Here is a 56,533-nt window from a genome sequence, read left to right as displayed (position 1 = left end):
CGTCGAGCTTGACGTAGTTGAGGCCCTTCTCCTTGGCCTTGGCCTCGAGCGGGTCCTCGGTGTTCTTGTCGACCAGCTCGGCGTGGTCCTCGTGGCGGAAGTCGGCGTTGTCGTCGAGCGAGACCTTGCCGTCCAGGGCCACGATCTCGCCCTCGCCGGTCTTGACCAGCGGGTTGACCTCGACCAGGGTCGCGTCCTCGTTCTTGTAGACCTCGCCGAGCTTCACGAGCACCGGCACGATCTTGGCGCCGGTCTCGTCGTCGAACTTGGCCTGTGCGACGATCTCGCGGGCCTTCTCCTCGGTCAGGCCGACGGCGGGGTCGACCTCCACGCGGGCCAGGGCCTCGGGGCGCTCGACGGCCAGCTGCTCGATCTCCACGCCGCCCTCGACGGAGCACATGGCCAGGTAGGAGCGGTTGGCGCGATCCAGCAGCACCGAGAAGTAGTACTCCTCGGCGATGTCGGCGCCCTGGGCGATCATCACGCGGTGGACAGTGTGGCCCTTGATGTCCATGCCCAGGATCTGCTGCGCGTACTCGTAGGCCTCATCGGCGGTCTTGGCGACCTTGACGCCGCCGGCCTTGCCGCGGCCGCCGACCTTGACCTGCGCCTTGACGACGGTCACGCCGCCGATCTTCTCTGCGGCTGCCTTTGCTTCTTCCGGAGTGGTCGCGACGATGCCCTGGAGCACGGGCACGCCGTGCTTCTCGAAGATGTCGCGTGCCTGGTATTCGAACAGGTCCACGGTTGAGAGCCCTTCTTCGTCGAAGTTCTTGTCCGACCGCGCGGATGTGCGGCCGATCGATGCCGTCGAGGCGCGCAGGCCCTGTCCTGCCGGGTGCACCCCGGCGCAGGGCACAGCGACGTGCCTCTCCTGCACCCACCCTAGCGGACTCGCCCTCGGCTGCGTCCTGCGCCCGTCGGGGCCTCGGAGTTGGTTGACTGTCCCCCATGCAGTCACCCGAACGGCGCGGCGCCGGCCCGACCACGCGCCGCGAGCCGTCGGCGCGATCGGCCAGGACCCGGGCCTCGGCGCGGGTCCTGGCGGTGTGCCTGGCGCTGTTCGCGCTGCGGATGCCCGTGGCGGAGGCCCCCGACCTGCTGGACCCGCCGGGGCGCCTCCTGCCTCTGTGGCCCCAGTCCCTGCTGTGGCTGGCGATGGGCGCGCTCGCTCTGGGCGCCTCCCGGTGGGGCTACCGGCACCTGCAGCAGGCCGCCGGGGAGCGACGGGTGTTCGCCGCGGGCCGCCGTCAGCCAGATGTCGAGGCCGACCCCCGCTCGCCCACGCTGGCGCTGGTCCTGTTCGTCGCGGCGGTGCTCTCGGCCGTGATCATCCCGCCGCTGCTCGTGGGCGGATGGACCCTGCAGCCGGTGGAGCTGTGGCTCGGGCTCTACGGGACCTACGGGACCTCCGTTGCGGTCGCGACGACAGCCTGGGTGATCTTCCACACCGGCTACGCGATCCTCGCCGCGCTGATCCTCGCGCTGGCCCAGCTGATGGGCGAATCGCTGATCCGCAGGGCCTGGACCAGGCGCGCCCCGCTGGGCGGGCTGGCGCTGGGACTGCTGCTGGGGATCCCCGATCTGCTGCTGTTGGGCTGGGCTGACCTGCTCACGACCGTGATCAGCTGCACCCTGCTGGGTCTGGTGCACCTGCTGGTGGGCGGCCGCCTGCGCTGGACCGCGGCCGCCGCCTGGCTGCTGCTGATGCTGCTATGAGCGCCTGGGCCCGGCAGGCGAGCTCCTCCCGGACCAGCCCGCCGTCCGCGGCTTCAGCGGCTCACTGACTCACTCTGCTCAGCGGGGCCGAGCGCACCAGCAGTCGCTTCTCCTCCGAGCCGAAGCGGACTTTGGCGATCACCCGGTCCCCGCGGCCTTCCAGCTGCACCACCGTGCCGCGGCCGAAGCTCTTGTGATCGACCTGCTCGCCGACGCTCAGAGCCAGGACCTCCCGCTGCGGATCCACGCGCCCGGCGGCTGGTGTGCGGGCACCGCGCCGGAAGGAGGCCGCCGGCCCTGCCTGTGAGCCTCCGGAGCCCATGAGCCCGGAGCCGTAGGCGGCCCCGCCCCAGCCCGGCCTGGCGCCGGAGCCCTCGCGCTCCCAGCGGATCAGCTCGGACGGGATCTCCTCCAGGAAGGGGCTCGGCGGGTTGTACTGGGTCTGCCCCCACTGCGAGCGGTTCTCCGCGCGGGTCAGATAGAGCCGACGACGGGCGCGGGTGATCCCCACGTAGGCCAGGCGCCGCTCCTCCTGCATCTGGGTCTCATCCGTCATGGAGCGCTGATGCGGGAAGATCCCGTGCTCCATGCCGGTGAGGAACACCACCGGGAACTCGAGGCCCTTGGCCGTGTGCAGGGTCATCAGGGTCACGACGCCCTGCGACTGCTCGTCCGGGTCGGGGATCTGATCGGCGTCCGCGACCAGGGCCACATGCTCCAGGAACTCCGCCAGTCCGTGCTCCGGGTGCTCGCGCTCGTGCTCGCGGACCACCGCCACGAGCTCGGCCAGGTTCTCCACGCGGGTCTCGTCCTGGGGGTCGTCCGAGGTGCGCAGCGCCTCCAGGTAGCCGGTCTGCTCCAGGACTGCCTCCACCACCGACGCCGGGCTGTTGCCCTCGGCGACGGTCGCGAGGTCGTCCATGAGCTGGACGAAGGCCCGGACCGCGTTGATCGAGCGGGAGGCCATCCCCGGAGCCTGATCGGCCCGGCGGGCGGCCTCCATGAAGGACAGCCCGTCCCGCTCGGCCAGGGCGGCGAGGGCGCCCTGGGCACGGTCCCCGATCCCGCGCTTGGGCTCGTTGATGATGCGCCGGACGGTGACCTCGTCATCCGGGTTCAGCAGCGCGCGCATGTAGGCCAGGGCGTCCTTGATCTCCTTGCGCTCGTAGAACCGGGTGCCGCCCACGACCTTGTAGGGCAGGCCCACGCGCATGAGGATCTCCTCGAGCGAGCGGGACTGGGCGTTGGTGCGGTAGAAGATCGCCACGTCCGCCGGGCGGATGCCCTCGGCGTCCTGGAGTCGATCGATCTCCTCGGCGATCCAGCGCGCCTCCTCGTGCGCGGACTCGGCCGCATAGCCGATGATCTCGGTGCCCTCGCCCTCGGCCGTCCACAGCCGCTTGTCCTGCCGTCCGGCGTTCTGGGAGATGACGGCGTTGGCCGCCGAGAGGATGGTCTGCGTGGAGCGGTAGTTCTGCTCGAGCAGCACCGTGCGAGCGGATGGATAGTCCTTCTCGAACTCGGTGATGTTGCGGATGTCCGCCCCGCGGAAGGCGTAGATAGACTGATCGGAGTCGCCGACGACCGTCAGCTCCGCAGGCGGCAGCCCGCTGGGGTCGTCCTGCTGGCCCACGATCTCCCGGATCAGCGAGTACTGGGCGTGATTGGTGTCCTGGTACTCGTCGACCAGCACGTGGCGGTAGCGGCGGCGGTAGTACTCGGCGATCTGCGGGAAGGCCCGCAGCATGTGCACCGTCTGGGAGATGAGGTCATCGAAGTCCAGGGCATTGGCAGCGCGCAGCCGCTGCGTGTAGCCGCGGTAGGTCTGGGCGACCGCCTGCGCCCACGGATCCGAGCCGCTGGCTCGGGACAGGCTGGTCTCATCGTCGATCAGCTCGTTCTTCAGCGACGAGATCGCGTGCTGCAGCGCCTTGGGGGCGAAGCGCTTGGGGTCCAGCTCGTGCTGCTTGGCCACCGCAGTGATCACGCGCAGCGAATCCGCGGAGTCGTAGATCGAGAATGTGGACTTCAGCCCGATCGCGCCGGCTTCCCGGCGCAGCACGCGCACGCAGAACGAGTGGAACGTGGACAGCGACATGCTGCGCGCCGACGGCCCCACGAGCTCGACCACGCGCTCGCGCATCTCCGCGGCGGCCTTGTTGGTGAAGGTGATCGCCAGGATCTCCCCCGGATGCGCCCGCCCCGTGCCCAGCAGGTGCGCGATGCGGTGGGTCAGCACCCGGGTCTTGCCCGACCCGGCCCCGGCCACGATCAGCAGCGGGGAGCCGGCGTGCTCGACAGCCTGGCGCTGCGGCTCGTTGAGCCCCTCCACGAGCGATTCCGGGCTGCGGCGATCGGCCACCGGCTCCATGGCGCTGGCAGCGCCCGAGGCCGACGAGGAGGAGAGCAGGGGGTTGTCCGAGAGGAAGTCCATGATGGGCTCGAGTCTAGGAGAGCCGCCGGACAGCACAGCGGGCGCCGTGCTCCCATGACGCAGGGCCGATAATCTGCAGGCATGGGACTCTCGCGGGCGCAGAAGATCAGGAAGCACGGCGACAGCGCCGCGGAGGCTCCGACGAGCCACGCAGCCGCCGGCCCGACCGGATCCGCGGCCGGGCGCCCGGCCGCGGATCCGCGCCGCGAGCAGCTGCGCCCGGAGCCGGAGAGCTCCCCGTCGAGCCCCATGCTGATCGTGGGTGTGGCCATGACGATCGCGGTGCTGTTCCTGGCCTATGTGAACCTGGTGATCCTGCCGGGCTTCGCCTCGGCCATGGTCGACGGGCACGGCGTCCCCGAGCTGCGCCTGCTGGGCTTCGACGCCGAGTGGTTCCGAGGCTTCACGGAGGCCATGGACCGCGACGCCGCCGAGGCCTATCGCTCGATCCATCACACCACGGCGCTGATCGCCCCGCTGGGCATGGCCCTGGGCTGGGCGGCGTTCGTGCTGGTGCAGTCCAAGGGCTCGGCGCTCTTCCGCTGGGTCGGACTCGGCGTGGTGGCAGTGTTCGCGATCGTCTACCTGCTCGGCAGCTCGGTGCTGGATCGCGCCGTGGCCGAACCGCAGGACGAGGTCCTGGTGGCCATGGCCTCGCTGCTGATGAACCTGCGTGCGGCGCTGCTGCTGGGCATGATCGCACTGCTGGTGTGGGCCATGCTGCGCTCGGTGCGCCGGATCGCCGGAGAGATGGCCGAACGCGGTCGGCAGGACCAGCAGGCCTGAGCCTGCACTGCTGGGCGCGCGCGCCGAAGAAGTCAGAAGGGTGCCCCCGGCGCGATTCGAACGCGCGACACCGGCTTTAGGAGAGCCGTGCTCTATCCCCTGAGCTACGGGGGCGACGGCGACCATCATAGGGCCCACAGCCCCCCGCCCCGAACAGCGGGACCCCCGGAGAGTGCCCGGCGCACTCGGGCACGGGCGATAGATTGGCGGGCATGGCTGTCTACATCGATCCCGCGCGCTGGCCTGCCCACGGCACCGTCTTCTCGCACATGGTCTCCGACACCTCCTTGGAGGAGCTGCACGAGATGGCCCAGCGGATCGGGGTGAGCCCGCGCGCCTTCGACGGCGATCACTACGATGTGGCGGTGGCCCACTACGACAGGGCCGTGGCCGAAGGCGCGGTCGAGGTCGATGGCAAGGAGCTGGCCCGGCGACTGGTCCAGTCCGGGCTGCGGATCCCCGCCGCTCGACGCAGCGAGCGCGCCGAATACGCGCTGCGCTCGCGCTGGGACAGCGCCCTCGGGATCGATCCCGAGCTGCGCCGTCTGCGCACCGACCTGCTGGAGCGCTGGGGCCAGCCGCACCGGCGCTACCACGACCGCACGCACCTGCTGGCCGTGCTGCGCGCCCTGGACCTGCTCACCGAGGATGCCCCTCCGCGGTCCGTCGTGCTGGCCGCGTGGTTCCACGACGCCGTCTACGACGGCCGCCCAGGAGCCGATGAGGAGGCCTCCGCCGAGCTGGCCGAGCGGCTGCTGCCGGAGGCCGGCTTCGAGGCCGTGGAGGTCGCCGAGGTCGCGCGCCTGGTGCGCCTCACTGCCTCGCATCGCCCCGCAGACGACGACGCCGCCGGGCAGCTGCTGAGCGATGCCGACCTGGCGGTGCTGGGCGGCTCCCCGGCCGAGTACGCCGACTACGTCCGCAGGGTGTCCCAGGAGTACGCCTCGGTGCCGCGCCCGGACTTCATGCGCGGGCGGCTGCAGATCCTGGAGCAGCTGGCCGGGAGCCGGCTCTACGGCACGCAGAAGGCGCAGCAGCTGTGGGCGGGGCAGGCCGCGCAGAACCTCTCGGTGGAGATCGATGACCTGCGCTTCGAGTCCCTGCAGGAGGTCCAGCCGCCGGGGGGCGTGGACCTGCTCACGATCGTGGGCGTGTGCTTCCTGCACGAGGGCCGTCTGCTGACCGTGCGCAAGCGCGGCACGCAGAAGTTCATGCTGGTCGGCGGCAAGCTCGAGCCCGGCGAGACCGCCGAGCGGGCCGCCCAGCGCGAAGTCGCAGAGGAGGTCGGAGCCGTCATCAGCCAGGAGGACCTGCAGCTGCTGGGCCGCTTCCACTCGCCGGCGGCCAACGAGGCCGACACCTGGATCTCCTCGACCGTCTTCACCATCGATCTGGACGAGCAGGCGCAGCAGCTCCTGCCTCAGGCGGAGATCGAGGAGCTGCGCCCGCTGGATCTGCGCCCGGAGGCGGTCGCCGAGGCCGAGGCCGCCCTTGCCCCGCTGGTGCGCCGGCAGGTCATCCCACTGCTGCGCCGCCGGGATCGTCGGTTCTTCAGCGCCGGCCAGCGCTGAGGCTTCGCCCCCGGGCATCGCTCACCTGCTCGGCGGCTGCTGCCCCTGCCCCTGAGCTGAGCGCTCTTCATCCTGCTGGCGGTCCTGGTCTTGCTGCAGACGCGCCCGGCGCCTGCGCCACAGGATGCTGGCCGCCACGAGCCCGATGACGATCCCTGCGCCGCCGATGACCGAGACCCACATAGCCGCGTGCCCGAGCGCCAGCGACACCAGCAGCCCAGCGATGACTCCGGGGATCGCTCCGGCCACCATGCCCACGGCCAGGTAGGTGTACTCCTGGTCGCTGCCGGTGCGTGCTGCCGCGCTGTAGTCCGCCGGGGGGCGCTGCTGTCCTCGAGGGTGCTCTGCCATGCCTCCAGCCTATCCGCGGCGCCGCGGTGAGCGGCGGCCGAGGTCCTCAGCGCACCGTGTAGAAACCGTCCAGCGCCATGTCGTGCACCGAGTGCTCGAGGGTTCCCTGCTGGGGGTTCAGCGCCGAGATCATCCGATCCCCGCCCAGGTAGATCCCCACGTGCGAACCGTCGTTCTGCGAGACGAGGTCCCCCGGGCGCGGATCGGCTGTGGGCTCGGCGGCCGCGAACTGCTCCCACGTGACCCGGGGGAGCTCGACTCCGTGCTGGGCATAGACCCACTGCACGAATGCGGAGCAGTCCCAGGCCTTGAACTCGGTGCCGCCCCACACGTACTGCCCTCCGAGCCCGAGCCGGGCGGTGGCCAGGATGTCCTCATCCGCGATCCCGGCACCGGTCCCGGCGGAGGCGGCCGTCGCCTGCTCAGCAGTCGGCGGCTGACCGGCAGGAGCTGAGGAGCTCTGCGCGGCAGCGATCTGCGCCGCGTCGGACGGGTCTGGCACGCCCGGGGCGGATTCGAAGGGGGCGGTGGCCGCGGAGACCAGGTCGTCGAGCCCGGGGTCGAGCGCAGGCTGGGCCGGGTCCGCCTCCCACAGGGGGCTCTGGAGGCTCTGGACGCCCAGCTGATCGCCGGCGCTCAGGTCTTCGGCCCTCTGCGGGGCCGCGTGGCGGGCCGTGGGATCCAGCGAGGTGGAGCGGCTGCCGTCTGCGTAGGCGAAGGTCACCACGCCGTCGGCGTCCGTGGACCAGGAGAAGGTCCAGTCGTTGGCCTCGGCGGCGGCCCGATCCAGCCCGGAGTCCTCGGGGACTGTACCGGTGACGGCGACCCAGGAGGGGAATTCGATCGCGGCCGCCTGCGCCGGTGCCGCGCTCAGCAGCGCCGCGCCCAGGAGCCCGAGCCCCGCAGCACCCACCAGCGGGACGGCAGTGCGATCGGCGCGCGGGCGGTCGCCGACGAGCAGCGCGTTCCCGCAGCCGGGCGCGGGACCCGGACGCCGGGTCGAAAGGACGGGTTCTTGGCGCACGGCACCGCGCGGCACAGGCGCAGCGCTGCGCAGGCCTTCGAGGTCCCGGGCGTCGAAGGCCCAGGACTCCACAGTCGGAACGGCGGTTCGGTGGGCGACAGCGGTCATGACGGGACCTCTCACGGCACAGCGAGCGGCGGCCGCCCCAGCGGCGGTCGGCATCGACGACGGCGATGCCCGCGCACGCTATGCCTCGTCCCGGCTCCGCCCACCCGGAGATCACCCGATTGAGACTCGCTGAGTCCTTGAGCCCGCAGATCGGTCCTCCCTCGGGACATGATCCGCAGCCGGCGTCGCCTGTGGAGCCGCGAGCGCGCAGAGGCTCAGAACCGGCACCGAACCGGCGTCCGCACAGACGTGGGCGCCGTCGGCGAACTCATCGCCGACGGCGCCTTCACCAGCGCTACAGGTGCGCGGAGCTCACCCCTGCCGCACGACGATCGAGTGGGCGGAGGACTCCGGGATCCGGATGTCCTCGGCCTCGACGCCCTTGGCCGGCTCCAGCGCCCGCACGACGACCTCTCCGCTGTCCTCCCTGCGGGCGGCGAAGACCCCACCGGCCAGCAGGCCGCAGCGGCCCAGCAGAGTCAGCACCTCCGGGTGGGTCTGCACGACCTCCGGGATGCCCACGAGCACGAAGCGCCCGCCGAGCTCACCGGCAGCGGCCTCCGCCAGGATCTGGTCGGTGCCGGGCAGGGACTGCAGCGGCTGCAGCAGCGCCGCGTGGGCGGCTTCCTCCGAGTCCGCGCCCAGGCCCGCCAGGCCCGGGATCGGCATGCCGTACGGCGAGATCTGCGGGTTGTGCAGCAGATCGACCAGGCGCTCCTCCACAGCCTCGCTCATGACGTGCTCCCAGCGGCAGGCCTCGTCATGGACGACGGAGAGGTCCAGCCCGATGACATCCGCGAGCAGGCGCTCCGCGAGGCGGTGCTTGCGCATCACCTTGACGGCGGTCTCCCGCCCGGACTCCGTGAGGGCCAGCCGACGATCCGGCTGCACGGTCAGCAGGCCGTCGCGCTCCATGCGCGACACGGTCTGGGAGACGGTGGGCCCGGAATGATCGAGGCGCTCCACGATGCGTGCGCGCATGGGAGGGATCCCCTCCTCCTCGAGCTCGAGGACCGTGCGCAGGTACATCTCCGTGGTGTCGATCAGTTCGGTCATGGAACAGCTCCTGATCAGGGGGCGAGCAGACTTCTGGGCACCCCATTTTCCGCAGCGGGGCGGGGCGTGCCCGTTCTTCCGGGAGTCTACGCAGATCCACGGACACTGCACGGGCAGGTGCGGCACAATGGCCGGGCGGAGGATCCTGCCGGGCCTCCGCCGAACCGACGCCCCAGGAGCACCGCCCGTGACCGACCGCCTCACGATCCCCGACAGCCTGCTGCCCGTCGACGGGCGCTTCGGCGCAGGCCCCTCCAAGGTCCGCGAGGAGCAGATGGGCGCGGTCGCGCGCGCTCACCGCAGGCTCATGGGCACCTCCCACCGACAGGCCCCGGTGCGCGGCCTCGTGGGCGGCCTGCGCGAGGGACTGGGCGAGTTCCTGCGCGCCCCGCAGGGCTACGAGATCCTGCTGGGCATGGGCGGCGCCTCCGCCTTCTGGGACGCCGCGGCCCTGGGCCTGGTGCGCGAGCGCGCCCAGCACGCGGCCTTCGGCGAGTTCGGCGCCAAGTTCGCCGAGGTCACCGACGCAGCGCCGTTCCTGGCGCCGTCGTCCATCCGCCGGGCCGAGCCCGGCACACGCACGGCCGTGCAGCTCGAGGACGGGATCGACGTCTACGCCTGGCCGCAGAACGAGACCTCCACCGGCGTGGCCGCCCCCGTCGTGCGCCCCGACGGCCTGGCTCCGGCACGCAGCGCGGCGGATCCGCTGGTCGTGGTGGATGCGACCTCGGCCGCCGGAGGCATGGCCGTGGAGCTGTCCGAGACGGACGTCTACTACTTCTCCCCGCAGAAGAACTTCGCCTCCGACGGCGGCCTGTGGTTCGGCGCGTTCTCCCCGGCGGCGATCGAGCGCATCGGGTCGGTGGCCGCCTCCGGACGCTGGATCCCGGCCTTCCTGTCCCTGGCGACGGCGCTGGAGAACTCGCGCAAGGACCAGACCTTCAACACCCCGGCCCTGGCCACGCTCGTGATGCTCGACGAGCAGGTCCGCTGGCTCAATGACCAGGGCGGAATGGACTGGGCGGCCGGCCGCACGGCGCACAGCTCCGGGCTGATCTACGACTGGGCCGAGGCTCACCCGCACGCCTCGCCCTTCGCGGCCGCGGCCGAGGACCGCTCCCCCGTGGTCGTGACCGTGGACTTCGACGACAGCATCGACGCCTCGGTGCTCAGCTCGGCTCTGCGCGCCCACGGCGTGGTGGATGTGGAGCCCTACCGGAAGCTGGGGCGCAATCAGCTGCGGATCGCGACCTTCGCCGCGGTCGAGCCCTCGGACGTCCAGAAGCTGCTGGCCTGCCTGGATGTGCTGATCGAGCAGCTCTGAGGCCCGCTCAGCGGCTGCGCTGTGCGCGCAGCCGCTGCCGGTGGGCCAAGCCCACGCAGGCGCCGGCCGCACCGGCCAGCACGGCCGCGCCCAGGCCCCAGCGCGGACCGAAGGCGTCGATGACCCAGCCGATCAGCGGCGCCCCGATCGGCGTCCCTCCCATGAGGATCGCCGAGTAGAGGCTCATGACGCGGCCGCGGAAGCGCGGGTCCGTGCTCGTCTGGACATAGGCGCTGGCGGTCGTCGTCATGGTCAGCGAGGCCATGCCCAGGGGGATCAGGCACAGCCCGAAGCTCAGGGGCGCGGGCGCCAGCGCGGCCAGCAGCGCGCTGAGCGCGAACATGGCCGAACCGGCATAGAGCGTCCTGAGCCTCGCGCGGGGGCGGCGGGCCGACAGCAGCGCCCCCGCCAGGGTGCCCACGGCGAGCACGGAGCTCATGACCCCGAAGGCCTGCGAGCCCAGCCCGAAGGCCGTGCCCGTCATGGCCGCCAGGAAGATCGCGAAGTTCAGCCCGAACGTGCCCAGCAGGAAGACGGTGAGCAGCACCGCCATCAGATCCGGGCGCTGCCTCACGTAGCGGAAGCCCTCCCGGATCTGGCCGTGCGCCTTCCCCGCACGCTGACGAGGGATCAGCCGGTGCTGATCCATCCGCAGGATGGCGGTGATCATCACGGCGAAGGTCAGGCTGTTGAGGACGAAGACCCAGCCGGTGCCCGCCTGCGCGATCAGCACGCCGGCAGCTGCCGGGCCGAGCAGACGCGCCGCGTTGAAGGCCGTCGAATTCAGCGCCACGGCATTGGACAGGTTCTGATCCCCGACCAGGCTGGCCACGAAGGTGTGGCGCACCGGGGCCCCGAAGGTCGTGGTGACGCCCAGGGCCAGCGCGAAGGCCATCACCCACCCCAGGCTCACCGCGCCGAGGAGCACGAGGCCTCCCAGGCCCAGGGCGAGGGCTCCCATCGCCGACTGGGTGATCAGCAGGAGCCGACGGCTGTCGGAGCGGTCGGCCACCACGCCCGCCCAGGGCGAGATCAGCAGCTGAGGCAGGAACTGCAGGGCGAGCACCAGGCCCATGGCCCGCGCATCATGATCCGTCAGCCCGTCGAACACGAGCCAGGACTGAGCGGTGCGCTGCATCCACGTGCCGGTGTTGGACAGCAGCGATCCCACATACCAGCGGCGGTAGTTGGGCTCGTGCAGCGACTGGAAGGCACCGGTCGCGGGGGTCCGGCTCACGGAGCGGGATCGATCCCCGGGGCCTGCTCGGGATCGGCCTGCGCACCGTCCGCGGAGTCCTCTGCCGCGGCGCCATGCTCGTGGGCCTGCTGCGCCGCGTCGTCGCCGCCCTGATCCGCAGCCTCCCGGTCGTCCTGCTCGAGGTCGGCGTGCCCGGCTCCCCCGTGGTCCTGGGCGCCGTCCTCGATGTCCTCGTGGTCGGCCTCGAGCACCCGCTCGGACCAGGGCACCCACTCGGGAGCCAGCAGGGCGTCCTCTCCGGGGAGCATGCCCGACTCGCAGACCGTGGCCCACTCGGATCCGGGCACCCGCGTGAGGGTGACGTACCACTCCCAGCCCCGGTAGCCGCGCGCGAGCGCGGGGAAGAGGTGGGTGAGCACCAGCTCGCCCTCGGCGCGGACGCGGTGCCCCTCGCCGATCTGCTCGGCCGGGACGAGCTCGCGCAGCGCCTCCAGCGCGAGCTCCTTCTGCGCTGCGAGCTGGGCGTCCGCCGCCGGCGGCTGCGACGCGGCGGACAGCGCCTCAGCCGGGCTCTCGGACTCTGCGTCCTGGGTGGATGCGGGCTCCTTCGGAGCCGGCTCGTGCGTGGTGGTGGTCTGCTCGCTCACCGATGCCCCTGTCGTCATGTCGTCAGCGCCGCTGCCGCCCGCGGGAGGGCCGGCGATGACCGACCCTGCTCCGCGCAGCTCAGGCCTCCAGGTTATCCGCGACCGTGCGCAGGATCTTGGCGATCTTCCGACCGTGGGCCCGATCCGGGTAACGGCCGTGCTGCAGCCCCTCCGAGATCCCGTCCAGCAGCGTCACCAGGTCCTGGCTGATCTCGGCCATCTGCTCGGCCGGCATGCGGCTGTTGCGAGCCACGGACGGGGTCTTGCCCAGCACGGTGGCCTGCAGCGCCTGGGCGCCGCGGCGGCCCTCGGCCACGCCGAACTCCATACGGGTCCCCGGGGCGACGGTCTGCATACCCGCGGGCAGCGCCGAGACATGGAGGAAGACCTCGCCGCCGTCGTCGTCGGCCAGGAATCCGAAGCCCTTCTCCTGGTTGAACCACTTCACCTTGCCGGTGGGCACTGTGCACATCCTCTGCTGCTCATGGCGAGGCCACGGCCTCGCGGGGTGTTCTGCAGGTGCGTGCTCGGTCCGCAGAGAGCTCTCCCGGACGGGGCACGGTATCTGCCCGGCCCGTTCAGCGACCCGTCGCACGAGCGCGCGGCTCGAGCCCCGGCGGGCGTGCACTGCTCGGGGACCGGCAGAACGTCCCATCGTACCCCAGCCGGTGCGTCGACGCCCCTGTCGAAGACGGCTGTACCCTGGGTCCATGCCCGCCGAGCACTCCCCGTCGACTTCCCCTGCCCGCCCCGGCGCCGAGACCTCCCGCGCCGATAGGCACTCCGGCGGCATGGACGCGCTCGCCTGGGCCACGGTCGTGCTGGCGGTGAGCTCCGCGGCGGCCATCGCGGCCATGCTGATCACCAAGTGGGTCGTGGGCGGCGGCGAGATCTGGCCGTGGTTCACGCGCTACGCGCTGGTGGCCTTCCCCCTGTCGGTGGTGCTGCTGTTCGCGCTGCTGGTGCGCAACGCGATCCGTCGCAGCCGCAGCTGACATCGTGAGCACCAGAGTCCCGCTGCGGCGCCGGAGCTGAGATGGCCAAGCTGTACTTCCGCTACGGGGCCATGAACTCGGGCAAGTCCACTGCCCTGCTGCAGGCCGCGTTCAACTACGAGGAGCGCGACCAGCGCGTCATGCTGGCCAAGCCCTCCGTGGACACCAAGGGCGAGGCCACCATCACCTCCCGGCTGGGTCTCGCCCGGCCCGTCGACCTCCTGCTGGGGCCCCACGACGACGTCCGCGCCCGGTTCCGCGAGGCGGCCGCCGGCCGGGATCCCGAGGCTCTGCTGGAATCCGTCGACGTCCCGCCCGTGGCCTGCCTGCTCGTGGACGAGGCCCAGTTCCTGTCCCCGCAGCAGGTGGACGACCTGCTGCGCATCGCCGTGCTCGACTCCGTGCCGGTGCTGGCCTACGGGATCCGCGGCGACTTCCGCACCCGCTCGTTCCCCGGCTCGGGTCGGCTGATGGAGATATCCCATACGCTCGAGGAGCTCAAGACCATCTGCCGCTGCGGGCGCAAGGCGATGTTCAACGCCCGGACCTCCGATGACGGCATGGTGCTCGACGGCGACCAGGTGGCGATCGACGGAGAAGTCGCCTATGAGTCGCTGTGCGCGGCCTGCTACCTCGAGCGCAGCGGCGGGAGGCTGGGCTGAGCGACTCCCCGCCGCTCACCACGTCCATGAAACACCCTCACAGCGTCCAGAGGACATCCAGGAGACTCCGAGACACTGAATGCCGTGAACAACAGCAACCCTGAAGCAAAGCTCCTGGTCGTCGACGACGAGCCCAACATCCTCGAACTGCTCGCCACCTCGCTGAAGTTCGCGGGCTTCGAGGTCGTCACCGCCGCCAACGGCCGCGATGCGATCACGCGCGCCCAGGAGGAGAACCCCGATCTGGCGGTCCTGGACGTCATGCTCCCGGATCTGGACGGCTTCGCCGTCACCCGCAAGCTGCGCGCCGAGGGCCGCACCTTCCCCATCGTCTTCCTGACCGCCAAGGACGACACCGAGGACAAGGTCCAGGGCCTGACCGTCGGCGGCGACGACTACGTCACCAAGCCGTTCAGCCTGGATGAGGTCGTGGCCCGCATCCGCGCGGTCCTGCGCCGCTCGGCACCGGCCGAGGAGGACGACTCTCGCCTGCGCGTGGACGACCTGGTCCTCGACGACGACGCCCATGAGGTCTTCCGCGGCGAGCGCGAGATCGACCTGTCGCCCACCGAGTTCAAGCTGCTGCGCTACCTGATGCTCAACCCCAACCGCGTGCTGTCCAAGGCCCAGATCCTGGACCACGTGTGGGAGTACGACTTCAACGGAGACGCCTCGATCGTCGAGTCCTACATCTCCTACCTGCGCCGCAAGATCGACAACGATCCGGATCTGCCCCCGCTGATCCACACCAAGCGCGGCGTCGGGTACCTGCTGCGCACAGCCCACAAGAACGGCTGAGCCCATCCGCGGTCCCCAGCCGGCGGTGTCCGCCACCGGCGGCGCCGCCCGCCGTCCTGAGATGATGGCCCTCGTCCGCCTGTCGCCGACGGAGGTCTGATCCGTGGAGAAGCTCACTGCGCGGTGGCGCTCGTCGTCGCTGCGGACCCAGCTGATGGTCCTCACCGGGCTGCTGCTGATGCCCTCGATCCTGCTGACCAGCTTCGTATCGATCTCCGTGGTCCGGGACTCGCTGGTCAATTCGATCGACAACGAGCTGCGCGAGTCGCTGAGCACCGTCTCGACGGCGCTGATGTCGGACATGATCGGCTCGCCGACCGTCAGCGTGTCCAAGCGCGGCTATCTGCTCGACTCCGACGCCGAGGTCGTCGCCCAGGTGGGCCCCACGGCTCCCGGACTGGTCGACCCGGGCGAGCCGGATCTGTCCAGGTTCACCCGAGAGCTCGTCCTGCGGACGGATCAGTCCGGCATGACCGTGCGCTCCGCCGACGGAGAGGACGGCTCCTGGCGCGTGGTGGCCGCCCCGCAGGCCGATTCGGAGTACACGGTCGTGACGGCCGAACCGCTGGGCTGGGCCAATGGCATGATCTCGGCGGTGACCCTGCTGACGCTGAGCTTCGGCGTGGCCACCCTGCTGGTCGCCCTGACGGTCGGCTGGATCCTCATCACGCGCGCCTTCACTCCGCTGAAGCGGGTCGAGACCACGGCGGCCGCGATCGCCGCCGGCGATCTGTCCCAGCGCATCTCCGGCTACAGCTCCGCGACCGAGGTCGGTCAGCTGTCCATGTCGCTGAACCGCATGCTCGGGCAGATCGAGGATGCCTTCGAGGCGCGCACCCACTCCGAGAACCGGCTGCGGCAGTTCGTGGCCGATGCCTCCCACGAGCTGCGAACCCCGCTCGTGTCGATCCGAGGGTACTCCGAGCTCTACCGCCACGGCGCCCTCAACGACGATGAGAAGGTCGCCCAGGCCATGGGCCGCATCGAGTCCGAGGCCACGCGCATGACCCAGCTGGTCGAGGACCTCCTCTCGCTGGCCCGCGTGGACAACGGACGCGCGCTCGAGATCACCGACGTCGACCTCCTGATCCTGGCCCACGACGCCGCAGCCGACTTCGCGGCGGCCTGGCCAGATCGCCGCATCACCGTGCTCGGACCGGATGACAGCGCCGCCGCGCCGGTATGGACCCGCGGCGATGATGCCCGCCTGCGCCAGGTCGTGGTCAACCTGATGACCAACGCCGTGCGCTACACCCCGCAGGGCAGCGATCTCGAGATCATCGTGGAGAACCCCTCCTTCGACGCCGTTCCGCAGGAGCAGCAGCCTGCGGTCCCCTCGGATGAGCCGGCTCCGAGCTGGCTGGCTCAGCTGAAGATCCGCGACCACGGCCCAGGCATCAGGGGCGCCGACCGCACCCGGATCTTCGAGCGGTTCTACCGCGCCGACACCTCCCGCACCCGCGAGACCGGCGGCACCGGGCTGGGCCTGTCGATCGTGGCCTCGGTCGTGGGCCAGCACGGCGGCGTGGTGACTCTGGAGGAGACCCCCGGCGGCGGCGCGACCTTCGTGGTGACCCTGCCCGGCGGCGACTCCGCCGAGGCGGCGATCCAGCGCGCGGCGGAGGTCGATGACCCCGCCGAGCACGCCCTGCGCTCCGAGAGCACCCACGAGTCGAGGCCCTCCCGCACCGACTCCGGCACCTGGTTCTCGCGCAGCACCTGGACCCCCTCCAGGCGGCGGACGCCTCCCACCGAGGAGCAGCTCGAACGGCAGCGCCAGGTCGCCGAGGAGTCCGCGCCCTCCGCGGCGAGCTCACGGCGGATGCGTCGGGCCCGCCGCAGCGAAGAGCCGGCCCTGCCCGAGACGACCTCGGACGGATCCCCCTCTGCACCGACCCCTCCGGCGGCTGTCGAGGCGACGGACGCCGGAGGCACCGCCGCAGGGCATGAGCCACGGGTCACCGCCGCCCCCGGCGACGACGGGCTCCCCCCGATCCCCGAGATCGACGACGACGATCCCAGCATCATCGACGAGACCGGCGGGCTTCCGGATGTGTCCGAGCAGGATGCCCCGCAGGCGCACGACGACGACCGCGGAGATGCCGCGCGGGGCTGAGCGGCTCCTGGCGCTTCGCCGGGTCCCACCCGCCCGGCTTCCCGTCGGACGATGCTGCTGAAAAGGCGCCCCGCCGCCGAGCTCGGTGCGCTCTGCCGCGGGCGGCGTCGCTTCAGGACTCGAGCGTCACCTGGAGATGACGCAGCAGCCACTCACCCAGCTCATTGCGAGACTGCGCTCGCATCCACAGGGCGGTGTGCACCGACGAGCCCGTGGAGCTCAGGACATGGACGGTGCTCTGGACGGTGCCTGCGCTCGGGGCCAGGATGTCGACCAGATGCAGGTCGGCGGAGTCATCGCCCCGGGAGAGGCTCTGCGGCTCGGCAGGGCGGCCGTCCCCGTCGATGAGCACGGCCTCCGGATGCAGGGCAGCGCTCGCCAGGCCCTCGCGGATCCGTCGGCGCTCCAGGCCGAAGACCTCCTGCGCCGGGCTCGGAGCTGCGGCCAGGTCCTCGGACTGGACCTCCAGGCTCGAGAGCAGGTCTGGATCCGGATCGTCCGGGCGCTCCTGGGCCTGCGATCGCAGATCCGCTGCGGCAGTGGCCTCACCGGACGGCTCCGCTGCCCCCGAGGACGCGGCAGGTCCGCCGCCCAGCACCAGTCCCGGTCCCTCCTCCGGCTCGCGCCCTGCTTGGAACGCCTTGGCGGCGGCGTTGGCCCGAGCGTCCGCGGCCTCGTTGAGCTCGTGGCCCGCGTGGCCCTTGACCCACTCGAAGGTCACGTCCCGTCCCTGCATGGCGGCGTCCAGCGCCTTCATGAGCTCGACGTTGAGCACCGGCTTGCCGTCGCTCTTCTTCCAGCCCTTCTTCTTCCAGCCCTTCATCCACTTGGTGATGGAGTTGATCACGTACTGGCTGTCGCACAGCACCCGCAGCGGCTCCCCGAGCTGCTGCGTGGACTCGAGCAGGTCCAGTACCGCATGCAGCTCTCCCTTGTTGTTGGTGCCGTGGGGCCAGCCCCCGCTGCGCCAGTTGGAGTCGTCGATGTACCAGGCCCATCCGGCGGGGCCGGGATTGCCCAGGGCGGAGCCGTCAGCGGCAGCAGTGATCGTCATGCCGGACACTGTGGCACGTCCCACCGACAGCACAGGTGCCGCAGACTCCGTCCCAGCGGCGCTGCCTCGGCGGCTCCTGCACCGTCGGCACCGGCAGAGCCGCCGTCGTCGGACATGGCGACGGGCCCCGCCTCCCGAGGTGGGAGACGGGGCCCGTCAGGTTCGCTGGGAAGCGCATCAGGCGCGTTCAGCGATGACGCCGAGGCGTCATCACATCATGCCGCCCATGCCGCCCATGGGGTCTTCGCCGCCGCCGCCGGCAGCGGCCGGCTCCGGCTTGTCCGCCACGACGGCCTCGGTAGTGAGGAACAGACCGGCGATCGAGCCGGCGTTCTGCAGGGCCGAGCGGGTGACCTTGACCGGGTCGTTGATGCCCGCGGCCATGAGGTCCTCATACTCGCCGGTGGCCGCGTTGAGGCCCCAGCCCTTCTCGAGGCCGCGGACCTTGTCCGCCACGACGCCCGGCTCGAGCCCGGCGTTGTAGGCGATCTGCTTGAGCGGGGCGTCGATGGCAACCTTGACGATGTTCGCGCCGGTGGCCTCGTCGCCGCTGAGCTGCAGCTGGCCGAAGGCGGTCTCGCCGGCCTGGATCAGGGCGACGCCGCCGCCGGCGACGATGCCCTCCTCCACTGCGGCCTTGGCATTGCGCACGGCATCCTCGATGCGGTGCTTGCGCTCCTTGAGCTCGACCTCGGTGGCCGCGCCGGCCTTCAGCACGGCGACGCCGCCGGCCAGCTTGGCCAGACGCTCCTGCAGCTTCTCGCGGTCGTAGTCCGAGTCCGAGTTCTCGATCTCGGCGCGGATCTGGGCCACGCGGCCCTCGATCTCCTCAGCGGAGCCGGCTCCGTCGACGATGGTGGTCTCGTCCTTGGTCACCACGACCTTGCGGGCGGTGCCCAGCAGATCCAGGGTGGCGGTCTCGAGCGAGAGGCCGACCTCCTCGGTGATGACCTGGCCGCCGGTCAGGATGGCGATGTCCGCCAGCTGGGCCTTGCGGCGGTCGCCGAAGCCCGGTGCCTTGACGGCCACGGACTTCACGGAGCCGCGCATCTTGTTCAGCACCAGCATGGCCAGCGCCTCGCCCTCGACGTCCTCGGCGATGATCATCAGCGGCTTGCCCGACTGGATGACCTTCTCCAGGACCGGGACCAGATCCTTCACGGCCGAGATCTTGGAGTTGACGATGAGGATGTAGGGATCCTCGAGGACGGCCTCCTGGCGGTCGGCGTCCGTGACGAAGTAGCCGGAGAGGTAGCCCTTGTCGAAGCGCATGCCCTCGGTCAGCTCGAGGTCCAGCCCGAAGGTGTTGGACTCCTCGACCGTGATCACGCCCTCCTTGCCGACCTTCTCCATGGCCTGGGCGATGAGGCGGCCGATCTCCGGATCCGCGGCGGAGATGGAGGCGGTGGCCGCGATCTCCTCCTCGGTCTCGATCTCCTTGGCGGAGCTGAGCAGCTCGGCGGTGACGGCCTCGACGGCCTTCTCGATGCCGCGCTTGAGCGAGAGCGGATCAGCACCGGCGGCCACGTTGCGCAGGCCCTCGCGCACGAGCGCCTGGGCGAGCACGGTGGCGGTGGTGGTGCCGTCGCCTGCGACGTCGTCGGTCTTCTTGGCGACCTCCTTGACGAGCTCGGCGCCGATCTTCTCGTAGGGATCCTCGAGCTCGATCTCCTTGGCGATGGACACGCCGTCGTTGGTGATCGTGGGAGCGCCCCAGGACTTCTCCAGGACGACGTTGCGACCGCGCGGGCCGAGCGTGACCTTGACGGCCTCGGCCAGGGTGTTGAGGCCGCGCTCGAGACCGCGACGGGCCTCCTCGTCGAATGCGATGAGCTTTGCCATGTGTTCGTCCCTCCTGGACGTTCAGTCTGACTCCCACCGACCCGCTGCCCGCGACGGACGGGGCGCCGGCTCCCGCGGGATCTGCCCGCCGGGCCTGCCCCTCAGAGAGGCGGTGGCTTCCACTGCTGCATCGAGCGGATGCGCCGGCCGCAGCGGGGCCGGCTGGCAGTCTGCTCGACTGAGTGCCAAGTCCATTATTGGCACTCGGCACCGGCGAGTGCAAACCCCCTGAGCGCGTTCGACTCAGGATTCACCGTGGGCGGACGCACCGCACCAGGGCGCCTGCTCCCACTCCTCGCGCAGCATCCCGTAGATCATCCGGTCGTAGTGCTCCCCCGCCACCATGCGGGCCCTGCGGATCCTCGCCTCCTCGGTGAAGCCGAGCTTCTGGGCCACGCGGCACATGCCGCGGTTGCCGCTCCAGGTCTCCAGGTCCACCCGATCGGCGTCGCCGATCCGGAACAGGAGGTCGGCCCACAGACGCAGGGCCTCCGAGCCGTAGCCGCCGGACCAGAACTCCGGCGGGTAGATCGCCACGCCGATGGAGTGCAGCGGCAGCAGATGCGTGCCCGTGCCCGGATCCTCCGTGGGGGCCTCGGCGTGATACCAGGAGACCTGCCCCAGGAACCTGTCGGTGCCCTGCTCGGCGATCACTGCGGTGTCGCGCACGGCGGGCCAGTCGCCCCGGTGCACCCGCTCCGTCAGCCTCCCGAGCCAGCGGTGGGCCGTCTGCGCGGTGAAGTTGGGGTAGAAGGGTCCGTCCGTGCGCTGCCATTCATGCTCGCCGCCATCCGGCGGGGGCATGATCCAGCGCTCGTAGACGGGGAGGTCATCGGCGCGCCAGTCGCGCAGGCGGACACGCTGGCCCTCGACGGCCAGCGGCTCGACGGCACCCGCCTCCCCCGCCGCGCTCATCGCAGGACCTCCGCCGGATCGACCGCCAGCGCCTGAGCCGCAGCCCCCTCCTGCGGGAGCCCGGCGGCGCCCTGCGCGGAGGACTGCTGCTGGTCGCTGCCCACCAGTTCCGCTCCGACATCCTCTCCGATCACGGCCACCAGCGGGTAGGCGATGGCGTCGTCGGCCTGGATCTGCTCGATCCCCAGGGCGTCGGCCACGAACCGGGCCTGCTCCTCGGTGCCCACGTCGCCGGAGTAGTAGACCACGCTGTCCGCAACGGACATGCCCCAGTTGCCGGTGGCGACGACCTGCCAGTCCAGCGCCGTGAGCTCCTCGGTGGCCGCACCGGCCGCACCGTCGAGCTCGGTCGCGTTGAAGACCCCCACCTGCTCGGCGTCCTGGGGAGCAGCCGAGACCGCGGCGCCGCCCTCGGCTGCGGCGCTGCGGACCGGATCCTCAGCGGCCTGGTCGCCGGCTCCCTCCACGGCCGCCGGGCTGCGGTCCTGGCTCATCGTCGAGAAGACGTAGGCGCCGGCCCCCAGCAGGAGACCCAGACTGCCCACGATGACCATGGCCTTGAGGCTGCCCGGGGTCGTGGGTGCCGCGGCCTCCCGGGGGCGGTGCGCGCCCTGCCGGGATCCGCTCTCCGGGACGTCGTCGAAGACGTCGCGCGGGTGAAGGTCGGGATCCGACCACGGAGGCTGTTCGCTCATGCGCGCCATCCTTCCATCGGCGAGCCCGTGCGTGCGCGGCGACGAGCCGCCGGGACCGCCATCACGAGTCCCTCAGCTCGCTCAGCCGCCGCACCAGGGCCGGCTCCGCCGCCCAGGCGGCCTCCGTGTCCAGCAGCGCGTTGAGCCGCTGGTAGTACTCCGTCACGGGCATCCCGAGCTGCGAGCCGATGGCCCGCTCCTTGGCCCCCTGATACTTGAAGCGCCGCTTCTCCATCTCGAGGATCATCCGCTGCTGCTCGTCCAGCTCCGCCGCCTGCGCGCTCATCAGCGCTGCTCCTGGCGCGGGCGCACCGAGACCGAGGTGAGCTGCATGTCCGGGGAGGCATCCACGACCGCGCGCACGGCACCGGCCACCGACTCGGGGAGGATGTACTCCTCCGGGCGGTGCTGCTTGCCGATCGAGTCATGGATCCCCCGCAGCATCTCGGTGTCCGTGGGGCCGGGGTGCACCGAGGCCACCCGCACGAGATCCGGCTCGAGCTCCTGGCGCAGCGAGTCCGCCAGCGCCCGCAGCGCGAACTTGGAGGCGGCGTAGACCGCGTTGCCGCCGCTGGCGGTGAAGCCGGCGCCGGAGTTCACGAGCACCACGGTGCCCTGGGCGCGACGCGGCGCGGGCATGGCCAATCGGGTCAGCTCGGCGGGGACCATCACGTTGAGCTCCAGCTGCGCCTGCCAGTCCTGCGGGCGGGAGTCCTCGACCGAGAGCCGGTGGCCCAGCGCGGCGCAATGGACCAGGACATCCAGCCGCTCGAGCCCGCCCACGAGCTGGGGCAGGGCCTGGAAGTCGGTGAGCTCAGCGCGCAGGGGCTCCACACCCTCCGGCAGCTGCGCCAGGGCGTGGTCATCGCGACCCACGGCCAGGACTCGGTGATCGACGGCCAGGAAATCGACGACCGCCCGGCCGATGCCGCCGGTGGCACCGGTGACGAGGGCGACGGGACGCTGATCGGTGGGGCTGCTCGATTCGCTCATGCCGCCACTGTAGGACGCGGTCACGACAGCGCAGCGGGCCGCCACGGCCGTCGTCGTGCTCGTCGGTCCCTACAGTTATCTGCATGACCAGCACCGATTCCGCAGACCGCCCCGAGCTCGCCGAGATCATGGCGAAGGACTGGGCCGAGGCCCTGCGCCCCGTCGAGGACGTGATCCATGGGATGGGGGACTTCCTGCGCCAGGAGCACGCGCAGGGTGAGCGCACCTTCCCGCCGGGACCCGAGATCCTGCGCGCCTTCCAGGAGCCGATGGCCGATGTCCGCGTGCTGATCCTGGGCCAGGACCCGTACCCCACCCCGGGCCATGCCATGGGGCTGTCGTTCTCGGTGCGCCCGGACGTCCGGCCCCTGCCTCGATCCCTGCAGAACATCTACCGCGAGCTGCACGAGGATCTGGGGGTCGCCCCGGCCGAGCACGGGGACCTCAGCGCCTGGAGCCGACAGGGCGTCATGCTGCTCAACAGGTGCCTCACGGTGCGCGACGGCGTCCCGGCCTCCCACCACGGCAAGGGCTGGGAGACCGTCACCGAGTGCGCGGTCCGGGCTCTGGCCGCCCGCGGCGGCCCGCTCGTGGGCCTGCTCTGGGGGCGCCCGGCCCGGCAGTGCGCCCCGTGGCTCGCCCCGGCGCCCACGGTGGAGTCCGCGCACCCCTCGCCCCTGTCCGCCTCTCGCGGCTTCTTCGGCTCGCGGCCGTTCTCGCAGGTCAACAGCCTGCTCGAGGAGCAGGGCGCGGCCCCGATCGACTGGCGCATAGAGTGAGTCCATGACCGAGAGCGCACCCCAGCGACCCACCCCCGTGTCCAAGTCCGCGAAGCCGCCGAAGCCCCAGATCGACCTGACCGTCGTGCAGCGCCTGGAGCTCTCCCCGTCGATGGTCCGCATCGTGGCCTCCATCGCCGATCCGAGCTCCTTCCAGGACATCGAGCCGCCCGAGAAGTACTGCAAGCTCGTGTTCTTCGACCCCGCGCTGGGCCTGGGCGATCATCCCGACTACTGGAGCCTGCGTGAGACGCTGCCGCGCGAGCAGCTGCCCGTGACCCGGCACATGACCCTGCGCCGCGTGGATCTGGAGACCGGGCAGCTGTGGATCGACGTGGCGCTGCACGGCGATTCCGGCTGGGCCGGCCCCTGGGCCGCTCGCGCCCAGCCCGGCGACACCATCGTGGCGGTGGGTCCCGGCGGCAAGTGGATCCCCGATCCGCAGGCCTCCTGGAGCCTCATGCTCGGCGACGAGGCCGCGATCCCCGCCGTGCTCGCCAATGTCGAGGCCATGCCCGAGGACGCGCGCGGCGAGATCCTGCTCGAGGTCCAGGACGCCGATCATCACCTGGACGTCCAGGTGCCCTCGGGCTGGAACCTGCGCTGGATCCACCGCACCGAGGCCGCCGACGGCGTCCCCGCCCTGGTCGAGGCCGCGCGCACGGCGCAGTGGCCGGACACGACGGCGGGCGTGCAGGTCTTCGCCCACGGCGAGCGCGAGGCCATGAAGGCCCTGCGCCCCGTCCTGTTCGAGGACCACGGGCTGGATCGCACGCAGGTCTCGCTGTCGGGATACTGGGCCCGCGGCCGCGACGAGGACGCCTTCCAGGCCGAGAAGAAGACGCCGGTGGGCAAGATCTGATCCCCTCGCCGCAGCACAGCACGACGGCCGCGCACCTCGCCATGCGAAGGTGCGTGGCCGTCGTCGCTTCCGAAGGCCCTGCCGTCAGCGCCGGCGATTGCGACGCATGCCGATCCGGGCATCCTCGGAGCGCACGAACGGGCGCATCAGCAGCTGGCCGAGCACCAGGCCGGCGGCCATGGACAGGATCGTGGTCATGGCCGTCACCAGGGACACGATGCCGTGTCCCGTGGTCTCGGCCTCGATCGTCACCGCGTACATGCCGCGGAAGACAGAGAGCCCGGGCAGCAGGAACGTCATGCCCGGCACCGCGAGGACCAGCGACGGAATGCGGTGGCGCCCCGCCACGAAGGCGCCGATCACCCCGGTCATCGTGGCCCCGCAGACCACCTGGAGACGGGCGTCCAGCCCGACCCAGCCCACGAGGTGATAGGCCAGCAGCCCGCCGAGTCCGGCGATCATGGCCGGCAGCAGATGCCTGACCGAGGCCTGCAGGCTGATCGCGATCAGACCGGCCGCCAATGTCATGCAGATGATGTTGACGTAGGTGGGCGCCGGCTCGAACTGGGTCTGCGAGATGTCCAGTTCGCCCTGGCCCAGCAGGCCCATGATCGCGATGCCCGTGTAGATCCCCGCGACGATCCCCGCGAAGGCCATGCCCGTGGACAGCGCGCGCCCGGCCGCCGTGACGGGGAAGCCCGAGATGGCATCGTGCATGGTCGACATGAAGCGAGTCGTGGGCATCAGCATGATCAGGCCCGCCGCGATCACCTTCGGCGGCGACATCTCGATCCCGACCTGTGAGCCCAGCAGCGCCATGACCGTGATGACGAAGGCTGAGACCACCATGGTGAAGAACTCCGGCACGCGCCGTCGGCCCATCACGGCCCCGATCCTGCCCACCATGGCCGCAGAGAGGGTCGAGATCGTGGCACCCGTCACGCCGCCGCCGATTCCCAGGGTGATCGCGAACGCCGCACCCATGGTGGCCAGGGAGACCACCCAGTTGGGGAACGGCTTGGGCCGGGAGTTGATGGCCTCGAGCCGCTCGCGCGCCTCCTCCCTGGACATCTCGCCGCGGCTGATCTCGGTGACCAGCCGATGCGTGTCGGCCAGCCCGGAGTAGTTGTCCGACGACGAGCGCACCACGCGCATGACCGTGTGGCTCGTGGTGTCGGCGTGGTTGAACACGTCCTCGCGGGTGGCCGAGGCATCGAACCCCGAGAGGTCGGCCACGTAGTTGATCGTGACCGACTGGTTGGTGATGTCGACCTCGATGTTCTCCACGCCGTAGGTCGCGCACACCGCCACGACCGCGTTCTCCACATCCAGGGCGTCGGCGCCGTAGTGGAACATCGTCTCCGCCAGGCGCAGGGCGAAGTTCAGGGTGCGTCGGGCTTCGCGGTCATCCGAGTTCGCGAAGCGCCGCAGCCCGGCGAAGGGGCTGGCGGTGAGGCGCTCGACCATGGGCATGGCGGCGGTCATCGCCGCGTCGCGCTTCAAGATCGATTCCAGCATGCGCCGCGAGCGCCGCGGCAGGGGCCCCGTCGTGGTCGTGGAGCTCGACGACGGGTAGGCGGCCGCCTGCATCTGCGTGCTCGGCTGGCTGCCGAGATCGCTCGGCCCCACGTCCGGCAGCATCGAGGTGTCGGGACGCGAGACCGGGCCGGTGGACTCCGCCGAGGTGCGCCGGCGGCTCGTGGTGGAGATCGGGACCGTCTGAGCAGGCGACTGCCGCTGCAGCCGGTCCCGTTCGATGGTCTCGGTCGTGAGCACCGGAAGCGCCTCGGCCTGCGGCGGGAGCACCTCGCCGAGCTGCCCGTCCGCCAGGGCCTGGGCGCGCCGCGCCTGCGCCTCGGTCGGCTGGATCGGGGCCAGGTCGTCGTCGCTGAGCCACTGCTGCAGGCTCAGCTGCGCGTCGGGTCCGAACGGATCCGCGGGCAGCTGGTCGTCATCCACCCATCCCGAGCTCGGATAGGCGCCGGGGCGGACCGTCTGGCCGAAGGGCCGTCGGGTCGCGAGCTCCGAGACGTCCGTCAGGCCGGTCGGGGCTGCGGTCAGCGTGGCTGGGGGCACCGCGGACTCTCCTCCATGGCGTGTTCCTGCATGCTGTGCACCGGATGGTCTCGTGCGAGATCATCCGGCGCGGGCACCCTGGTATGGGCGCCCGCGCGGAGCCGGTTCTCGGCTCAGTAGAAGGCCTCGTTGCGGGAGCGGACCCACAGCTGCCGCATGACCTTCTCGATCACGGCGTTCCACAGGCGCGCGCGGCGCGGGGAGATCTCCTGATCCCACACCCCGGTGTAGTCGATCACCGTCTTGGTGAAGGACGTCTTGAACAGGCCCAGGCCGTGGAACGGGTGCTCCTTGTCCTTGAGCTGGTCCTTGGGCGGGGTGCCCACGAAGTCGTAGTCGATGATCCCGTGGTCCTTCATGAGATCCGTCAGCGCAGTCCACTGCACCAGGTGCGAATCGCCGTACTGCTTGCGCCGGGGCTTCGAGCCGCCGTCCTTGTAGAAGCCGTGGCGGCCGAAGGCGACCACGAAGGCGCCGACGGAGGGCTCGCCGTCCTCGTAGGCGAAGTACAGGCGCCCCTGGCCGGCCTGGTCGAAGTTCGTCCAGAAGCGGCGGTAGTACTCGTACGGGCGCAGCATGACGCTGGCGTGGCCCTGGCCGATGGTCTGCATCAGCCCGAACATGGCCTGCATGTTCTCCTCCGTGACGGGCACGCGCTCGACGCGGGCCTCCTCGCGGATCGCACGGCGCACCGCATTGCGGCCGCGGGAGTGCAGGGACTTGAAGACCTCGTCCTCGCTGCGATTGGTGTCCAGCAGCGCGGTCGAGTCGTTGGACTGGATGGGGAAGGCATGCACCAGGCCCGCAGCTTCCAGGGCGGAGGTCAGCTCCGGATCATCCAGCAGCACCGGCTCCATCTTGACCAGGAAGACGCCCAGGCGCTTGCGTCGGATCAGCTCCTCGGTGGCCTGAGCGAAGCCGACCATGTCCTCGCCGACCTCGACCGAGGGTCCCTTGGCCATGTACCAGAGCTTGCCGAGCCCGGGCACCGACTTCTCCAGCGCCAGCGTGTACACGGCCTGGGAGCCGTCGCTCGGCTCGTGGACCAGATGCATGGGCCGCCAGCCGTGGTGTTTCTTGACGTCGCCGTAGGAGAAGGCCTGGAGCAGGTCGCCGCCGCGCGGATCGGCCTGCACATGCTCATCCCAGGCGTCGATCTCCTGGGTCGTGGCGAAGCGTGCGGTGAAGGCGCGCACGGTGCTCCTTTCGGGGGTCATGCCCCGGGGCGTTCGCCCGGGGTCCGTCGCGTCGAGTCAGGGGCGGTGAGCCGCCCGGCTCGCGGACAGAGGTGTCGACCTCCCACCGTACCGGGTGATCTCCTCCGGCGACCCGGGCACCGCCCCTGCGCGTGCCTTCAGGCGACGACGACCTCGACCCCGGCGCGCTCCAGGGCGCGGGCGAGCCCGGTCGGCGGCGCACTATCGGTGATCATGACGTCGATCTCCCCCAGGTGGGCGTAGCGCGAGAAGGTCTCGTGGCCGTGCTTCTCGGCGTCGCAGACCACGACCACGCGCCGGGCAGAGCCTGCGATCGCCGCCTTGACCGCGGCCTCGGGAGCGTGCGGCGTGGAGAACCCGAAGCCCTCCGAGACCCCCGAGCATCCCAGGATCGCCAGGTCCACCCGATGATCCGAGTAATGGCCTGCGGTGCGCGCCCCGGCGGCGGCCCAGGTGAGCTTGCGCACCGCCCCGCCGACCAGGTCGAGCTCGATATCCGGATGATCAGCCAGCCTCCCGGCCACGTGCAGGGCGTGGGTGAGCACCTGCAGCGGCTGCTCGGAATCGGCCGCCCGCCACCCGGTGAGCTCATCGGCCACCGCCTCGACCGTGGTGCCGGCATCCAGGACGACCGTGACGGCCCCGTCGGCCTCGAGCAGGCGCACGGCCGCCGCGGCGATGCGCCGCTTGGCCGGGGACTTCTGCTCCTCGCGCGCTTCCAGGGAGAGCTCGACGGAGGCGGGGCGGTCCACGGAGACGGCTCCGCCGTGCACGCGGCGCAGCCTGCCCGCGGCCTCGAGCGCGGCCAGGTCCCGGCGCACGGTCTCCATGGTGACGTCGAAGCGCCGGGCGAGATCGGCCCCGGAGACCCGACGCGCCGCGCTCACCAGCTCGGCGATCTCCGCCTGCCGCTCCTGTGCGAACATCTGCCGCTGCCTCCTGGGATCTGGTCGTGTGCCGCGCCCCGCCGGCGACACGCGGTCCTCCCGCGGCATCCGAGATCGGGCCGCCGCGGCCCGGGGGCGTCGCCTTCGAGACTAGCCGGAAGGCACCCTGCCGGAAGGGTCTATCCTTTCCGGGACCGGGCCCGCTCTGCCAGGCCCGCCCACTCCCGCGCACCCGTCCTCGGCCATGGCCGCGCCCTGATCTGCGCTCTTCGACTGCCCCCTTGGAGGCTCCGCGTGCTCCTGCGCCTGATCCGCGACTACGCGGGCCGCTACCCCGGCTGGATCCTGGGCACCGTCGTCCTGCAGCTGGTGGCGACCATGACGCTGCTGCTGCTGCCCGCGCTCAATGCCCGCATCATCGACGACGGGGTGGCTCAGGGCCGCACCGGCGTGATCGTCTCCACGGGACTGGTCATGCTCGGCGTGACACTGCTGCAGGCCGCGGCGGCGGTGGCGGCCGTGTACTGCGGGGCGCGCGTGGCGATGGGCGCAGGGCGCGACCTGCGCCACGCCGTGCAGCGCCGCGTCGCAGGCTTCTCCGGTCGCGAGATGGACCGCTTCGGCACGCCGTCGCTGATCACCCGCGGGACGAACGACGTCCAGCAGATCCAGATGCTGACCCTGATGGGTCTGACCATGATGATCACCGCGCCGCTGATGAGCATCGGCGGGCTGGTCATGGCCCTGCGCACGGACCCCGGCCTGTCCTGGCTGGTCTGGGTCGCGATCCCGCTGCTCGTCGTCCTGCTGCTGGCCATCATGCGCCGGCTCATGCCCCTGTTCCGCTCCATGCAGGGCCGGATCGACGACATCAACGGCGTGCTGCGCGAGCAGGTGGTCGGCATGCGGGTGGTGCGCGCCTTCGTGCGCGAGGACCACGAGCGCCGGCGCTTCGCCGCGGTGAACGACGAGCTCTCCGAGATCTCCCTGCGCATCGGCCAGCTGTTCGTGCTGATGTTCCCGCTGATCATGATGATCCTGCACCTGGCCACGGCCGCGGTGCTGTGGTTCGGCGGCCACCGCGTGGATCAGGGGCTGCTCGAGGTCGGGCAGATGACCGCGTTCACGCAGTACCTGCTGCAGATTCTCATGGCCCTGATGATGGGCGTGTTCATGATGATGATGGTCCCGCGGGCGCTGGTCAGCGCCGAGCGCATCGGCGAGGTCCTGGGCACGCAGACGAGCCTCCACGAGCCGCAGCAGCCGCAGGTCCCGCAGCGGCTCGAGGGTCTGGTGGAGTTCCGGGATGTCTCCTACTCCTATCCCGGCGCTGAGGCCCCGGTGCTGGAGGGCATCAGCTTCACGGCCCGCCCGGGCACCACCACCGCGATCATCGGCTCCACCGGCGCGGGCAAGACCACGCTGCTGCACCTCATCCCGCGCCTGGACGACCCTACGCACGGGCAGGTCCTGCTCGACGGGGTCGAGACCTCGCGCCTGGCCCGCAGCGAGATCGTGCGCCGTGTGGCGCTCGTGCCGCAGAAGCCCTACCTCTTCTCCGGGACGATCGCCTCCAACCTGCGCTTCGGGCACCCCGAGGCCACCCACGATCAGCTGTGGGAGGCGCTGGAGACCGCCCAGGCCGCCGACTTCGTGCGCCGGATGCCTGAGCAGCTCGAGACGAACGTGTCCCAGGGCGGAACGACCGTCTCGGGCGGGCAGCGTCAGCGCCTGTGCATCGCACGGGCGCTGATCGCGGATCCCGCGGTCCACCTGTTCGACGACTCGTTCTCGGCCCTGGACGTCACCACGGACGCCGAGCTGCGGGCCGCGCTGCGCCCCGTCACCCGGGACGTCACCCAGATCGTGGTGGCCCAGCGCGTGGCCACCGTGCTCGAGGCCGACCAGATCCTCGTGCTCGACGACGGCCGGATCGCCGCACGAGGCACCCACGCCGAGCTGCTCGAATCCTCGGCCACCTACCGGGAGATCGTGGACTCGCAGCTCAGCCCCGAGGACCCCTCGGCCGACACGGAAGCGGAGGCCGCCCGATGAGCCCCAGCACATCCTCCAGCGGGGCCCGTCGCGCAGAGGCCGAGGCCGCCACCGGGACCGAGGCCCTGAAGGACGAGCCCCTGATCTCCCCGGAGATCGACCCCGACGACGCCGCGCCCGCCGGCGACGGCTGGGGCGCCGGGGCCCCCGCGCGCAAGCCGCGCAGCTTCTGGCCCTCGGTGCGCCGCCTCGGCGGCCTCATGGTCGACTTCAAGGCCGGGCTGTCCGTGGTGCTCGTGTTCATCACGGGATCCGTCGCGCTCTCCGTGCTGGCTCCCATGCTGCTCGGACGGGCCACCGACGTCGTCTTCGCCGGCGTGCTCTCCCGGGATCTCCCGCCGGATGCCACCCAGCAGGAGGTCCTCGACGGTCTGCGCGCCGAGGGGCGCGACTCCCTGGCCGACGTCTTCTCGACCATGGCCCTGGACCCCGGCTCCGGCGTGGACTTCGGGCGGCTGGGCACGCTGATCCTGCTCGTGCTGGTCATGTACCTGGTGGCCTCGATCCTGCAGTGGGCCCAGGGCCGGATCCTCAATGCGATCTCGGTGCGGATCATCCGGGACCTGCGCGCCCAGGTCGAGGACAAGCTGCACCGGATCCCGCTGAGCTACTTCGACACCCGCCGCCGCGGAGACGTGATGTCACGGGTGACCAACGACGTCGACAACGTCCAGACCGCCCTGCAGCAGACGTTCTCGTCGCTTCTCGAGAACATCATGCGAGTGCTCGGCATCCTGATCATGATGTTCGTGCTGTCCTGGCAGCTGGCCCTCGTGGCCCTGATCGCCCTCCCCCTGTCCGCCGCCGCGGCGGGGATCGTGGGCTCGCGCGCCCAGAAGCACTTCGGCAAGCAGTGGGCGGCCACCGGCGCGCTGAACGGCCAGATCGAGGAGGACTTCACCGGCCACCAGCTCGTGACCGTCTTCGGCCGCGAGGAGGACATGGCCCGGGACTTCGACCGCCGCAACGACGACCTCTACCGCTCGGCGTTCGCCGCCCAGTTCGTCTCCGGGACGATCATGCCGATCATGCAGTTCGTCTCCTGGCTGTCCTACGTGGGCATCGTCGTCGTCGGCGGGATGCGCGTGGTGTCGGGGTCCATGACCCTGGGTGCGGCCACGGCCTTCATCCAGTACTCCCGCGAGTTCAATCAGCCGCTGTCGCAGGTCGCCTCGATGGCCACGCAGATCCAGTCGGGCGTGGCCTCGGCCGAGCGCGTCTTCGAGCTGCTGGACGCCCCGGAGCAGGACCCGGAGTCGGCACCCGCGCTGATGCCCGAGCGCACCGAGGGCCGCGTGCGCTTCGAGCACGTGGACTTCTCCTATCAGCCCGACGAGCCGCTGATCGAGGACCTCTCCTTCACCGCCGAGCCGGGACGCACGGTCGCGATCGTGGGCCCCACCGGCGCCGGCAAGACCACCCTGGTCAACCTGGTGATGCGCTTCTACGAGATCGACTCCGGGCGCATCACCCTGGACGGCACCGACGTCCGGGAGATGACCAGGGCGCAGCTGCGCTCGCAGGTGGGCATGGTCCTGCAGGACGCGTGGCTGTTCACGGGGACCATCCGCGAGAACATCCGCTACGGGCGCCTGGAGGCCACTGACGAAGAGGTCGAGGAGGCCGCCCGAGCCACGTCCGTGGACCGCCTCGTGCGCTCGCTGCCCGAAGGCTATGAGACCGTGCTGGACGACGACGGCGGCAGCATCTCCGCCGGCGAGCGCCAGCTCATCACGATCGCCCGGGCCTTCCTGGCAGCGCCCGCCCTGCTGATCCTGGACGAGGCGACCTCGTCGGTGGACACCCGCACGGAGGTCGCGGTGCAGAAGGCCATGGCCGCGCTGCGCCGGGGCCGCACGTCGTTCGTGATCGCCCACCGCCTCTCCACGATCCGCGATGCCGACACCATCCTGGTGATGAGCGGCGGCCGGATCATCGAGCAGGGCTCCCACGATGAGCTGATGGGCAGGGAGGGGGCCTACCGCGCGCTCTACGAGAGCCAGTTCAGCGACGAGCCGCCCGAGGAGCCGGAGACCCTGACCGGTTCGCTCGAGAAGCAGTGATCGCGGGTCCTGCCGGCGGTGCGCTCAGATGCGATTGTGGGCGAGTTCACATGTAGCATGGCGCACACCATCAGCCGCCGGTCGGGAGGCCACCACCCCTGACCTGCGGCTGCGCCACGTACCAGCAGGAGCCCTCCCGTGGATTCACAGGAAGCACCCGAGTCAGGTCCCCCGGGTCGCCGGGCCGTGCTGAAGGGGCTGGGTGCGGTCGTCGCACTCGGATCCTTCGGCACCGCGGCCTACGGCTCGATCACCTCGCGCACCTCCGGAACCGATCTGCGCTCGAGCCTCACGATCATCGCCCCGGCCGCCGCGGGCGGCGGATGGGACACCATCGCCCGTGAGATGCAGATGATCCAGCGCGAGCACTCGATCATCAACAACACGCAGGTCGTGAACATGCCGGGTGCCGGCGGCACGATCGCGCTGTCCAACATGACCACCCTCAGCGGGGACCCGCAGACCATGATGGTCGGCGGCACCGGCCAGCTCGCGGCCACGATCCAGTACGACACGGACGTGACCCTCGACGACGTCACGCCCCTGGCCGTGGTGGTCGAGGAGCTCGGCGTGATCGTCGTGCCCGGGGACTCGCCCTATGAGACCCTCGACGACCTCGTGGCCGATTGGAAGGCCGCCCCGGGCACGGTGCCGTGGACCGGCGGAGGCTCCTTCGACCAGCTCGTGATCACCGACCTGGCCATGAAGTCGGGAGTCGACCTGTCCAAGCTGCAGTTCGTGTCCTCGGATGGAGGTGGCGAGGCCATCCAGGCGCTGCTCAACGGCACCGCCATGGCGGCCGCCGGCGGCTACCCGGACAACGTGGATCAGATCGAGTCCGGGAACCTGAGGGCGCTGGCCCTCGTGGCTCCCGAGCCGGTCGAGGGGATCGAGATCCCCACCACCGTGGAGCAGGGCCACGACGTTACCCTGACCAACTGGCGCCTGCTCGCCGCCCCTCCGGCGATCTCCGACGAGGAGAAGTCAGAGCTCGTGACCGTGATCCGCGAGACCATCGACACTCCCGAATGGGCCGAGGCCGTGCAGCGCTACCACTGGGCCGAGAACCGGATCTTCGGCGAGGAGCTGACCACCTTCCTGGAGCAGGAGCGCGAGCGCATCTCCGGGCTGTACGAGGAGATGGGCATATGAGCCGCGCAGCGTCCCCGATCCGGGAGCTGCTGACTCCCGCGATCCTGTTCGCCTTCGCCACCTATCTGCTGGTGAACCTGTTCCTGATCGAGGTCCCGGAGTCCACGGACTTCCCGGGCCCCCGCTTCTTCCCCGCGATCATCGTCGGGCTGATGTACCTGCTGCTGGCCATGGAGCTGGTGCGCATCGTGCGCGAGACCCGTGCCGCGCAGCCCGCCGACGCGCACAGCGCGGAGGACGCGCCTGCGGAGCCCCGATTCGACTGGGCCGCATTGGCCTGGACCGTGGGCGGGTTCATCGTCTTCATCCTCACGCTGCGGCTGCTCGGCTGGGTGCTGGCCGCCGCCGTGCTGTTCTGGTGCGTGACCCGAGGCTTCGGCAATCGCAGCCCGCTGACCGCCGCGGTCGTGGGTCTGACGATCAGCTCGCTGGCCTACATCGGCTTCGACATGGGGCTGGGCCTGAGCCTGCCCTCCGGCATCCTGGGAGGTGCGTTCTGATGGATTCCCTGTCGCTGCTTGCTGACGGCTTCGCCGGAGCCCTGACGTGGACCAACCTCATCTGGGTCGTCGCCGGCTGCCTCCTGGGCACCGCCGTGGGCGTCATCCCGGGACTCGGATCGTCCATGGCGGTGGCCCTGCTGCTGCCGATCACCTTCGCGCTGGAGCCCACAGCCGCGTTCATCATGTTCTCCGGCGTGTACTTCGGCGGCCTGTTCGGCGATTCCACCATGGGCATCCTCATGAACACGCCCGGCCAGGGCTCGGCGATCGCCTCGACTTTCGAGGGCCACCGCATGGCCAAGGACGGCCGCGCTCCGCAGGCGCTGGCCACCGCGGCCATCGGCGCCTTCATCGGAGGCTTCACCGGCTCGATCCTGCTGGTCTTCGTGGCGCCGTGGCTGGCCGCCTTCTCCACCAGCTTCGGTCCGGCCGAGTACTTCGCGCTGGCCCTGTTCGCCTTCGCCGCGACCTCGTCCGTGGTCACCGACTCGGCGGTCAAGGGTCTGCTGTCGCTGCTGCTGGGTCTGGGGATCGCGGTCATCGGCATCGATTCGGTGACGGGCATTCCGCGCTTCACGGCAGACTCGCAGAGCCTCTTCGACGGCGTCTCCCTGATCACGGTCACGGTGGCGGTGCTGGCGGTGGGAGAGGTCATCCACTTCGCCACGATCGCCCGGCACCAGCCGGGCTCCGAGATGATCGTCTCGAAGGGCCGCACCTGGCTCTCCGGACGGGAGTTCCGCGAGGCGCTGCCGGCCTGGGGACGCGGCACGGCGATCGGCCTGCCCTTCGGCGTGATCCCCGCAGGCGGGTCGGAGATCCCCACGTTCCTGGCCTACGGCACCGAGCGATCGCTCGACCGCCGTCGTCGTGATCCGCAGTTCGGCAAGGGCGCGATTCGCGGCCTGGCGGCCCCGGAGGCTGCTGGCAACTCGACCACGAGCATGGCCATGGGCGCCCTGCTGGCCCTGGGCCTGCCGATCTCGGCCACTGCGGCCATGATGCTGGCGGCCTTCCGCCAGTACGGCCTGCAGCCCGGCCCTCTGCTCTTCGAGCGCTCCTCCGAGCTGGTCTGGGCGCTGCTGGCCAGCTTCTTCATCGCCATGATCGTCCTGCTGATCATCAACCTGCCGTTCGCCCAGCTGTGGGCCAAGCTGCTGGTGATCCCCACGCCGTACCTGTACGCCGGGATCATGGTCTTCTGCGGGCTGGGCGTGTACGCGGCATCCAGCTCGCTGTTCGACCTGAGCCTGCTGCTCGTGATCGGCGTGATCGGCTTCGTGATGCGGATCGACGACTACCCCATGGCGCCGCTGATCATCGGCATGGTCCTGGGCCCGCTGGCCGAGACCTCGCTGCGCGATGCCCTGGTCTCCTCCAACGGGGATCCGAGCGTGCTCATCGACGGGCCCATCACCTGGGTCATGTACGGCGTGCTCGCGGTGGTGCTGCTGCTGGCGATCCGGGCGAAGGTGCGCAGCCGCACGAGTCGCGACATCTGAGCCGACTCGGCTGCCGCAGAGCCCTCCGTGATGCCCCGCTGCCTCTCGGAGGGCTCTGCTCGTGCGAGGCCCTCTTTCCACGTGAGCAGGGCTCCCTTGTGGGCGCACGGCCGCCGTCGCGGCTGCCGGATGGGAATGTCCTGTGCATCCGAGCCGTTGGGCCGTGCCCGGTTCCCCTGCCTTCGCGAGCGCCGATACGTTGGGGCATGAGGCATCGCATCAGCCATCGCGAGAGCGCGCCCCGGGCAGCCGGAGCCCGCCGAGAGGAGATGAAGTGACCAATTTCGCCGTCGTCGAGCGCCGTCACCTGGCAGCACTGCTGCGTCGCGTGGGCCCGGAGGCCCCCACCCTGTGCGAGGGCTGGCTCACCCGTGACCTCGCCGTCCATCTGATCGAGCGGGATTCCCGCCCGGACCTCATCGCAGGCACGGTCCTGCCCAAGATCCCGGTGCTGACCAAGCGGGCGCAGGAGGCCGACGCCCAGCTGCGCGGCCAGGACTGGGCCGAGCTGGTGGCCAAGGTCGAGAAGCCGGCCGTCTACTCCCCGGCGCGGCTGGGGCCGCTGGACAAGCGCATGAACACCGCCGAGTTCTTCGTCCACCACGAGGACGTGCGCCGCGCCCAGGAGAGCTGGCATCGCCGTCAGCTGCTGCAGGAGGAGGAGCGTGATCTGTGGGCCGCCCTCAAGCTCATGGGCAAGCCGCTGCTGCGCCCCGAGCAGGACTCGGTGCTGCTCGTGGCCAACGGCTACGGCTCCGTGAGCGGCGGCAAGGCCAAGACCTCCACCGTGCGCATCGTGCGCGGCACCCCGTCCGAGCTGCTGCTGTGGGCCTTCGGCCGCCGCGAGCAGGCAGAGGTCGCCATCACCGACGAGTGACCCCGTCACGATCGCCAGCGGCCCCCGACCGTCCGTCGGGGGCCGCTTCTGCGCCCGAGACGCGACGAGCCGCCTCAGCGTCGGAACGCGGCCCCGGGGTGGGCGCTCGGCAGGTGATCGGCTCCTGTGAGGCGCCCGCGCAGCGTCGAACCCGGTCGGGATCCTTCGGGCAGGTGCCCGCGGCGGCGCAGTTCGGGGCTCACGTGCTCGGCGAAGGCCGTCATATCCACGTCGCGCAGGCCGTAGTCGATGTTGAAGCCGTCCACGCCGGCCTCCGCCATCCAGCGCTCGAGCTCATCGGCCACCGTGGCGCCCGAGCCGATCACGACGGGGCCGCGAGCGCCCAGGCACATGTGCGCGGCCACCTCCCCCACCGTCCAGTCCCGGTCCGGATCCAGCTCCAGGAAGGACTGCAGCGCGGAGCGGTTGCCCTCGATCGCGCCGTCATCCGTCAGCTGCGCCACTGCCTGCGACAGCGGGGTCTGCGGGTCGAAGGGCGCCAGATCGAGCCCGGTCCAGCCCGCGAACAGTGCCAAGGCAGCCTGGCGGTCGGCGTACTGGGCGTAGGAAGCCGCGCGCTCGGCGGCCTCCGCCTCGGTGCTGCCTGCGATCACCGTGATCGACATCAGCATGTGGGCGGCATCGGCCCCGCGACCCTCCCGCTCCAGCCCGGCGCGGGCTGCGTCCGTGAGCCTGCGAACACCAGCCGTCGAGGTCCCGGAGAAGAACATGGTCTCGGCGTGGCGGGCGGCGAAGGCCATCCCGCGCGGCGAGGAGCCGGCCTGGAAGAGGTACGGGGTGCGCTGCGGACCGGGCGCCACCAGTGCGGGCCCGGGGACGCTGAAGTGCTCGCCCTCATGGTCTGCCCCGTGGATCAGATCGGGATCGAGGTAGACGCCGGAAGCGGAGTCGGCGCGCAGCGCCCCGGGCTCGAACGTGCCTTCCCACAGCGCGCAGACCACGTCCATGAACTCATCGGCCCGGTCGTAGCGCGCGTCATGGGGCAGCTGCCCTCCGGCGCCGAGGTTGCGCATGGCCGATTCCTGGTAGCCGGTCACGATGTTCCAGCCGATGCGCCCGTCGGTGAAGTGGTCCAGGCTCGCGAAGCGCCGTGCCAGAAGGTACGGCTGCTCGTAGCTCACCGACGCCGTCACGCCGAAGCCGAGGGTCGTGGTCGCCGCAGCGAGCGCGCTGACCGCCGTCAGGGGGTCCAGCGCCGGGTACTGCATACCGGAGCGGATGGCGGTGCGCCCGGAGCCGTCGAAGACGTCGTAGACCCCGGCGGCATCGGCCAGGAACAGGGCGTCGAAGCCGGCTTGCTCGAGCCTCTGCGCGTGGGCGATCCAGAACCGCAGATCCCGGTACTGCTCGGGCTGTGCCCGGGGATGGCGCCACAGCCCTGTGCTCTGGTGGGTGGGGACCATCATGTCCAGCGCTGCCAGGATCATGGATCACATGCTGGCACAAGCAGAGCCCCCTGTCGGAATCGAACCGACGACCTGCTGTTTACAAGGCAGCTGCTCTGCCGACTGAGCTAAGGAGGCGCGTCCTCTTCGGAAGGACCCTGCCATCCTAACGGGCACTGCGCAGATGACACGACGCCGCCCGTCGAGCCCTGGGCTCGACGGGCGCCGTGGACGCGCGGGTTCGGCAGGCTCAGCCCTCGCTGGCCGCCGCGGAGGCGGAGGATGTCGCCGATGCGCTCGAGGAGCCCGAAGCGGACGGCGACTGCGAGGCGTCGTCCGCTGCCGAGCCCGAGGCCTCATCGGCGGCGTCGTTCGGGTCCTTGCCCTCGGCGGCCGCCTTGACGGCCTCGGAGAGGCTCGATCCCTGCTCCCAGACCACGCCGTCGACCATGGCGGTAGGCGTGCCGTTCACGCCGTCGGCCTGCGCCGTGGCAGAGGTGTAGTCGACCATCGGGCGCCAGTCCTTGTCGTCCATGGCCTGCTCGATGTCTGCACCGTGCTTCGAGGCGATCTCGATGATCTCGTCGTCATCGAGTCCGCCGGTGCCCTGGTGGGTGAACATCTCCTGCTGGAAGGCGAGCGCCTCATCGGTGCCGACCTGGTTCGCGACCTCGTAGTAGGCGGCAGCCGCCCGGGAGGAGTAGTACGTGGCGTTGTCCAGGTAGTTCACGGTGCGGTACTCGACGGTGGCCTCGCCCGAGTCGACCACCTCGGCGAGGTCCTCCGCATGGGTCTGCTCGAACTCCGCGCAGTGCACGCAGTCGAAGTCCTGCCAGATCACGATCTGCACGGGCTCATCGGACTCGGCGGCCGTGCCCGGCTCGACGATGCCCTCGGCATCGGGGTCTTCCGGCGGGGTCTCGGGCGGGTCGCCGGCGTCGTCCACGGAGACCTCGTCGGTATCGGAGGAGTCCTTCGTGATTCCGTCGGCGGTGAGCTCGATCCCACCCCACTGGTTGGCGCTGGCGGGGACGGGTCCGGATTCGGGGATGCGCTGCGAGCGCACCTGCCAGAACACCAGTCCGGCGATGACCAGGATCGCGACCACGAGGATCGCGATCCCGATCTGGAGGAGCCGCTTCTGCCGCTGGTCGGCCTGGGCGTGCTTGTCGGCGATCCCCCGGGCCTGAGCCCGGAAGTCGTCCTTGTCGTGGGTGGAGGCCATGGGTCCTCTTCTACCTGAAGGTCGGGGGTCGAGGCATCGCGGTGCTCGGGGGCGTGCCGCGGGCTCGGGCGGTCTCACCGACCAGGGTAGCCGTCGAAGCCGCAGCCCTCGCGCTCAGGAACCATCCAGAGGGCCTGCAGGATCCCCGGGCCCGGGCGAGGCGCGCAGACCTAGACTGGAGTCAGCAGATCACCCGATGGAGGAGTGCACCGTGAGCCAGACCGCATCCGCGAGCACCGATCGAGCAACCGCTGGGGACGGGCAGGGACGAGACTTCGTCGTCGTCGCCAACCGCCTGCCGGTGGACCGCGCCGTCGACGAGGACGGCAGCAGCTCCTGGCACCGCTCCCCGGGCGGACTGGTCTCCGCTCTCGCCCCGGTCATGGCCCGCAACGACGGCGCCTGGGTCGGCTGGGCCGGCAGCCCGGACGAGCAGCTCGAGCCGTTCGACCACGACGTCTTCCACCTGGTCCCGGTCGAGCTCTCGGCCCGGGAGGTGGAGCGCTACTACGAGGGCTTCTCCAACGGCACCCTGTGGCCGCTGTACCACGACGTCATCGCCCCGCCGAGCTATCACCGCACCTGGTGGAACGCCTACAAGGCCGTCAACCGCCGCTTCGCCGAGGCCGCCGCCTCGGCGGCCTCACAGGGCGCGACCGTGTGGGTGCAGGACTACCAGCTGCAGCTCGTGCCCCGGATGCTGCGGCAGATGCGCCCGGATCTGACCATCGGGTTCTTCGATCACATCCCGTTCCCGCCGGTGGAGATCTTCGCCCAGCTGCCCTGGCGGCGCTCGGTGCTCGAGGGCCTCACCGGAGCGGACCTGGTCGGCTTCCAGCGCCCCGGCGACGCCCAGAACTTCCAGAACTGCGTCCGCCGGTTCATGGGGGTCTCCTTCCGCCGCGGCGAGGCCGAGATCACCGCGCAGACCACCTCCACCGCCTTCGACTTCACGGGCGGTGACGCGGCGGCCGGTCCGTCGTGGACCCTGAAGGCCGGTCCGTACCCGATCTCGATCGACGTCGAGGGCATCAAGGAGATGGCCGCCCGCAAGGAGACGAAGGAGCGCGCACGACAGATCCGCCGCGAGCTCGGCGATCCCGAGACCGTGTTCCTGGGCGTGGACCGCCTGGACTACACCAAGGGCATCCGCCACCGGATCAAGGCCTACGGCGAGCTGCTGGCAGACGGCGAGCTCGATGTCGATCACGACATCCTGGTCCAGGTCGCCTCGCCGTCGCGCGAGCGCGTGGAGTCCTACAAGGTGCTGCGCGAGCAGGTGGAGGGCATGGTCGGGCACCTCAACGGCCAGTACGACACCATGGGCCACACCGCGATCCGCTATCTGCATCACGGCTACCCGTTCGAGGAGATGGTGGCGCTCTACCTGGCCACCGATGTCATGCTCGTGACATCCCTGCGCGATGGCATGAATCTGGTGGCCAAGGAGTTCGTGGCCGCCAAGGCCGACGGCAGCGGACGGCTGGTGCTCTCCGAGTTCACCGGTGCGGCCGATCAGCTCAAGCAGGCGATCCTGGTCAACCCGCACGACATCGACGACCTCAAGCTGCTCATGCTCGAGGCCAAGGCCATGCCGGAGGACGAGGCCCGCAAGCGCATGCGCGCCATGCGCCGGCAGGTGCTGACCCACGACGTCGACACCTGGCAGGCGGCGTTCCTGAACGACCTCGCCGCCCTCCGCCGCCGCCAGGACGACACCCAGGAGTCCTGAGCCCATGACCTCCCCTGACGACGCCCTCGCTCCTGAGCTCCTGGAGGCCCTGCAGCGTCTGGCACAGGCGCCCGTCCTGCTGGCCGCCTTCGACTTCGACGGCACCCTGGCGCCGTTCACCGAAGACCCTCAGGACTCCCGGGCGCTGCCCGAATCCCAGGAGGCGCTCGACCGGCTGGCCGCCATGGAATCCACCCACGTGGGCATCATCTCCGGGCGGGACCTGAGCTTCCTGCGCTCCGTCGTGGACACGGACCGCACCAAGCTGCTCTCCGGGTCCCACGGGGCCGAGCTGGACCTGCATCCGCTCGGGCCCGACGCCGGCGACACCGCCATCCGCCTGTCCGGTGAGCAGCTCGTGGCACTGGACCGCGCTGTGGACGCCGTGCGCGAGGTCGTCGAGCGCTACCCCGGCGCCAAGGCCGAGCTCAAGCCCGCCGGGGTGTGCCTGCACACCCGCCCCATGAAGGATCAGTCCCTGTCGGATCAGGCGCTGGCCGAGATGCTCGAGCGCTTCGAGGCGCTCGACGGGCTGCGCATCACCCCAGGTCAGCAGGTCATGGAGTGCTCGGTGCTCTCGGCCACCAAGGGCGAGGGCGTCGAGGCGCTGCTCCGGGCCACCGGTGCGGATGCGGCGCTGTTCGTGGGCGATGACGTCACCGACGAGGACGGCATGCGAGCGCTGCGCCCCCAGGACGTCGGGGTGAAGGTCGGCGACAAGGAGACGATCGCCCCATTCCGCGTGGCGTCCCCCGAGGCCCTGGCGCGGATGCTGACGCAGTTCGCGCAACTGCGGGCCGAGGCTCTCGGCTGAGCCCAGTGGCGCTCAGCCCTTGACCGCCCCGCCGGTCAGTCCGGCCACGATGTAGCGCTGCAGGAAGAGGAACAGCAGCACGACCGGCAGCGCCGAGAGCACGGCTCCTGCCGTGAAGACTCCCCAGTCCGCCCCGAAATCGACCGAGACGAACTGGTAGAGGCCCACCGCGAGCGTGTATTGCCTCGGGTCCTGCAGGACGATCTGCGCCAGCAGGAAATCGGAGAACGACGCGATGAACGACAGCATCCCCACGACGACGATGATCGGCGTCACGAGCGGCAGGATCATTCGCCAGTAGATCTGGGCGTGGCTCGCCCCATCCAGCGTCGCCGCCTCGTCCAGGTCGCGGGGGATGGTATTGAAGAAGCCGTACATCAGGAACGTGTTCGCCCCCAGTGCCCCGCCCAGATAGACGGCGATCAGGCCGAAGCGCGAGTTCAGTCCCAGGAACGGGTAGACCTCCGAGATGGCGAACAGCAGCAGGAAGATCGCCACGAAGGCCAGCAGCTGCGGGAACATCTGGACAATCAGCAGCGCCATCAGGCCCTGCTTCCTGCCGCGGAAGCTGAATCGCGAGAACGAGTAGGCGGCGGCCGCCCCCATGAGCACGGTGCCGATTGCGGTGAGGGTGGAGACCAGCATGGAGTTGAGGAACCAGCGCGGGAACGGGTTCTGCGGGTCGGAGAACAGCTGCTGGTAGTTCGCACCGGTGATCGAGGCGAACAGCTGATTCGAGCCCACCAGGGATCCGGAAGCAGACAGCGAGGCAGACAGTGCGTAGACGAGCGGGAAGAGCGCGAACACGCACATGGCCACGGCCGCCACGTGTCTCCACCAGGCGTTGGAACGGGCGTGGGCCGTACGGCGACGCCGCCGAAGGCGGGATCCTGAGGTGCTGGTCATGTCAGTTGATCTCCTCGAGAGCCTGGGATCGGCGGAAGGTCAGCAGCGAGATCAGCGCGACCATCAGGAAGATGAGGATCGAAAGGGCCGCCGCGAGACCGTAGTCATTGGTGCCGCCCGCGAACGCGATCTTATAGACGAACGTGATCAGGATGTCCGTCCCGCCGACTCCCGTGGTGGACTCGAGGTCCACAGGTCCGCCGCCGGTGAGCAGGTAGATCACGTTGAAGTTGTTGAAGTTCATGGCGAACGAGGCGATCAGCAGAGGGCCCACGGCCACCATGAGCATGGGCAGCGTGATCGAGCGGAAGCGACGGACCGGTCCGGCGCCGTCCATCGAGGCCGATTCGTAGATCTCCGACGGGATCGACTGCAGGGCGCCGGTGCAGATGAGGAACATGTAGGGGAAGCCCAGCCAGAGGTTGACCAGCAGCACAGAGGCCCTGGCCAGCCAGGCATTCTCCAGCCAGGGAATGCCTGCTCCGCCCAGCAGCGTCTGGTTGATCCAGCCGTAGTCCGTGTTCAGCAGCCCAGCCCAGATCAATGCCGAGAGGAACATGGGGAAGGCGTACGGCAGGAAGAGGATCGCTCGGTAGATCCCTCGGCCGCGCAGCTGGGGGTCGTTGAGCAGGATCGCCAGCAGCAGCCCCAGGAAGAACGTCAGGGCGACCGACAGGACAGCGAAGGCGAAGGTCCACAGCGTGACCGACACGAAGGGTCCGCCCAGCACAGCGGGATCGAAGATCGCAGCGAAGTTCTTGAAGCCCACGAACTCCCGCCAACCGGGACGCAGCTCCTCTCCGTCCTCGGAGACGAAGGCGCCCTCCCCGGTGTCGCGGTACACGGTGCCGTCATCGGCGATCATCGAGTCGGTCGCCTCGTCGTAGCTCAGCGTGGGCTCCCACACGTAGGCGGTGCGGCCATCCGCAGTGCGCAGAGCGCCGTCGACGGGATCCTCGGACACCGGGACCCGCAGCTCGGCGAGCTCCTGGGCGGAGGAAGCGACCTGGGCGTAGTCCAGGACGTCGTAGCCGTCGACCGAGGTGACTCGATCGCCGTCGGTGCGCGCCGAGGTGTCCACGGTCAAGGGCTGATCAGCGGATCCGACCTCCACCTCCTCGCCCTGCACCGCAGCCAGTGCGAGATCGCCGTCGTCCTCGCGCAGCACCGTCACGACTCGCTCCGGGGCGCCTTCCACCCGCTGCTCGTACGTGGTGGTCAGCTGCGCGACGGCGTCCTCCTTGGACCCGTTGTGCCCGTCTCCGTAGTTCGTGAATGCGGTCATCCCGGTGTAGAGGATGACGAAGACCTGGAACACCACCAGCATGAGCAGGCCCGGATAGAGGTACTTGCCGGGCAGCAGCCGCCGTGCGGGCACGAAATAGATCACATCGGCGAGGATCAGAGCGATCGCCAGGAAGAGGCAGATGGCCCAGCTGCCGACCATGGCCGAGACCACGATGCCGTAGATCCCGAAGGCGTTGACCAGGGCCATGAGTCCGAGCTTGACGAGGAATCCCGCTCCGAAGCCCCTCGAATGGGACCGGCGGGGACTCGTCCCACCCTGCTTCTCGACCGCCTCGGCAGTCTCTGAGGAATCGGTCATCAGATCTGCCCCTCGATGTTCTCGATCATGGACTCCCATTGCGGGATCGGCTCAGCGCGTCCGTCCAGGATGGCGTTCTCGGAGATGCCCCAGAAGTTCCAGACCGCTCCCATGGCCGGGATCGAGGGCATGGGAACGGCGAACTCAGCTGCGATGCGCGCGTATTCGGTGCGCATGGGGTCGCCCTCCATGGCCTCGACTGCCGAGAGGGAGGCTGGTGGTCGCCCGGTGGACTCATACAGGGCGGTCTGCGCCGATGTCGTCGTGACCCAGTTGGTCACGAAGTCCTGCGCTGCCACCGGATTGGCGGCGTGGGCGTTGACGAACAGCGCCTGCACGCCGGCGAAGGGACGCGCTTCGCGGTCTCCGGCAGGCGGGACAGGGACGACGGTGCAGTCCATCCCTGCGGCTTCGATCTCGGCCAGCTCCCAGGGCCCGCCGATGAGGAAGGCGGTGTCGGCGCCGAGGAAGGCCTCGGTCGCCACGTCGCGAGTCATGGATGTCTGCACATCGCCTGCCGCCCCCAGCTCGGCCAGGTATGTGGCGAAGGCCTCTCCCTGACGTCCGCCCATGGCCAGATCGGGCGTGTACTCCCCGTCCTCGGTGCGATGGAAGACCTCCGCGCCGAAGGACGTCTGGATGGGATAGAGATGATAGGGGTCCCCCGAGGTGGGCGATTGGGAGACAGCCAGCGGATACGCGAGGCCTTCCTGCTCCATCAGCGCCCGCCCGATCCGCCGCAGGTCGTCGAAGGTCTCCGGCTGCTCCCGGGTGATCTCGTCGTTGCGGATCAGCGCAACGCATTCCACGGCATAGGGGACGCCGTAGGACACCCCGTCGTAGCGCGTCGCGGTGCGCGCGTTGTCCGTGAAGTCCTGTGCCCGATCCCCCAGCTCCACAGGAGCGATGACGCCGTTGGAGGCGAGCTGTCCCAGGTTGTCGTGCGGCGAGATGATGATGTCCGGCGCCTGCCCCATGGGCGCCTGGGCGATGAAGTCCGAGATCGAATCGGCGTTGATCTCCCGCTGGATGTACTCGACGTTCACGCCCGTCTGCTGCGTGAATCCCTCGGCGATGCGCCGCAGGCCGGGGATCTCGTCGTCACCGGCCTGGATCTTCAGCGTTCCCGCACCGAGTCCCAGACCGGCGCCCGATTCGGTGCAGGCGCTCAGCGCCCCGAGGGCAGTCAGGGCCAGGCCTCCGGTCAGCGCGGTCCGTCGCGTCACGCCGCGCGAGACCGGAGCGCCCTCGCCTGCGTCGCCCGCAAGCAGTCTCCGAGCCACCATAATCCTCCATCTGATCTGGCGCGATGCAGTCATTGACTGAACCGCCTGGCCTCTGACCGTAGATTGGAAGGGTCCCTTGTGACCCGAGACACGCCGTGTGGTCGGGGAGCTCGGCCGATGCGGGCGCTGCGACCATCGGCTGAGCCGATCAGGGTGCGAGTAGGCTCTTGTGCCATGTCGGAGTCCCCCACCGCCGCGCCCGAGACGCATCGCCTCGGGCGCCGCGTATCCATCCAGACCGGCTTCCCCCAGCCCGAGCTGCTGGATCTGCCGTGGCAGGTACCGCTGGCCGAGTGGCCCGAGGACGTCCTGGTGGCCTACCCCCGGGGCATCTCCCGTCACGTCGTGCGATTCGCCCGGGTGGGCGAGCGCGTCCTGGCCGCCAAGGAGACCACGGCCCGCAATGCCTCGCGGGAGTACGAGGTCCTGCGCCGACTGCGGCACATGGGCACGCCGTCGGTCGTGCCGGTCGCCGTGGTCACCGATCGACGTGCGCCGGACGGCACCGAGCTGCCTGCGGTGCTGCTCACGGAGCATCTGGCCTTCTCCCTGCCCTACCGGGTGCTGTTCTCGGACAATCCGGACGCCGAGATCGCGAACAAGCTCGTGGATGCCCTGGCGCTGCTGCTGGTCCAGCTGCACCTGGCCGGCTTCTACTGGGGGGACGTCTCCTTGTCGAACACCCTCTTCCTGCGCGACGCCGGGGCGTTCGCCGCCTACCTGGTGGATGCCGAGACCGGCGAGCTGCACCCCCGCCTGACCGACGGGCAGCGCCACTACGACCTGGAGCTGGCCACGACCAATGTGGCCGGGGAGCTCATGGACCTGCTGGCGGCCTTCGAGCAGGACCGGGACCCGGCAGACATCCACGAGGACCTGCGCGGCGACGAGCATCTCGACCCCGACGACCGCGGCACGCATTCCGGCCCCGGCTACGAGCCGGCGGCCGCCACCCAGGCGCTGACAATGCTCCCGGCCGAGGCCACCGCCTCGACCCCGGTGGACCCGTTCGCCACCGCCAACCGGCTCTCGGAGAGCTACGAACGCCTCTGGGAGGAGCTCACCGGGGAGCAGCGCTTCCCCCATGAGCAGAAGTGGCGGGTGGCCGAGCGGGTCCAGCGCCTTCAGGACCTCGGCTTCGACGTGGAGGAGGCCTCGCTGGACACCGACGACGACGGCGTGGTGAGGCTGATCCCGCGCGTCGTCGAGCCAGGGCACCACACCCGCGAGCTGCTGAACCTGACCGGTCTGCACGCCCGGGAGAACCAGGCGCGGCGCATCCTCACGGACATCCGCCAGTTCGGCCGCGCCCTGTACCCGGGGCTGCCCGACGACATGACCGCCAGCCTGTGGAAGCAGGAGGTCTTCTCGCCCATGATGCAGGCGGTCCCCGCGGAGCTGCGCGCCAAGCGCGAGCCCGCCGAGATCGTCCACGAGGTGCTGGAGCACCGCTGGTTCCTCTCCGAGCGGCGGAAGGCCGATGTCCCCACCGATGTCGCCACGAGGGACTACCTGGAGTCCCAGCTGCGGCGCAGGCCCGATGAGCGGATGAGGCTCTGAGTCCTCAGGTGCTCCGACTGCTCCCGAGCTGCCCGACGAGCGCGTCGCGGACCTGCTGCGCCCAGTGCTCCCCGAGCGCACCCTCGCGCGCCAGGCGGACGTAGGCCGAGCCCAGCACGAAGTCGATCGCGACCTCGAGGTCCAGCTCCGGGCTCAGCCTCCCAGCCCCGACCTGCAGCTCGAGCAGACGGCGCAGCTGCAGGATCCGGGGTCGGACCAGGTGCGCCCGCAGGATCCGGGCCGTCTCGGAGGTCGGCTGGCTCAGCAGCGCCACGGCCGTTCCCGTGCCCAGATCGAGGATCAGGGCGCGCACGGCCGTGTCGAGGGCGTGGGTCCACTGCTGCTGATCCCAGCTGCCGTCCTCGGGCAGCTCGAGCGGGCGCGGGGCCAGGGCGTCGCGGCTGCGCTCCAGGACGTCCTCGACCATGGCCTCGGTATTGGCGTAGCGGCGGTAGATCGAGGTCTTGGCCACCCCCGACTCCGCGGCCACCGACTCGATCGTGACGCGCGCGGGGCCCTCCCGCACGAGCAGCGACAGGACTGCCGCGACGATCTTGCGATCCGTCGTGGCGGCTCGCCCCCGTGCCGGTCCCGCGGGGGCCTCCTGTCGCTGCGAGCTCATGCGACCTGCCGCTGGGCCGATCCCGCCTCACCGGGCCCGGCGGTCTCCTGATCTGCGGGCTCGGCATGCCCGATGGCGTCCTGGAACAGGGTGAGCCCCTCCATGCCGGGCAGACGGGCGATGTTGGCGTCGAGCTTGCGCATCTCCGCACGCCCCTCCTCACCGGCGAAGAGGTGGCCCATCACGTGGCGGACCTCCTCATCGCTCATCACGCCGGAGCCCACCGGGCGCCAGGCGCTGCGCAGCGCGAGCCGGGTGATGCGCTGGGCCTTGACGGAATCCCCCAGGCGCTGCCGGGCCTGGGTGGAGTAGAAGGCCACGTGGCGCGACTCCTGACGGGCGATGCGCACGAGCAGCTCCGAGAGCACCGGGTGGCTCTCGATCGCGGCCATCCGCTTGTAGGCCGCCACCGCCGAATACTCGTTCGCAGCGCCCCAGGTCATGTGCGTGGCCACGAAGTCGTGGCCGATCAGCGTGGACAGCAGCGACTGCTTCAGCGGCTTGAGCGCCTCCGCCCAGCCCAGCTTCACGCGCTTGGCCTTGATCTCGTCGTAGTCCACGACGATTCCGTGCAGCCCCAGCACCTCCGCCAGCGCCTCGCCGTGCCAGAACTCCTCGCGGTTCCACATGGTCATGAACGCGGAGACGTCCTCGTCGTGGTGCGACGGGGTGATCAGCAGATCGCGCAGGTAGCAGACGGTGTGGAACTCGACATCGCACATGTAGCGCAGCACCCGCAGCGACGACTCCGGCAGGGGGTTCCTGCGGAAGCTGTCCATGTCGAGGTCCTCCCACGCGACGCGGTGGGAGGACTCGGCGAAGCGGTCGATGTCGAATGCCATGCGATCAGTGCCTCTTCCAGTCTTCGATCGGCCAGTGGGAGCGCTTGGCCAGGCGGTACAGGGGGATGTCCGGGTTCACGGCGGCCGGGTGCCCGACCAGACCGAGCCACGCCGCATCGGCCACGGAGTCGCCGTAGCCGAAGGAGCGGGACAGGTCCAGGCCGTGATCCTGCGCGTAGCGCTTGAGCCACTGGGCCCGGGCCTCATCCACCAGCGGCGGGGTGTCGAGGTAGCCGGTCAGCACGCCGTCGCGCACGCCCATGCGGGAGGCCACGACCTCGTCGAACAGATCCGCGACCGGTGACACGAGCAGCTCCGGGCTGCCGGTGACCAGCACGGTGCGGTGGCCTGCTGCGCGGTGCTCCTCGAGGCGAGCCAGCGCCCCCGGGTTCAGCTTCTCGAGCATCTGCTCGCCCAGAGGACCGTCGACGGCCTCGCGGATCGAGGACTCCGAGAGCCCCTCGTAGCGGCGCAGGAACGAGCGCAGGAACTCACCGCGATCGCGCCGCTCGGCCTTGAGGTAGGTGGGCACGGTGCGCACCATGCCCAGGATGTCGCTCGGGACGCGCGACGGCGCGACCCTGCGCTGCACGGCGAGGTACTGCGACACGACGGTGGAGTCGAGCACGGTGCCCTCGAGGTCGAACAGTGCCAGGACGTCGGTGCCCGGCTTGAGCTCCCGGCGCGGGCGCTCGGTGCGCTTGCGCCGGGCCGCCGAGGCCCGCGAGTACGCCTTGGTCATCTCCGTGAGGGCAGGCAGGTGGATCTGCTGCCAGTAGGAGCGCCACTCGATGTCGCGGGGGTCGAAGGACGAGTCCTCCGGGCCATCCTCCGGCCGCTGGGCGTTGAGCGCACGCGTGCCGGAGTCGTCGAAGATCATCTCGGTGCGCGTGTAGTTCTGGTAGAGATCCACGTAGGTGCGCAACGACCCCAGCCCGGACTGGGCCTTGTGCAGCTGATTCGCCCACTGCAGGGTGCGCTTGGTCGAAGGCAGCAACTCGTTGAGCCGCCCGCCCAGATCGACCAGCCGCTCGCGCACGGCCAGGGAGCTCTCCACCCCGTTGTTGGCAGGGAACTTCCACTCGGGGACGATCACGGGCTTGCCGTCCGGCCCCTCGACCGGGTGCTCGAGGAAGTACTCGCGGACGTACTCGTACATCTTGTGGAACGGCAGCGGGTTCGAGGCCCCCGTGCAGATCTGGTAGTACCCGGCCCGGGAGCGCTCCCCCTCGGCCTCCCCGCGGTGGCCCTGCAGGGCGAGGGTCACGATCGCGTTGACCACGAAGTCCACCGGGGTCACGTCCAGCACGGAGTCCGGCAGGCCCGGGAACTCGGGCAGCGCGCCCTTGGCGTAGGCCATGATCAGCGGATCGGCGACCTTGTAGCCGTCGATCCAGCCCGGGAAGGGGTGGCGCAGGGAGGACTCGATGATGGCCGGGCGCACGACCGACAGACGATGGCCGTCGCCGGCCCACAGGTCCTCGGCCACACGCTCGCCCATGGCCTTGGTGAAGGTGTAGACGTCGGTCCAGCCCAGCGACTGCGCGCGGGTGCGGCCCAGATCCACCAGGCGCTGGGTGATCCAGCCGGTGCGGCTGGCCTCCGCCGAGCCGGCCACCGACTTGGGGCCCTGCTTGCCCTCGGTGCGGGTCGCCGACTCCACGAACGCGTGCAGCTGCTCCGGGGTCCGCGAGGCCGCCTCGGCCTCGGCGCGCGCGGCGAGCGCGTGCTCGAGCTCCAGGCGCCAGTCGACGTCGTGGTCCACGGCCGTCTCCGGGCGCAGGCCCTTGGCGATGCCGCCCACGTAGCAGGTCGAGACGTGGATGACATGAGGGTCCTGGCCCGAGGCGCGCAGGGCCTCGTAGAGGCTCAGCGCACCGCCCACGTTGGTCGTGAAGGCGTCGTCGATCGGCGGATCGAACGAGACGGTCGAGGCTGAGTGGATCACGACGTCGAACGGCTCGCTGATCTCGCTCAGCGCGGAGAGATCGCCCGAGAGCACATCGGTGCGCTCCTCGAAGATCCGGCGGGCCTCGTCGTCGCCGACGGCCGCACGCCAGGTCTTGAAGACGGGCTTGCGGAACAGCTGCCCGAGCCGGGTCTGGGCGGTGATCTCCCCCTTGGGGCGGATGACGGCAGTGACGTGCACGTCCGCTCCGGAGGAGAGCAGGCGCTCGAGGACCGCCTGGCCGAGGAAGCCGGTGGCTCCGGTCAGCAGCACGCGCTTGGTGGTGGTCTCGCTCAAGAGGACTCCTTGTGCAGGGGCGGCCTGTCGGCCGCCTCGAAGGGCGCGGCGCCTGCCGCGCGATGTCGGGGACAGGGCTTGGGTGCTACCAGTGTGCCGGACGATGGCGACGTCACAGGCACAGCCGCGGGCCTGGTGAGGGGCGTCTCAGCTCGGCGCGCAGGCCACCGAGGGCTCACAGGCCGCTGCGCAGCGCCGCCGCCAGCGGCTCGGGCCCGCGCAGGCCGGGCAGGGAATGGACGGGGGCGTCGGCCCGGCTGCTCAGCTGCCGGCGCTCGCGCACCCCGGGGGCCAGGACCTCGAGGGCGCGCCGAGCCCGGCGGGCCGACATCCGCGGCACCACCAGCGGCGAGTAGCCGACCCCGAGCGCGCGCCTCGCCGGCGCTGCGGCCGAGGCATCGGCCAGCAGTCGGACTCGGGCCTCCTCGCGGAAGAACGCGATGTAGTCCTCGGTGCGCTCGAGGGACTCCCGGCACAGTCGGTCGATGACCGGGTGATCGGCCACCTCGCTCAGCCGCTGCAGCAGAGCCGCCGCCGTGGATTCCCGGGACAGCTCCCGGGCCATCTGGCCGGCCACGATCCGCTCACCGCGCAGGTTGGTCCACACGGAGTCGGTCATGGGATAGACGTGGTCCAGGAGCCGGCCCAGGCGCCCTCTGAGATCGTCGTCCGGCTCGACCTCGGGCGGGGTGGGAGCGCCGTGAGCGCTCAGCACGCGCTTGAGGGCATCCGCGATCCAGAACTTCTCATAGGCCCAGGTGGTCAGGAAGGCGTCGATCCGCGCCTCCTTGGAGGTCCATCCGGCGAACAGATCGCGCAGACGGCCGGTGGTCGAGCGCTGCAGATCCCACAAGTGGCGCACCACCTCCAGGACATCGTCGTCCAGCCGGTGCTGCTCGAACTCCTCCAGACCGAGATCCGAGGAGAAGGCCCCGCGCTCGCGGCGGAAGAACTCCCGCACGGAGAAGTCCGTGGAGACCACCTGCAGCTGCCCGGGAGTGCTGTAGAGCCTGCCGGATCGGTGCTGGTCGAGGTACCCGAGCGGGGGCTCTGGTGCGGCTGCTGCCAAGGGGGACTGCCTCATCTCTGCTGAATCGCTACGCTGACCGTAGTGTAGCCTGTCGATCATGATGACTGCTCTGATCACCGGCGGCACCTCGGGCATCGGATCCGCATTCGCGGAGGCGCTGGCGCGGCGCGGATTCAGCCTCGTGCTGGTTGCCCGCGGCGCCGAGCGACTCGAGTCCACCGCATCCCGGCTGCGCACGCAGTTCGCGGTCGAGGTCGAGACCCTCGAGGCCGATCTCAGCGTCGCCGACGACGTCGCCCGCGTCGCGCAGCGCCTCGAGGACCCGCGCTCGCCGATCGACATGCTGATCAACAACGCCGGCTTCTCGGTCAAGCGCACCTACGCGGCCGAGGGCCTGGACCTGCACCACCGCGGCATCGACGTCATGGCCAAGGCCGTCCTCGATCTCTCCTCGGCCGCCGCACGCGCCATGACCGCTCGCGGCGAGGGCTGGATCCTCAACGTCTCCTCGACCTCCGGGGAGGTCACCATGGGCCCCTATTCGGCGCTCAAGGCCTGGTGCACCACCTACACCGAGTCCCTGGCCGTGGAGCTGCAGGGAACCGGCGTTCGCGTGATGGCCCTGCTGCCCGGCTGGGTGCGCACCGAGTTCCACGCCCGGGCCGGCATCAGCGGCTCCTCCATCCCCGACTTCCTGTGGCTGCAGGCCGACGACCTGGTCGAGGAGGCCCTCAAGGATCTGGCCCGCGGCCGCGTGGTGTCGATCCCCACGCTGCGCTACAAGGCGATCATGCTCGGCGCCAAGCTCGCCCCGCGCGCCGTGGTGCGCAAGTGCTCCGGGCTGCTGATGGGCTCGCGCGCCAACGAGACGCCGCTGGCCAAGCCCGCCGCCTCCGGCGCCACCTCCCGAGCCCGCGCAGGACAAGGGGAGCACGCATGAGCACTCAGGACCGCGACAGCTCCGAGGCCCGCGACCAGTCCCCGTCCGCTCCCGCAGCGGGGCAGGCAGCCGATCCGGACGCGCAGCAGCCGGCTGAGACCCCTCATCGCTCCACCCCGTGGGGCGCAGCGCAGGAGCGTGCCGGCCGCGAGGCCCGCGAGCTGCGTCAGCGCCTGGACGGCTGGGCCCATCCGGAGCACGAGCCGGTCCTGGAGAGCATCGACTCCCACGGCCATCGCGAGGAGCGCAGCGGTCCGGACCCGGTGGCTCCGCCGGCGGCCTCGGCGCACATCAGCCTCACCGACTTCACCGCTCCGGCCAAGCGACGAGCGCGCACGATCGCGCAGACCGTCTTCTTCCGCGGCATGGTCGATCGCGTGGTCCGTCGTCGTGTGGTGCGCGCCCCGGGAGCCGAGCAGCTGACCGGCGGGTGCGTGGTGGTGTGCAACCACTCCAGTCACCTCGACGCCCCCATGATCATGAGCTCGCTGCCGCCGAACCTGCGCCACGAGGTGGCCACCGGGGTGGCCGCCGACTACTTCTTCACCGCCTGGCACAAGCGGCTGTTCACGCAGCTCGTCTTCAATGCCTTCCCCGTGGACCGCAAGGGCAGCGGGGCCAACCGCGGGCTGACCAAGAAGCTGATCGCCGCCGGCATCCCCGTGCTGATCTTCCCGGAGGGCACCCGCTCCAAGGACGGGCGCATGCGCGAGTTCAAGATGGGGGCGGCCGCACTGGCCCAGTCGCTCGAGGTCCCCGTGCTGCCGGTCGCCCTGATCGGCGCCCACGAGGCCATGCCCAAGGGGTCCTCGTGGCCGCGCTGGGGCCGTCCACCGGTCGTCGTGGCCCTGGGAGAGCCCCTGCGGCACCGGCCCAACGAGTCGGTGCCGTCGTTCAACGAGCGGATCCAGGCCACGGTGCGCGCGCTGTACGCGCAGAACCGACCCATGATCGAAGACCCCGACTCAGACTGAGCTCGCGGGGCCGACGCACGCGGACCCTGCCGGGCTCAGCAGCGCTCGGCGGAGGATGATGGGCACCACACGAGCAGAAGGAGCACGAGCAGCGATGCCGAACGTCAAGCACATGAAGTGGTGGGGCTGGGGAGAGGAGGGCGTCTTCTTCAACTGGCAGAACAAGCCGGCCTTCGCCCCGATCGTGCGCCGGGCGGTGGGCGTCGATCTGCGCCCCCGCGAGATCGACACCGTCGACTTCGCCACCGCCCAGGTCCCCGAGACCCGCCTGCCGGAGGAGATCCGCTCCGAGCTCACCGCGATCCTCGGCGCCGAGCACACGGTGACCGATGACCACGACCGCGTGGTGCACTGGGCTGGCAAGGCCGTGATGGACATCGTCAAGACGCTGCAGAACCGCTTCGAGCGCCTTCCCGACGTCGTCGTCTACCCCGCCGATGAGCAGCAGGTCGCCGCGGTGACCCGCCTGGCGGTCGAGCGCGATCTCGTGCTCATCCCGTTCGGCGGCGGCACGAGCATCTCGCGCAGCCTGCAGCCGCGCCCGGAGGAGACCCGCACGGTGGTCTCCGTGGACCTGGGCCGCATGAACAAGGTGCTCGAGATCGACGAGACCTCCTGCATCGCCCGCATCCAGGCAGGCACGCTGGGTCCGGACATGGAGGACCAGCTCAACGCCCGCGGCTGGACCCTGGGCCACTTCCCGGACTCCTTCACGCACTCCACCGTCGGTGGCTGGGCGGCCACGCGCTCGTCGGGCATGCAGTCGGACAAGTACGGCGACATCGCCGAGATCATCCGCGGCATGAACGTGGTGCGCCCCGGCGGCACCGTGAAGCTGCGTCCGCTGCCCTCCACTTCCACGGGGCCGTCGCTGCGGGAGATGTTCATCGGCTCCGAGGGCCGCCTGGGCATCATCACCGAGCTGTGGGTCCAGGTCCATCGCATCGCCCCGTCGCGCCAGGTCATCGCCTACATGTTCCCCACCTGGGAGCAGGGCCTGGACGGCATCCGGCAGATCAAGGAGGCGGAGATCCCCACGACCTTCGCCCGCATCTCCGATGCCCGCGAGACGGAGTTCTCGCTGGCCACGCAGAAGGCCCCCACCTCCCGGAAGTCGGAGATCGCGGCCAAGGGCCAGGAGGCTCTGTGGGCGTTCATGCGCAAGCGCGGCTGGGACACCCAGGCCATGTGCATCGCCTACGTCTGCTTCGAGGGCACCAAGGCGGACATCGCCCGCCATCGCAAGGCAGTGACCGGCATCGCCAAGGCGAACGGCGCGATCGTGCTGGGCTCCGGACCCGGGGCCCTGTATGACCAGAAGAAGTTCGACACCCCGTACCTGCGCGACTTCCTGCTCGAGCAGCAGATCATCGGCGACGTCTCCGAGACGGCCGCCCCCTGGTCCCGGCTGACCGCCGTGCACAAGGCCGCCTACCGGGCAGCCGAGTCCGCGTTCGAGGAGCTCGGGCTCAAGGGCTGGATCATGAGCCACATGTCGCACTCGTACCACACGGGCGCCTGCCTCTACTTCACGTTCGCGTTCCCCTTCACGGACGAGAACGTCGACTACGAGTACGCCCTGGTCAAGACGCGGATCCAGCAGGCCTTCATCGACGCCGGCGGCACCCTGTCGCACCACCACGGCGTGGGCGCCGAGCACAGCCCCTGGATGGACCAGGACGTCTCCCCCGAGGGCGTCGAGCTTCTGCGCGGACTGTTCCGCTCGGCTGATCCGAGCGAGAACTTCAACCCGGGCAAGATCATCGACTCCCCTGACACGCAGACCGGGGTGCTCGCCCAGCACCGCGACCAGCAGGGCTGAGCCCCGCTTCAGCGCGCACGGCCCCGTCGGAGATCTCCGACGGGGCCGTCGTGCGTCCTCCCTGCGGCACCCAGCTCCTGCCCGACGACGGTCCGCCCCGACAGCGAGCGGAATAAACCCCCGGGCCACGAGGCGTTATGCGGAGGACATCCCTTCCGGGCCCTCGAAGTTCCTGCGGCCCGGCGCATCGATCAAGGAGCATCCCATGGCAGCATCCGCACGCATCCCCGGCATCGACGCCCAGTTCCTCCCGCTGAACCTCGGCGGCAACACCTTCGGCTGGACCTCGGACGAGCAGCGCTCGTTCGAGGTCCTGGACGCCTTCGTCGCCGCCGGCGGCACCTTCATCGACACCGCAGACATGTACTCGGTGTGGGCCGAGGGCCACACCGGAGGCGAGTCAGAGACCGTGCTGGGCCGCTGGCTGGCCGCGCGCGGCAATCGCCAGAACGTGCTGATCGCCACCAAGACCGGCGCCCACCCCGATTTCGAGGGCCTGGCCGATCAGACCGTCAAGGCCTCGCTGGAGGCGTCGCTGCAGCGCCTGCAGACCGATCAGATCGATCTCTACTACGCGCACTACGACGACGAGTCCGTCGCGATCTCCGAGCAGGTCCGCACGTTCCATGACCTCGTCCAGTCCGGGAAGGTGCGAACCTACGGGCTGTCCAACTACTCGCCGCAGCGCATGCGCGAGTTCTTCGAGACCGCTCGCCGCGAGGGGCTCACTGCTCCCGTGGCGATCCAGCCGCAGTACAGCCTGGTGTTCCGCAAGGAATACGAGCAGGACTACTCCCCCATCGCCCGCGAGTACGGCGCGGCCGTGTTCCCGTACTTCTCCCTGGCCGCAGGCTTCCTCACCGGCAAGTACCGCACGAAGGCCGATCTCGAGGGTGCCCAGCGCGGCGGGATGGCCGAGGGCTACTTCTCCGAGGACGGCCTGCGCGTGGTCGAGGCCGTGGAGCGCATCGCCGCTGATCGCGGCGTCGAGATGCCCACCGTGGCTCTGGCCTGGCTGCTGGCCCGCGGCATCACCGCCCCGATCGCCTCGGCCTCCCGGGTCGAGCAGCTCCCGGCGCTGATCGCAGCCGCCGAGCTCGAGCTCACGGATGCGGAGGTCACGGCGCTGAACGAGGCCTCCCAGCCCTTCGCCTGATCCCCACCCCTGACCCGCTCCTCGTCCGCGCGGCGTCGGAGCAGGTCAGGGGCTCCAGCACCCCGCACCGCCCGGGGGGGGGGGGGGGGGGCCTTCGCCGACGGGA

The 56,533-nt window shown here is 70.5% G+C and carries 49 protein-coding genes and 2 tRNA genes (1 of these 51 cut by a window edge); 23 read left to right on the top strand and 28 right to left on the bottom strand.

The features are described from left to right. A protein-coding gene (gene sucC / locus M3E84_RS04195) for an ADP-forming succinate--CoA ligase subunit beta (protein ID WP_259894751.1) crosses the window boundary here: on the bottom strand, nt 1-745 show its 5' portion. Its footprint begins 425 nt before the window's first position; 745 of the gene's 1,170 nt are visible here — the first part of the coding sequence; its start codon is at nt 743-745; its stop codon lies off the left edge, out of view. Between the two features lie 206 nt (nt 746-951). On the opposite strand from sucC, the gene M3E84_RS04190 reads away from it, so the two are divergent. Further along, nucleotides 952-1,719, top strand: a complete 768-nt coding sequence (locus tag M3E84_RS04190; RefSeq protein ID WP_259894748.1) for a hypothetical protein — start codon at nt 952-954, stop codon at nt 1,717-1,719. A gap of 61 nt (nt 1,720-1,780) precedes the next feature. On the opposite strand, the gene pcrA is transcribed toward M3E84_RS04190, so the two are convergent. Then, entirely contained in the window at nt 1,781-4,153 is a 2,373-nt protein-coding gene (gene pcrA, locus M3E84_RS04185; RefSeq protein WP_259894747.1) for a DNA helicase PcrA, read from the bottom strand. Between the two features lie 81 nt (nt 4,154-4,234). On the opposite strand from pcrA, the gene M3E84_RS04180 reads away from it, so the two are divergent. Further along, nucleotides 4,235-4,939 (top strand): hypothetical protein, encoded by a 705-nt coding sequence (locus M3E84_RS04180; protein ID WP_259894746.1) that lies wholly within the window; start codon nt 4,235-4,237, stop codon nt 4,937-4,939. Nucleotides 4,940-4,980: 41 nt separating this feature from the next. Here the strand turns inward: M3E84_RS04180 and M3E84_RS04175 are convergent. Continuing rightward, nucleotides 4,981-5,053 (bottom strand) — tRNA-Arg (locus tag M3E84_RS04175). A 98-nt stretch (nt 5,054-5,151) separates the two neighbouring features. Between M3E84_RS04175 and M3E84_RS12380 the strand changes: the two genes are divergently transcribed. Then, a complete protein-coding gene (locus M3E84_RS12380; RefSeq protein WP_311200427.1) occupies nt 5,152-6,510 on the top strand; it encodes a DUF4031 domain-containing protein in 1,359 nt (452 codons plus the stop codon). A gap of 21 nt (nt 6,511-6,531) precedes the next feature. Here the strand turns inward: M3E84_RS12380 and M3E84_RS04160 are convergent, their stop codons facing one another. From M3E84_RS04160 to M3E84_RS04150, 3 genes are all read right to left on the bottom strand, one after another. Beyond that, the gene (locus M3E84_RS04160) at nt 6,532-6,861 is read right to left on the bottom strand and encodes a hypothetical protein (protein WP_259894745.1); all 330 of its coding nucleotides are present in this window, start codon (nt 6,859-6,861) and stop codon (nt 6,532-6,534) included. A 46-nt stretch (nt 6,862-6,907) separates the two neighbouring features. Beyond that, nucleotides 6,908-7,993 (bottom strand): C40 family peptidase, encoded by a 1,086-nt coding sequence (locus M3E84_RS12375; protein WP_311200426.1) that lies wholly within the window; start codon nt 7,991-7,993, stop codon nt 6,908-6,910. Between the two features lie 312 nt (nt 7,994-8,305). Then, nucleotides 8,306-9,049, bottom strand: coding sequence for a metal-dependent transcriptional regulator (locus M3E84_RS04150; protein WP_259894744.1), 744 nt, complete (start codon nt 9,047-9,049; stop codon nt 8,306-8,308). A gap of 187 nt (nt 9,050-9,236) precedes the next feature. Between M3E84_RS04150 and serC the strand changes: the two genes are divergently transcribed. Further along, the gene (gene serC, locus M3E84_RS04145) at nt 9,237-10,373 is read left to right on the top strand and encodes a phosphoserine transaminase (protein WP_259894742.1); all 1,137 of its coding nucleotides are present in this window, start codon (nt 9,237-9,239) and stop codon (nt 10,371-10,373) included. A 7-nt stretch (nt 10,374-10,380) separates the two neighbouring features. Here the strand turns inward: serC and M3E84_RS04140 are convergent, their stop codons facing one another. From M3E84_RS04140 to M3E84_RS04130, 3 genes are all read right to left on the bottom strand, one after another. Further along, nucleotides 10,381-11,610: an MFS transporter gene (locus tag M3E84_RS04140; protein WP_259894741.1), complete on the bottom strand. Its 1,230-nt coding sequence runs from the start codon at nt 11,608-11,610 to the stop codon at nt 10,381-10,383. After that, nucleotides 11,607-12,218, bottom strand: coding sequence for a DUF3027 domain-containing protein (locus M3E84_RS04135; protein ID WP_259894740.1), 612 nt, complete (start codon nt 12,216-12,218; stop codon nt 11,607-11,609). Before M3E84_RS04135 ends, M3E84_RS04140 begins: the two co-directional genes overlap by 4 nt. Before the next feature lie 79 nt (nt 12,219-12,297). Next, entirely contained in the window at nt 12,298-12,681 is a 384-nt protein-coding gene (locus tag M3E84_RS04130; RefSeq protein ID WP_259894739.1) for a cold-shock protein, read from the bottom strand. A 247-nt stretch (nt 12,682-12,928) separates the two neighbouring features. Between M3E84_RS04130 and M3E84_RS04125 the strand changes: the two genes are divergently transcribed. From M3E84_RS04125 to M3E84_RS04110, 4 genes are all read left to right on the top strand, one after another. Beyond that, on the top strand, nt 12,929-13,213 hold the full coding sequence (locus M3E84_RS04125) for a hypothetical protein (protein ID WP_259894738.1): 285 nt from the start codon (nt 12,929-12,931) through the stop codon (nt 13,211-13,213). Nucleotides 13,214-13,254: 41 nt separating this feature from the next. After that, the gene (locus M3E84_RS04120; RefSeq protein ID WP_259894737.1) at nt 13,255-13,875 is read left to right on the top strand and encodes a thymidine kinase; all 621 of its coding nucleotides are present in this window, start codon (nt 13,255-13,257) and stop codon (nt 13,873-13,875) included. Between the two features lie 84 nt (nt 13,876-13,959). Continuing rightward, nucleotides 13,960-14,673, top strand: coding sequence for a response regulator transcription factor (locus M3E84_RS04115; protein ID WP_259894736.1), 714 nt, complete (start codon nt 13,960-13,962; stop codon nt 14,671-14,673). Between the two features lie 103 nt (nt 14,674-14,776). Next, nucleotides 14,777-16,789 carry a HAMP domain-containing sensor histidine kinase gene (locus M3E84_RS04110; protein ID WP_311200424.1) on the top strand — a complete coding sequence of 671 codons (2,013 nt, stop codon included), beginning with the start codon at nt 14,777-14,779 and terminating at the stop codon, nt 16,787-16,789. A 112-nt stretch (nt 16,790-16,901) separates the two neighbouring features. Here M3E84_RS04110 and M3E84_RS04105 read toward each other — a convergent pair whose 3' ends face one another. From M3E84_RS04105 to M3E84_RS04080, 6 genes are all read right to left on the bottom strand, one after another. Beyond that, complete coding sequence (locus M3E84_RS04105; RefSeq protein WP_259894735.1) at nt 16,902-17,843, bottom strand: ribonuclease HI; 942 nt, start codon at nt 17,841-17,843, stop codon at nt 16,902-16,904. Between the two features lie 210 nt (nt 17,844-18,053). Beyond that, entirely contained in the window at nt 18,054-19,685 is a 1,632-nt protein-coding gene (gene groL, locus M3E84_RS04100; protein WP_259894734.1) for a chaperonin GroEL, read from the bottom strand. 243 nt (nt 19,686-19,928) lie between these two features. Then, nucleotides 19,929-20,600 (bottom strand): GNAT family N-acetyltransferase, encoded by a 672-nt coding sequence (locus tag M3E84_RS04095; RefSeq protein WP_259894733.1) that lies wholly within the window; start codon nt 20,598-20,600, stop codon nt 19,929-19,931. Beyond that, nucleotides 20,597-21,295, bottom strand: a complete 699-nt coding sequence (locus tag M3E84_RS04090; protein ID WP_259894732.1) for a LytR C-terminal domain-containing protein — start codon at nt 21,293-21,295, stop codon at nt 20,597-20,599. Before M3E84_RS04090 ends, M3E84_RS04095 begins: the two co-directional genes overlap by 4 nt. Before the next feature lie 61 nt (nt 21,296-21,356). After that, complete coding sequence (locus M3E84_RS04085; protein ID WP_259894731.1) at nt 21,357-21,581, bottom strand: DUF3263 domain-containing protein; 225 nt, start codon at nt 21,579-21,581, stop codon at nt 21,357-21,359. Next, the gene (locus M3E84_RS04080) at nt 21,581-22,288 is read right to left on the bottom strand and encodes an SDR family oxidoreductase (RefSeq protein WP_259894730.1); all 708 of its coding nucleotides are present in this window, start codon (nt 22,286-22,288) and stop codon (nt 21,581-21,583) included. The genes M3E84_RS04085 and M3E84_RS04080 overlap by 1 nt, the downstream gene beginning before the upstream one ends. Nucleotides 22,289-22,371: 83 nt before the next feature. Here M3E84_RS04080 and M3E84_RS04075 point away from each other — a divergent pair, with 83 nt between their 5' ends. Further along, a complete protein-coding gene (locus tag M3E84_RS04075) occupies nt 22,372-23,067 on the top strand; it encodes a uracil-DNA glycosylase (protein WP_259894729.1) in 696 nt (231 codons plus the stop codon). 4 nt (nt 23,068-23,071) lie between these two features. Further along, nucleotides 23,072-23,929, top strand: coding sequence for a siderophore-interacting protein (locus M3E84_RS04070; RefSeq protein WP_259894728.1), 858 nt, complete (start codon nt 23,072-23,074; stop codon nt 23,927-23,929). A gap of 84 nt (nt 23,930-24,013) precedes the next feature. On the opposite strand, the gene M3E84_RS04065 is transcribed toward M3E84_RS04070, so the two are convergent. The 3 genes from M3E84_RS04065 to M3E84_RS04055 form a co-directional block, all read right to left on the bottom strand. Beyond that, entirely contained in the window at nt 24,014-26,005 is a 1,992-nt protein-coding gene (locus tag M3E84_RS04065; protein ID WP_259894727.1) for a threonine/serine exporter ThrE family protein, read from the bottom strand. 113 nt (nt 26,006-26,118) lie between these two features. After that, nucleotides 26,119-27,201 carry a peptidoglycan bridge formation glycyltransferase FemA/FemB family protein gene (locus tag M3E84_RS04060; RefSeq protein WP_259894726.1) on the bottom strand — a complete coding sequence of 361 codons (1,083 nt, stop codon included), beginning with the start codon at nt 27,199-27,201 and terminating at the stop codon, nt 26,119-26,121. A gap of 158 nt (nt 27,202-27,359) precedes the next feature. Further along, nucleotides 27,360-28,148, bottom strand: coding sequence for a DeoR/GlpR family DNA-binding transcription regulator (locus M3E84_RS04055; protein WP_259894725.1), 789 nt, complete (start codon nt 28,146-28,148; stop codon nt 27,360-27,362). Nucleotides 28,149-28,403: 255 nt separating this feature from the next. Between M3E84_RS04055 and M3E84_RS04050 the strand changes: the two genes are divergently transcribed. The 6 genes from M3E84_RS04050 to M3E84_RS04025 all read left to right on the top strand — a co-directional run bounded on the left by M3E84_RS04050 (nt 28,404) and on the right by M3E84_RS04025 (nt 36,261). Further along, nucleotides 28,404-30,164: an ABC transporter ATP-binding protein gene (locus M3E84_RS04050; RefSeq protein ID WP_259894724.1), complete on the top strand. Its 1,761-nt coding sequence runs from the start codon at nt 28,404-28,406 to the stop codon at nt 30,162-30,164. Next, complete coding sequence (locus M3E84_RS04045; RefSeq protein WP_259894723.1) at nt 30,161-32,227, top strand: ABC transporter ATP-binding protein; 2,067 nt, start codon at nt 30,161-30,163, stop codon at nt 32,225-32,227. The genes M3E84_RS04050 and M3E84_RS04045 overlap by 4 nt, the downstream gene beginning before the upstream one ends. A 138-nt stretch (nt 32,228-32,365) precedes the next feature. Beyond that, entirely contained in the window at nt 32,366-33,379 is a 1,014-nt protein-coding gene (locus tag M3E84_RS04040; protein ID WP_259894722.1) for a tripartite tricarboxylate transporter substrate binding protein, read from the top strand. Further along, nucleotides 33,376-33,879, top strand: a complete 504-nt coding sequence (locus M3E84_RS04035; RefSeq protein WP_259894721.1) for a tripartite tricarboxylate transporter TctB family protein — start codon at nt 33,376-33,378, stop codon at nt 33,877-33,879. Before M3E84_RS04040 ends, M3E84_RS04035 begins: the two co-directional genes overlap by 4 nt. Continuing rightward, on the top strand, nt 33,879-35,384 hold the full coding sequence (locus M3E84_RS04030) for a tripartite tricarboxylate transporter permease (protein ID WP_259894720.1): 1,506 nt from the start codon (nt 33,879-33,881) through the stop codon (nt 35,382-35,384). Before M3E84_RS04035 ends, M3E84_RS04030 begins: the two co-directional genes overlap by 1 nt. 274 nt (nt 35,385-35,658) lie before the next feature. Continuing rightward, complete coding sequence (locus M3E84_RS04025) at nt 35,659-36,261, top strand: TIGR03085 family metal-binding protein (RefSeq protein ID WP_259894719.1); 603 nt, start codon at nt 35,659-35,661, stop codon at nt 36,259-36,261. Between the two features lie 74 nt (nt 36,262-36,335). On the opposite strand, the gene M3E84_RS04020 is transcribed toward M3E84_RS04025, so the two are convergent. From M3E84_RS04020 to M3E84_RS04010, 3 genes are all read right to left on the bottom strand, one after another. Beyond that, nucleotides 36,336-37,709 (bottom strand): NtaA/DmoA family FMN-dependent monooxygenase, encoded by a 1,374-nt coding sequence (locus M3E84_RS04020; protein WP_259894718.1) that lies wholly within the window; start codon nt 37,707-37,709, stop codon nt 36,336-36,338. Between the two features lie 23 nt (nt 37,710-37,732). Further along, nucleotides 37,733-37,805: transfer RNA gene (locus M3E84_RS04015), tRNA-Thr, on the bottom strand. A 112-nt stretch (nt 37,806-37,917) separates the two neighbouring features. Next, entirely contained in the window at nt 37,918-38,892 is a 975-nt protein-coding gene (locus tag M3E84_RS04010) for a DsbA family protein (RefSeq protein ID WP_259894716.1), read from the bottom strand. A gap of 196 nt (nt 38,893-39,088) precedes the next feature. Here M3E84_RS04010 and M3E84_RS04005 point away from each other — a divergent pair, with 196 nt between their 5' ends. Then, nucleotides 39,089-40,624, top strand: coding sequence for a trehalose-6-phosphate synthase (locus M3E84_RS04005; protein WP_396415558.1), 1,536 nt, complete (start codon nt 39,089-39,091; stop codon nt 40,622-40,624). Between the two features lie 4 nt (nt 40,625-40,628). Continuing rightward, complete coding sequence (gene otsB, locus M3E84_RS04000) at nt 40,629-41,438, top strand: trehalose-phosphatase (protein WP_259894713.1); 810 nt, start codon at nt 40,629-40,631, stop codon at nt 41,436-41,438. 12 nt (nt 41,439-41,450) lie between these two features. Here the strand turns inward: otsB and M3E84_RS03995 are convergent, their stop codons facing one another. Genes M3E84_RS03995 through M3E84_RS03985 form a run of 3 tightly spaced genes read right to left on the bottom strand, consistent with a single transcriptional unit; the run spans nt 41,451 to nt 45,176 of the window. Further along, complete coding sequence (locus M3E84_RS03995) at nt 41,451-42,344, bottom strand: sugar ABC transporter permease (protein ID WP_259894710.1); 894 nt, start codon at nt 42,342-42,344, stop codon at nt 41,451-41,453. A gap of 1 nt (nt 42,345) precedes the next feature. Continuing rightward, nucleotides 42,346-43,950, bottom strand: a complete 1,605-nt coding sequence (locus M3E84_RS03990) for an ABC transporter permease subunit (RefSeq protein ID WP_259894709.1) — start codon at nt 43,948-43,950, stop codon at nt 42,346-42,348. After that, the gene (locus M3E84_RS03985) at nt 43,950-45,176 is read right to left on the bottom strand and encodes an extracellular solute-binding protein (protein ID WP_259894707.1); all 1,227 of its coding nucleotides are present in this window, start codon (nt 45,174-45,176) and stop codon (nt 43,950-43,952) included. Before M3E84_RS03985 ends, M3E84_RS03990 begins: the two co-directional genes overlap by 1 nt. Before the next feature lie 234 nt (nt 45,177-45,410). Here M3E84_RS03985 and M3E84_RS03980 point away from each other — a divergent pair, with 234 nt between their 5' ends. Further along, entirely contained in the window at nt 45,411-46,796 is a 1,386-nt protein-coding gene (locus tag M3E84_RS03980; RefSeq protein WP_259894705.1) for a DUF4032 domain-containing protein, read from the top strand. A gap of 4 nt (nt 46,797-46,800) precedes the next feature. Here M3E84_RS03980 and M3E84_RS03975 read toward each other — a convergent pair whose 3' ends face one another. The 4 genes from M3E84_RS03975 to M3E84_RS03960 form a co-directional block, all read right to left on the bottom strand. Further along, nucleotides 46,801-47,418, bottom strand: coding sequence for a TetR/AcrR family transcriptional regulator (locus M3E84_RS03975; RefSeq protein ID WP_259894703.1), 618 nt, complete (start codon nt 47,416-47,418; stop codon nt 46,801-46,803). Then, nucleotides 47,415-48,260, bottom strand: a complete 846-nt coding sequence (locus M3E84_RS03970; RefSeq protein WP_259894700.1) for a ferritin-like domain-containing protein — start codon at nt 48,258-48,260, stop codon at nt 47,415-47,417. Before M3E84_RS03970 ends, M3E84_RS03975 begins: the two co-directional genes overlap by 4 nt. A gap of 4 nt (nt 48,261-48,264) precedes the next feature. After that, nucleotides 48,265-50,505 carry an HAD-IB family hydrolase gene (locus tag M3E84_RS03965; protein WP_259894698.1) on the bottom strand — a complete coding sequence of 747 codons (2,241 nt, stop codon included), beginning with the start codon at nt 50,503-50,505 and terminating at the stop codon, nt 48,265-48,267. A gap of 175 nt (nt 50,506-50,680) precedes the next feature. Then, nucleotides 50,681-51,574, bottom strand: a complete 894-nt coding sequence (locus tag M3E84_RS03960; RefSeq protein ID WP_259894696.1) for a hypothetical protein — start codon at nt 51,572-51,574, stop codon at nt 50,681-50,683. Nucleotides 51,575-51,632: 58 nt separating this feature from the next. Here M3E84_RS03960 and M3E84_RS03955 point away from each other — a divergent pair, with 58 nt between their 5' ends. From M3E84_RS03955 to M3E84_RS03940, 4 genes are all read left to right on the top strand, one after another. After that, on the top strand, nt 51,633-52,475 hold the full coding sequence (locus M3E84_RS03955) for an SDR family oxidoreductase (RefSeq protein WP_259894695.1): 843 nt from the start codon (nt 51,633-51,635) through the stop codon (nt 52,473-52,475). Continuing rightward, the gene (locus M3E84_RS03950; RefSeq protein WP_259894693.1) at nt 52,472-53,449 is read left to right on the top strand and encodes a 1-acyl-sn-glycerol-3-phosphate acyltransferase; all 978 of its coding nucleotides are present in this window, start codon (nt 52,472-52,474) and stop codon (nt 53,447-53,449) included. Before M3E84_RS03955 ends, M3E84_RS03950 begins: the two co-directional genes overlap by 4 nt. A gap of 94 nt (nt 53,450-53,543) precedes the next feature. Further along, on the top strand, nt 53,544-55,271 hold the full coding sequence (locus M3E84_RS03945; RefSeq protein ID WP_259894691.1) for an FAD-binding oxidoreductase: 1,728 nt from the start codon (nt 53,544-53,546) through the stop codon (nt 55,269-55,271). A gap of 205 nt (nt 55,272-55,476) precedes the next feature. Continuing rightward, nucleotides 55,477-56,427, top strand: a complete 951-nt coding sequence (locus M3E84_RS03940; protein ID WP_259894689.1) for an aldo/keto reductase — start codon at nt 55,477-55,479, stop codon at nt 56,425-56,427. Nucleotides 56,428-56,533 lie beyond the last annotated feature (106 nt).

Source organism: Kocuria sp. p3-SID1428, assembly GCF_025149945.1.
In the GTDB taxonomy this organism is placed as follows: Bacteria; Actinomycetota; Actinomycetes; order Actinomycetales; family Micrococcaceae; genus Kocuria.
The sequence above is the reverse complement of the archived record's forward strand: the minus strand, read 5'-3'. Positions and strand labels throughout refer to the sequence as shown.

Excerpts from the sequence above, each read along its gene's own strand:
- M3E84_RS04190 (WP_259894748.1), top strand. The coding sequence starts at position 952 with ATGCAGTCACCCGAACGGCGCGGCGCCGGCCCGACCACGCGCCGCGAG.
- pcrA (WP_259894747.1), bottom strand. The coding sequence starts at position 4,153 with ATGGACTTCCTCTCGGACAACCCCCTGCTCTCCTCCTCGTCGGCCTCG.
- M3E84_RS04180 (WP_259894746.1), top strand. The coding sequence starts at position 4,235 with ATGGGACTCTCGCGGGCGCAGAAGATCAGGAAGCACGGCGACAGCGCC.
- M3E84_RS12380 (WP_311200427.1), top strand. The coding sequence starts at position 5,152 with ATGGCTGTCTACATCGATCCCGCGCGCTGGCCTGCCCACGGCACCGTC.
- M3E84_RS04160 (WP_259894745.1), bottom strand. The coding sequence starts at position 6,861 with ATGGCAGAGCACCCTCGAGGACAGCAGCGCCCCCCGGCGGACTACAGC.
- M3E84_RS12375 (WP_311200426.1), bottom strand. The coding sequence starts at position 7,993 with ATGACCGCTGTCGCCCACCGAACCGCCGTTCCGACTGTGGAGTCCTGG.
- M3E84_RS04150 (WP_259894744.1), bottom strand. The coding sequence starts at position 9,049 with ATGACCGAACTGATCGACACCACGGAGATGTACCTGCGCACGGTCCTC.
- M3E84_RS04125 (WP_259894738.1), top strand. The coding sequence starts at position 12,929 with ATGCCCGCCGAGCACTCCCCGTCGACTTCCCCTGCCCGCCCCGGCGCC.
- M3E84_RS04120 (WP_259894737.1), top strand. The coding sequence starts at position 13,255 with ATGGCCAAGCTGTACTTCCGCTACGGGGCCATGAACTCGGGCAAGTCC.
- M3E84_RS04105 (WP_259894735.1), bottom strand. The coding sequence starts at position 17,843 with ATGACGATCACTGCTGCCGCTGACGGCTCCGCCCTGGGCAATCCCGGC.
- groL (WP_259894734.1), bottom strand. The coding sequence starts at position 19,685 with ATGGCAAAGCTCATCGCATTCGACGAGGAGGCCCGTCGCGGTCTCGAG.
- M3E84_RS04095 (WP_259894733.1), bottom strand. The coding sequence starts at position 20,600 with ATGAGCGCGGCGGGGGAGGCGGGTGCCGTCGAGCCGCTGGCCGTCGAG.
- M3E84_RS04090 (WP_259894732.1), bottom strand. The coding sequence starts at position 21,295 with ATGAGCGAACAGCCTCCGTGGTCGGATCCCGACCTTCACCCGCGCGAC.
- M3E84_RS04085 (WP_259894731.1), bottom strand. The coding sequence starts at position 21,581 with ATGAGCGCGCAGGCGGCGGAGCTGGACGAGCAGCAGCGGATGATCCTC.
- M3E84_RS04080 (WP_259894730.1), bottom strand. The coding sequence starts at position 22,288 with ATGAGCGAATCGAGCAGCCCCACCGATCAGCGTCCCGTCGCCCTCGTC.
- M3E84_RS04075 (WP_259894729.1), top strand. The coding sequence starts at position 22,372 with ATGACCAGCACCGATTCCGCAGACCGCCCCGAGCTCGCCGAGATCATG.
- M3E84_RS04070 (WP_259894728.1), top strand. The coding sequence starts at position 23,072 with ATGACCGAGAGCGCACCCCAGCGACCCACCCCCGTGTCCAAGTCCGCG.
- M3E84_RS04055 (WP_259894725.1), bottom strand. The coding sequence starts at position 28,148 with ATGTTCGCACAGGAGCGGCAGGCGGAGATCGCCGAGCTGGTGAGCGCG.
- M3E84_RS04045 (WP_259894723.1), top strand. The coding sequence starts at position 30,161 with ATGAGCCCCAGCACATCCTCCAGCGGGGCCCGTCGCGCAGAGGCCGAG.
- M3E84_RS04035 (WP_259894721.1), top strand. The coding sequence starts at position 33,376 with ATGAGCCGCGCAGCGTCCCCGATCCGGGAGCTGCTGACTCCCGCGATC.
- M3E84_RS04030 (WP_259894720.1), top strand. The coding sequence starts at position 33,879 with ATGGATTCCCTGTCGCTGCTTGCTGACGGCTTCGCCGGAGCCCTGACG.
- M3E84_RS04020 (WP_259894718.1), bottom strand. The coding sequence starts at position 37,709 with ATGATCCTGGCAGCGCTGGACATGATGGTCCCCACCCACCAGAGCACA.
- M3E84_RS04010 (WP_259894716.1), bottom strand. The coding sequence starts at position 38,892 with ATGGCCTCCACCCACGACAAGGACGACTTCCGGGCTCAGGCCCGGGGG.
- M3E84_RS04005 (WP_396415558.1), top strand. The coding sequence starts at position 39,089 with ATGGAGGAGTGCACCGTGAGCCAGACCGCATCCGCGAGCACCGATCGA.
- otsB (WP_259894713.1), top strand. The coding sequence starts at position 40,629 with ATGACCTCCCCTGACGACGCCCTCGCTCCTGAGCTCCTGGAGGCCCTG.
- M3E84_RS03995 (WP_259894710.1), bottom strand. The coding sequence starts at position 42,344 with ATGACCAGCACCTCAGGATCCCGCCTTCGGCGGCGTCGCCGTACGGCC.
- M3E84_RS03990 (WP_259894709.1), bottom strand. The coding sequence starts at position 43,950 with ATGACCGATTCCTCAGAGACTGCCGAGGCGGTCGAGAAGCAGGGTGGG.
- M3E84_RS03980 (WP_259894705.1), top strand. The coding sequence starts at position 45,411 with ATGTCGGAGTCCCCCACCGCCGCGCCCGAGACGCATCGCCTCGGGCGC.
- M3E84_RS03975 (WP_259894703.1), bottom strand. The coding sequence starts at position 47,418 with ATGAGCTCGCAGCGACAGGAGGCCCCCGCGGGACCGGCACGGGGGCGA.
- M3E84_RS03970 (WP_259894700.1), bottom strand. The coding sequence starts at position 48,260 with ATGGCATTCGACATCGACCGCTTCGCCGAGTCCTCCCACCGCGTCGCG.
- M3E84_RS03955 (WP_259894695.1), top strand. The coding sequence starts at position 51,633 with ATGATGACTGCTCTGATCACCGGCGGCACCTCGGGCATCGGATCCGCA.
- M3E84_RS03950 (WP_259894693.1), top strand. The coding sequence starts at position 52,472 with ATGAGCACTCAGGACCGCGACAGCTCCGAGGCCCGCGACCAGTCCCCG.
- M3E84_RS03945 (WP_259894691.1), top strand. The coding sequence starts at position 53,544 with ATGCCGAACGTCAAGCACATGAAGTGGTGGGGCTGGGGAGAGGAGGGC.
- M3E84_RS03940 (WP_259894689.1), top strand. The coding sequence starts at position 55,477 with ATGGCAGCATCCGCACGCATCCCCGGCATCGACGCCCAGTTCCTCCCG.